Here is a 57,113-nt window from a genome sequence, read left to right as displayed (position 1 = left end):
GCCGGCGCGGGCGTCGAGCTGGTGCCGGTCGGCCCGTCGGCGCGGGCGCTGACCGAAGCGGCGCCGGCGTCGCTGCCCGAGCGCGCGGCCCAGCTCATCGCCGCGCAGTTCGACGTGGTCACCGGGGCGGCCGAGGGGTGCGACGTGCTGGTGGCGACCGGCATGACGCCGGCCGTGGCCGGTGCCCTGTCGGTGGCGGAGAAGCTGGGCGTGCGCTCGGTGGTGGTGACCTTCCAGAAGGTCGTCCTGCCATCGCCGCACCACGCGCCGCTGGCGTACCCGGGGCGGCCGTTCCCGCCGGGGGAGACCGACAACCGGGTGCTGTGGGAGCTGGACGCCGAGAGCGTGAACGCGTTGTTCGGCGCGGCGCTCAACACCAGCCGGGTGGCGAACGGCCTGGCACCGGTGGACGACGTCCGCGGCTACGTCCTGAACGGCCGGCCGTGGCTGGCCACGGACCGCGTCCTGGACCCGTGGGTGCCGACGCCGGATCTCGACGTCGTCCAGACCGGCGCGTGGATCACGCCGGACGACCGTCCGCTCCCGGACGACCTGGAAGCGTTCCTGGCGGCGGGGGTGCCGCCGGTCCACGTGGGGTTCGGCAGCATGCCCATGCGCGAGGCGGCGGACGTCGCCCGGGTGGCGATCGACGCGGTCCGCGCGCAGGGCCGCCGCGTGGTCGTTCAGCACGGCTGGGCCGGCCTGTCCGCGGTGGATGCCGGGGACGACTGCTTCGTCGTCGGCGAGGTCAACCACCAGGCCCTGTTCCGCCGGGTGGCCGCGGTCGTGCACCACGGCGGCCAGGGCACCACGACGACGGCCGCCCGCGCCGGGGTGCCGCAGGTGGTGGTGCCGCAGGCGGCGGACCAGCCGTACTGGGCGCGCCGGGTGGCCGAGCTGGGGGTCGGCGTGGCCCACGACGGCCCGGCGCCGACGTTCGATTCGTTGTCGGCCGCGCTGAGAACGGCGCTGGCTCCGGAGGTGAGAGAGCGCGCGGCGGCCGTGGCGCCCACGATCCGCGGCGACGGCGCGGAGGCCGCCGCGAAGCTGCTGCTCGACGCCGTCGGCGGGAGTGCCGGTGCCGGTGCCGGTGCCCGCGGGGGCGCCCCCCGTTTTCCACTCTACCGGCGACCACCGACAATTCCGGCCGCTCAAAGCCGTGGCGGCCGGGGGCCGGCCGTCACTTCCGCGTGAATCTCGCACACCGGCGACCAGAAACTTTTTTCGCTCTACCCGAGGGGATTTCGATGATCGACGTGATCGTGGCCGGTGGCGGCCCGACCGGGACGATGCTGGCGGCCGAGCTGCGGCTGCACGGCGTGCGGGTGCTCGTGCTGGAGAAGGAGCCGGAGCCGGTCAAGGAGGTGCGGTCGCTCGGCCTGCACGTGCGCAGCATCGAGCTGATGGACCAGCGCGGCCTGCTGGAGAAGTTCCTCGAGAACGGGAAGCAGTTCAAGATGCCCGGCTACTTCGCCGGCATCCAAAAGCCGTGGCCGGAACGGCTCGACAGCGCGCACGCCTACGTCCTCGGCATTCCGCAGCCCGTCACCCAGCGGCTGCTGACCGAGCACGCCCTCGAGGCGGGCGCCGAGATCCGGCGCGGCAGCGCGGTGACCGGGCTGAGCCAGGACGACGACGGCGTGACCGTCGAGCTGGAAGACGGTACGCAGCTGCGCGCGCGTTACGTCGTCGGCTGCGACGGCGGCCGCAGCACCGTGCGGAAGCTGCTCGGCATCGGCTTCCCCGGCGAGCCCGCCACGAAGGAGACGCTGCTGGGCGAGATGGAAGTGGGGGTGCCGGCGGAAGAGATCACCGCCAAGGTGACCGAGATCCGCAAGACCGAGAAGTTCTTCGGGCTCGGGCCCACCAAGGACGGGCGGTACCGCGTCCTGGTGCCCGCCGAGTCGGTGGCCGAGGACCGCTCGGTCCCGCCGACCCTCGACGAGTTCAAGGAGCGGCTGCGGCTCTACGCCGGCACCGACTTCGGCGTGCACTCCCCGCTGTGGCTGTCCCGCTTCGGCGACGCGACCCGGCTGGCCGAGCGGTACCGCGAAGGCCGGGTGTTCCTGGCCGGCGACGCGGCGCACGTCCACCCGCCACTGGGCGGCCAGGGCCTCAACCTGGGCCTCCAGGACGCGGTGAACCTCGGCTGGAAACTGGCCGCCGAGCTCGGCGGCTGGGCACCGGACGGGCTCCTCGACAGCTACCAGGCCGAACGGCACCCGGTGGCGGCCGACGTGCTCGACAACACCCGGGCCCAGGGGGAGCTGATGCGTGCCGAGCCCGGTCCCCAGGCCTTGCGCCGGCTGTGGTCGAAGCTGATGGACTTCGAAGAGGTGAACCGGTACCTGATCGGGCGGATCGTCGGGATCGAGATCCGCTACGACTTCGGCGACGACCACGACCTGGTCGGCAGGCGGCTGCGGGACGTCGCGCTGAAGCGGGGCCGGCTGTACGACCTGATGCACGGCGGCCGCGGCCTGCTGCTCGACCAGACCGGGCGGCTCTCGGCCGAGGGCTGGGCGGACCGGGTCGACCACGTCGTCGACGTCAGCGAAGAGCTGGACGCGCCCGCGGTGCTGGTGCGGCCGGACGGCCACGTGGCCTGGGTCGGCGAAGACCAGGCGGAACTGCTCGACCGGCTGGCGGCCTGGTTCGGCGCGCCGCGGAAGGCTTGAGGTAACCCATGACAGCTCAGGACCACGAAGACGAACTACAGGCCGAACGGGACTACGTCGCCGGGCTCTACGCGCGGCTCGACGCCGAACGGGCACGCGTGCGGGGTGAGTACCAGGCGTCGCTGGGCGGCAACGACCTCGGCGCCATGGAACGGGACGTCCGGGTGCGCGCGCTGAGCCGGGAGGTGCGGCGGCTGGACGTCGTCGACAACGGGCTGTGCTTCGGCCGGCTCGACGCCGTTTCCGGCGAAAAGAGCTACATCGGCCGGATCGGGCTCTTCGACGAGGAGAACGAGCACGAACCGGTGCTGCTCGACTGGCGGGCGCCGGCGTCGCGGCCGTTCTACACCGCCACCGGCGCGAACCCGGAGAACATGCGCCGCCGCCGTCAGTTCCACACTCGCGGGCGGACGGTCGTCGACTTCACCGACGAGGTGCTCGGCCGTCCCGGGGACGAGGCGTCGGGTGACGCCGCGCTGCTCGCGGCCGTCAACGCCCCACGCGGCGAGGGCATGCGCGACATCGTGGCGACGATCCAGGCCGAGCAGGACGAGATCATCCGGCTCGACCACCCGGGCGTGCTGGTGATCGAGGGCGGCCCGGGCACCGGGAAGACGGTGGTGGCGCTGCACCGCGTCGCCTACCTGCTCTACACCCAGCGGGAGCGGATGGAACGGCACGGCGCGCTCGTCGTCGGGCCGAACCCGGCGTTCCTGAACCACATCGGCCGGGTGCTGCCGTCGCTCGGCGAGACCGACGTCGTGTTCATGACGACCGGCGACCTCGTGCCCGGCCTGCACGTCACGGCCGAGGACGGGCCGGAAGCCGCGCGGCTCAAGGGATCGCGGAAGATCCTCGACGTGCTCGCGGCGGCCATCGCCGACCGGCAGCGGCTGCCGGAGGAGCCCGTGGCGATCCAGCTGCGGGACGTCACCGTGCGGATCGACGCCGAGACCGCGGAGTGGGCCAGGCAGGAGGCGCGGGACAGCGGGCTGCCGCACAACGAAGCCCGCGCGGTGTTCACCGACATCGTCACGTACGTGCTCACCGAACGGGCGATGAACCGGATCGGGCGGGGCTGGCTGCGCCGCGACGACCGCGAGGAATGGGAGAACTTCCGGGCGGAGCTGCTCAAGGACCTCAATGCCGATCAGACGTTCACCAAGGCGCTCGACGACCTCTGGCCGATCCTGACACCGCAAACCCTGCTGGCGCAGTTGTTCTCGTCTTCCGAGCGGCTGCAAGCAGCAGGCGCGGACGACGTGCTGTTCCGCGAGCGAGGCGACGCGTGGACGGTGTCGGACGTCCCGCTGCTGGACGAGCTGATCGATCTGCTCGGCCGGGACAAGGCCGCCGACCAGGAGGCCGAGCGGGCCGCCGAACGGGACCGCCGGGCCAAGGCCGCCTACGCCGCGCACGTGCTGGACAACCTGATCGAGCGGCAGGACGTCGACGAAGACATCGGCCTGATCGCCAGCGACCTGCTCGGCGCCGAGGACCTGGCGGACCGCTTCGTCGAGACCGACACCCGGACCCTCGTCGAGCGTGCCACCGCGGACCGGGACTGGACCTACCGGCACGTCGTGGTCGACGAGGCCCAGGAACTGTCCGAAATGGACTGGCGGGCGCTGATGCGGCGCTGTCCCGGCCGGTCCTTCACGGTGGTGGGCGACCTCGCCCAGCGCCGCTCGGAGGCCGGGGCGAGGTCGTGGGGCTCGATGCTGGACCCGTACGTGGCGGGCCGCTGGGTCTACCGTTCGCTGACCGTGAACTACCGCACCCCGGCGGAGATCATGGCCGTCGCCGCCGCGGTGCTCGCCGAGTTCGCCCCGGACGTCCGGCCGCCGGAGTCGGTCCGCGCGTCCGGCGTCCGGCCGTGGGCAAGGCACGTCACCGGCGACGAGCTGGCCGCGGCCGTCGAGGAGTTCGTCCGCGAAGAAGCCGGCCGCGAAGGCACCAGCGTCGTGATCGGGCCGCCGGACGTGCCGGGCGCGGTGCCGGCGGCCGAGACGAAGGGCCTGGAGTACGACGCCGTCCTCGTCGTGGACCCGGACCGGATCCTCGCCGACGGCCCCCGCGGCGCGGCCGAGCTCTACGTCGCGCTGACCCGCGCGACGCAGCGCCTCGGCGTCCTGCACCGGGACCCGCTGCCGCAAGCCCTTTCCGGGCTCGCCGAGGTCCCGGCGCCGGCGCGGTGAACCTCAGACGTTGCGGATGTTCGCCTCCAGCTCGAGCGGCTCCCGGTCCCAGTCTTCGACGCCGAAGGCGAGGATCCGCTCGGGGTGGATGCGGATCACCGCGTCGTCGAAGTGGTTGTCGGGGAGGTTGACGCCCACCAGGGCTTCCGCGCGGCCGCGGATCTCCAGGCACCGGACCCGCCAGGGGTTCGTCGAGGGGAGGTCGTCGACGACGAAAGCCACCTTGTCGTGCGTCGCGATGTTGCGGAACTTCTTGCTGTTGCGCAGGTTGTGCCCGGTGACGTCGATGGTCTTCTCGTCCGGGTTGTAGCGGAAGCCGACCGGGTTGTTCTGCAGGGTGCCGTTCGGCTGCTGGGTGGCCAGGCGGCCGAGCGGGAAGTCGGCGAGGTACTGGAGCTCTGCTTCGGTGAACATGGTCCGAGCGTCCAACTTCAAGCTCGCTTGAAGTCAAGATCCGGTCAGTACGCTCTCGGCGAACCGTGCGCCGATCCGGCGGTGGGCCGCGGGGGACGGGTGGAGGTCGTCCGGCAGCGGGAGATCGGCGAAGTCGGCTTCGCCGTACAGCTCGAGGCCGTCGAGGTAGCGCAGGTTCGGGTCCTCGGCCTGCCGCCGCGTCACGATCCGGGCCAGCTCGTCCCGGATGACCTCCAGCGTCAGCTTGCCCGCGGCCCGCTCGGCGGGATCCCCGGTCGCGCGGAACCGGATCTCGCCGGCGGCCAGCGCCTCGTGGTCGAAGTCGCCCGGCCCCGGGGTCTGTTCGTGGATCGGGCAGTAGAGCGGCGAGACGACGACGAGCGGCGTGTCCGGGTGCCCGTCGCGGATCGTGTCGAGGAACCCGTGCACGGCGGGCCCGAACGCACGCAGGCGCATCAGGTCGGCGTTGACGACGTTGATGCCGAGCTTGAGGCTGATCAGGTCGGCGGGCGTGTCGCGCAGTGCCCGCGCGGTGAACGGGTCGAGCAGCGCGTTGCCACCGAACCCGAGGTTCACCAGGTCGACGCCGGCCGCGGTGGCCGCGAGGGCGGGCCAGGTCGTCGCGGGGCTCGCCGCGTTCGAACCGTGGCTGATCGAGCTGCCGTGGTGCAGCCACACCCGGTCTGCTGGAACGGTTTCGACCGGCGCGTCGGTGCGCAGGGCGAGGAGCTCGGTGATTTCGTTGTGCGGCAACCAGATCTCGACGTCCTTCGGCTGCCCGCCCAGCCCGGCGAACCGGACGAAACCGGACGGGCCTTCGGTGCGCGAGGACGCCCCGGTCGCCCTGTCGACGGTCAGTGTGTGACCGCCGGCCACGCTCGCCTGGGCGGTGAGCTCGCCGTCGACGAGCAGGTCGTAGACCCCGTCCGGCCGCGGCGGCGCGCCCGGGTAGACGAGCTTGGTCGGCAGTGTCTCCAGCTCGACGACGTCGGCCCGGGTCCGGAACCGCAGCCGGACCCCCGCGGGCTGAACCTCGGCCAAGGCGAGCCTCGGGTCGCTGTTCTGGGCCCGTGCGCGGGCCGGCAGCCGGTGCGGCACCAGGCCGCGCCCGGTGCGTTCGAGTTCGAGGGCGCCGCGGACGAGGTCCGCGGTCAGGGGGATGTCGATCACGGCTTCGGCCAATCCTGCAGGAGGGAATCGAGGGCGGCGAGGATGCGGACCCAGCTGTCGGCCGCGGCGGGCGGGCTGTGGTCGAACCCGCCCTGGGTTTCGAGGCTGACGAACCCGTGGAAGACGCTGCCCAGCAGCCGGACGGCGTGCGTCTCGTCCGGCCCCGACAGGTCGTAGCCGCGGAGGATCGCGCGCATCATCTCGGCGTGCCGGGGCCCGGCGCTCGCGGCGGCGGTCTCCGGATCGAGCCGCAGCTGCGCGGCGGCGTAGCGGCCGGGGTGCTCGCGGGCGTAGTCGCGGTAGACGTCGGCGAAGGCGACGAGCGCGTCCCGCCCGGCCCGGCCCGCGAGCGCGGCGGCGGCCCGGTCGGCGAGCTCGTCCAGCGCGAGCAGCGCGATCTTCGTCCGCAGGTCGTCGGCATTCTTGACGTGCGAATACAGGCTGGCCACCTGGACGCCGAGCCGCCGGGCCAGCTCCGACGGCGTCAGCCGGTCGAAGCCTGCCTCGTCCGCCAGCTCCGCACCGGCGCGCACCACGCGTTCCGTGGTCAATCCCGCTCGAACCACCAGCCTTCTCCCAGTTGCCTAAAGCTATGGTAGATCAACCTAAAGGCTTTAGGCAACCGGGATCAGGAGAACAGCGCGTCCGCCCAGCTCGAATCGCGGGTCACGCCCGGCGGGACCGCGAAGTGCGCGGAGCCGGTGTGCTGGACGTACTCCATCATCGCGTCCTTCGACGACAGCGCCTGCTGCATCGGCACGTACTGCTTCCGGGTGTCGCGGTTGAACGCCAGGAAGAACAACCCCGCTTCGAGGTGCCCGACGCCGTCGGAGCCGTCGACGAAGTTATAGCCGCGGCGCAGGATCCGGACGCCGTTGAGCGCCTGGTGCGAGGCCAGCCGGACGTGCGCGTCCTCCGGGATCAGCTTCTCGCCGCCCGCGCCGCCGACGTCGAGGTCCAGCTCGTCGAACTCCGCGGTCTGGCCCAGCGGGGCGCCGGTGCCCTTCGTGCGGCCGATGATCTTCTCCTGGCCGTCGAGGGTTTCGCGGTCCCACGTCTCGATGTGCATCCGGATCCGGCGCGCCACCAGGTACGAGCCGCCGGCCATCCAGGCCTGGCCGTCGGCCGCGGTGGCCCACACCTGGTCGCCCAGCACGTCGGGCTCCTCGGCCTTGATGTTGTTCGTGCCGTCCTTGAACCCGAACAGGTTCCGCGGCGTCGCCTGCGTCCGCGTCGTCGACGAGCTGCGGCCGAAGCCGAGCTGCGACCAGCGGACCTCGGTGACGCCGAAGCCGAGCCGGACCAGGTTGCGCACGGCGTGCACCGCCACCTGCGGGTCGTCCGCGCAGGCCTGGATGCACAGGTCGCCGCCGCTGCGGGCCGGGTCGAGCTTGTCCTTCGGGAACAGCGGCAGGTCGATCAGCTGCGGCGGGCGCTTGCCCGCCAGGCCGAACCGGCCGTCGAACAGCGACGGCCCGAAGCCGATGGTCAGCGTCAGGTTCGACGCCGGCAGGTCGAGCGCCTCGCCGGTGTCGCCGGGCGGGGCGTACGCGCCGCTGCCCACCGCGCCGTTCGCGACGACCTCCTGGCCCGCCGTCATCCGGCGGGCCGCGTCGGTCCACGTTTTGAGCAGCCGACGCAGCTTCTCGCGGTCCTTCGTCGTGACGTCGAGGGCCGCGAAGTGCAGGTTGGCCTGTGCCGGGGTGACGATCCCGGCCTGGTGCTCGCCGTGGAAGTCGACGACGTTCGTCGACGCCTCGGCGCTGCCGCTCGTCGCCTTGTCGATCCCGATGCCGGCGGCGGCTCCGGCCCCGGCGAGCGCGACACCCGCGCCCGCCAGGCCGAAGAGCTTCCGCCGCGAGACGCGCGTGCCCTCTGTCGACGTCACTTCGACACGACCTCCGCAACCTTGCTCAGCGGTTCGCTCAGCGCATCGACGGCCGAGGCGAACTCCTTGACCTGGTCCTGGGAAAGCTCGGTGTAGAGCTTGAAGCCGTCACCGGCGCGCTGCTTGTCGAGCAGGGCCTGGACGTTCGCGAACTCCTTGTCCAGAGTGGACACCAGCGCGGGGTCCTTCGCCTGCAGGATCGGCCGCAGCGAGGTGATCGCGCCCTTCGAACCGTCCACATTGGCCTGGAAGTCCCAGAGGTCGGTGTGCGAGAAGGCCTCCTCCTCGCCGGTGATCTTGCCGGTCGCGACCTCGTCGAGCAGGCCCTTGGCGCCGTTCGCCAGGTCCAGAGCGGACAGCTCCAGGGTCTTCGTCTTCGCGACCAGGTCCTTGACGTCGGTCACCAGCTTGTCGGCGATCTGCCCGCTGTCGGGCTGCAGCCCGGTCTTGAACAGGTCCTTCTCCAGCCGGTGGAACCCGGTGAACTGCTGCCCCTGCTGCAGGTCGGCCTCGCGGACGTCGATGGCCGGGTCCAGGTCACCGAACTTCTCGGCCACCGGCTCGATCCGCTCGTAGTAGATGCGAGTACGCGCGTACGCGGCCTTCGCCTCGTCCGCCTTGCCGGTCTTCACGAGGTCGGCGAACTTCGCCGTCTCGTCCTGCAGCGCGGCGGTGTTGTTCGCGATGTAGTCGGCGTAGCTCTTGGTGGCCTGCGCCTTCTGCGCGTCGGCGTTGTTCTGCTTCGCGACGCCGCCGGTGACGGTGAAGTCGCCGCGGATGCCGGTGCCGGACATGCCCGGCTTGCACGCGGTCTGGTACTTGCCGGCGTCGGCGACCTCGACGATCAGCCGCCGGTTCAGCCCGGGCGCGATGTTCTCGACCTCGCCCATGATCCGGTCGCCCTCGGCGTAGAGGTAGAACTCGGTGACCTTGGTGCCCTTGTTGGTGATCTCGAAGGTCAGGTTGCCCGCGCCGGCCGTGGTGGCGGAGACCTCGCACGCGGTGTCGGACGCCGAGACCTTGATCGGTCCGTCGCCCGCGGCACCCGCGGTGTCGCTCTTGCTGTCGCACGCGGCGAGCGTCACCAGCATGGTGGCGCCGGCCAACAGGGCCAGCGAGGGGGTCTTGCGCACGGTCACTCCTTCGAGGCGGCCGCGGCGGCGGGCGCCGGCGCGGTCTTCTTGCTGGGCTTGAGGAAGAGGGGCAGCACGACGGCGACGTAGGCGACCCAGGCGACGGCCTGCAGCACGGTCGTCTGCTGCGAGTAGTTGAAGATGCCCTTCAGCAGGGCGCCGTACCAGGACGTCTCGGGCAGCGTCGCGGAGGCGTCGAACGCCAGGGTGTGGATCCCCGGCAGGAACGCGGCCTCCTGCAGGTCGTGGAGGCCGTAGCCGAGCACGCCCGCGGCGACGAACACCAGCAGGACGCCGGTGACCGTGAAGAACTTGCCCAGGTTGAAGCGGACCGCGCCCTTGTAGAGCAGCCAGGCGAGCACGACGGCGGCGGCGATGCCGACGGTGAAGCCGATCAGCGGCTGCACGGTGTCCGACTGCGCGGCCTGCACGGTCGAATAGAAGAACACCGCGGTCTCCAGGCCTTCGCGCCCGACCGCGAGGAACGACAGCAGCAGCACGGCCATCGGGCCGACGTCCAGCGCGTCGTCCATCTTCCCGCGGAGCTCGGCGGCGATGCTCTTGGACGCCTTGCGCATCCAGAAGATCATCGCGGTGACGAACCCGACGGCGACGATCGACAGGCTCCCGCCGAGCAGCTCCTGGTGCTCGAAGGTCAGCTGGTGGGTCGTGAAGGTGAGGATCGCGCCGACGGCGACCGACAGCACCACCGCGGCGCCGACGCCCGGCCAGACCCAGCGCAGCGCGTGCCGCCGCTCGGTCTTGACGAGGAACGCCACCAGGATGCTGACGACCAGCGCGGCTTCCAGGCCTTCGCGCAGCCCGATCAGCGCGCTCGAGAACAACACCGGTCCGCCTCCCTGAGTTCTTCGGCTCCGTGAACTTTTTAGGTAAGGCTCACCTGTAAGTCCAGTGAGCCTACGCCGGGGGAAGCCGGAGAAAACGGGCAAAGTGGACTCGTCGTCCGAGTTAGGTTAGGGTAACCGCAGGTCAGGGGCCTGCGCGTCGACTCGATAACGAAATTTGTGATGTCCCTGGCAGGGGGATGGTTTTTACCGTCAGCTTGCCTGCTCACGCGTCCGAGTGACCCTCTTGAGTGCCTCCGTAACCTGTTCGAGTGGCCGAAACCGCTCAGCCGACCGTCACGCCTCCGTCGCCGCCTCCGGGTGGTCCGCCGCGGCGGTACCTCGGCCGGGCGGCCTTCGCGCTGGGACTGGTGCTCACCGGCGTGATCCTGGTCGTCACGATCGGTGTCCGGAACCCGGACGCGCCCGCCGCGTCACCGTCCCCGCAGCCGCCGCTCCCCATCCCGGAGCAGCGCCCGCAGCCGGGCGCCGAAGCGCCGCGCGCCGGGCTTGCCGCGCCGGTCGACCGGCCGAAGGTGTCCGACCAGGCCGAGCTGGACGCGTGGGCGGCCCGCGTCGCGGGCAAGACGCACGTCTCGGCGCGCGTGCTGTCGGCGTACGGCCGGGCGGAGATGTGGATGCAGAGCCAGAAGCCGACGTGCCACCTCGCGTGGTCGACGCTGGCGGGCATCGGCCGGGTCGAGGCCGAGCGCGCGGCGTTCGACCTCTCGGCGATCGAGGCGAACGGCCGCGTCGCGAAGCCGGTCGTCGGGCCACCGCTGGACGGCACGCCCGGCGTGCCGGCGGTCCACGACACCGACGGCGGCAAGCTCGACGGCGACAAGGCGTGGGACCACGCGATCGGCCCGATGCAGTTCCTGCCCTCGACGTGGAAGAAGTACCAGCAGCGCGCGAACGGCGACGGCGGCGCACCGGACCCGCAGAACATCGACGACGCGGCCTTCACAGCGGCCCGTTTCCTCTGCTCGGGCGGCGACGACCTGGGCACACCGGCGGGCTGGTGGCGGGCGATCCTGTTCTACGACCAGGCGGTCGACTACGGACAGGACGTCTTCAGCGCGGCGGACGCCTACGCGGAGGCGAGCGTCGCCCCCTGAGGTCTCAGAGTTCGCGGTCGGCGATCAGCGGCGTGACGGCCATCAGCACCAGCAGCAGCAAGCCGGCGTAAGCACCCAGCGTGGCGAAGATCGTCATCTTGGTCCCTCCTCGTTCGGTCTGCGTCCAGCATCGCCGGAGGAGGGGGTGCGGCGGATCGGCCGACGGGCCCGTGCGGATCAGCCGAAAGACCGAGGCGGACCGGGCCGTTCGGCCCTCCCGCGTCAGGGCTCCCGCAGTGCGATGTGGGCCTTGACCTCGCTGATCGCCTCGAGGTACTCCGGGACCGGGTTCATCGCCGACGCCATCCGCATCTGCGCCAGCGCCTCGACGAACCGGCCGAGGCGCTGCAGGGTCCGGCCCAGGATGAACCGCGCGTAGTGGTCCGTCGGGTCCAGCTCCAGCACCCGGGTGAACGCCTGCTCGGCCCGCCGCAGCTGCGCGGAGTGGAAGTACGCGCGCCCGGCCAGCAGGTGCACCGACGGCTTGTCCGCTTCGGACTCCAGGAGGGGCTGCAACGCCTTCAGCGCGTCGAGCGGGCGACGGCGGCCCACCAGGTCTTCGGCCTGCCGGAAGGCATGGAACCGCGACTCCTCGGGAGGCTGCGAAGCAGCTGCGGCGTCCGTCATGGTCGCTCCCACGTTACCCCGGGAGAGGGGGATGCACACGCCTCGAAACGGGACGTGATGGACTGTGCCGCCATGAGCAGCGGCTACCGGGGCCTCGCGCCCTACCTGTACTACGCCGACGCCACGGCGGCGCTCGCCTGGCTGACCAGGGTCTTCGGGTTCACCGAGGAGGTCCGGTTCTGCGACGCGGCGGGCGAGGTGTTCCAGGCGACGCTGTCCGCCGGCGGCGCGCGGATCCAGATCGCGGGCGTCGGGCCGGACTACTGGCAGGCCAAGGGCGTCGACGGGCCGGTCGGGCAGCTCAACATCCTCTACGTCGACGACGTCGACGAGGCCTACGGGCGGATCGAGGCGGCCCTGCGGGACGAGTGCGAGCTGGAACCGCCGCAGGACCAGCCGTACGGTGCCCGGGTGTTCACCGTCGCCGATCCCGGCGGCAACAGCTGGACCTTCTGGCAGCAGACGTCCGAGACCGTCGAACTGCCGCCCGGGTGGCAGGAGGTCCGGGGCGGTGAGTCCTCCAACGGGTGAACTGCGGCGAAGGCTAGGCTGGGCGCGTTACCGCAGGCAGAAACGATGCACCGAGGAGCATGGCGTGGCTCTCATCGAGCAGGTAGGCGCGCGCGAGATTCTGGACTCGCGCGGCAACCCGACGGTCGAGGTGGAGGTGGCCCTCGACGACGGCACCCTGGCGCGGGCCGCGGTCCCGTCGGGTGCGTCGACCGGTGAGCACGAAGCGGTCGAGCTGCGTGACGGCGACACCGGCCGCTACAACGGCAAGGGCGTCGAGCGCGCGGTCGCCGCGGTGCTCGACGAGATCGGCCCGGAGATGGTCGGCATCGAGGCCGTCGACCAGCGGATCGTCGACCAGAAGCTGGTCGACCTCGACGGCACGCCCGCCAAGTCCCGCCTCGGCGCGAACGCCATCCTCGGCGTCTCGCTGGCCGTCGCGAAGGCCGCCGCGGACTCGGCCGAGCTGGAGCTGTTCCGCTACCTGGGCGGCCCGAACGCGCACGTGCTGCCCGTGCCGATGCTGAACATCCTCAACGGCGGTTCGCACGCGGACAGCAACGTCGACATCCAGGAGTTCATGATCGCGCCGATCGGCGCGGAGACCTTCCGCGAGGCCCTGCGCTGGGGCGCCGAGGTCTACCACTCGCTGAAGTCGGTGCTGAAGGGCCGCGGCCTTTCGACCGGCCTCGGCGACGAAGGTGGCTTCGCGCCGAACCTGGCGAACAACCGCGAGGCGCTCGACCTGATCCTGCAGGCGATCGAGAAGGCCGGCTACGCCCCGGGCCGCGACGTCGCGCTCGCGCTCGACGTCGCCGCGACGGAGTTCTTCGCCGACGGCGCGTACACGTTCGAGGGCAGCAAGCGCAGTGCCGAGCAGATGTCGGCGTACTACGCCGAGCTGCTGCGCGACTACCCGCTCGTGTCCATCGAGGACCCGCTGAGCGAGGACGACTGGGACGGCTGGGTCACCCTGACCGCCGAGGTCGGCGAGAAGGTCCAGATCGTCGGCGACGACCTGTTCGTCACGAACCCGGACCGCCTCGAGGAGGGCATCACCCGCCGTGCCGCCAACGCGCTGCTGGTGAAGGTCAACCAGATCGGCACGCTGTCGGAGACGCTCGACGCGATCTCGCTGGCCACGTCGTTCGGCTACAAGTCGATGATGAGCCACCGCTCCGGCGAGACCGAGGACACGTTCATCGCCGACCTGGCGGTCGCGACCGGCGTCGGCCAGATCAAGACCGGTGCCCCGGCCCGCGGCGAGCGGATCGCCAAGTACAACCAGCTGCTGCGCATCGAGGAGACCCTCGGCGACGCCGCCCGGTACGCCGGCGAGCTGGCCTTCCCGCGGTTCAGCGCCGAGGGCTGAGCCCGTGGCGGACCGGGGGAGGGCGCGCGGCCGCCGCGGCGGCGCCGGCTCGTCCAGGACGGGCCGGCCCGCGCCGGGCCGCCGTCCCGAAGCGGCGCGCCGCCGCACCGGCGACGCGGAAACCACCAGGGCCCGGCTGCGCCGGGGCCTGGCGGCGAAGCGCGCGTCCGGTGCGGCGAAGGTGCTCGGCATGTCCACCACCCGCCGCGCGGCGGTGGTGGCGATCGTGGTGTGCGCGCTGGCGTTCACCATCGCCGTGCCCCTGCGCACGTACCTCTCCCAGCGGTCCGAGGTCCGCGAACAGCAGGCGCAGCAGGCGCAGCTGCAGCAGGAGGTCGCTCAGCTCCAAGGCCGCAAGGCGGAGCTGAGCGACCCGGCGCAGATCGAGGCCGAAGCCCGGCGGCGGCTGCGGTACGTCAAGCCTGGCGAGACGCCGTACATCGTCCAGCTGCCGGAGGACAAGGCGCCGGACGCGGCCGCGCCGCCTGGTCAGCAGCAGCCTGTGGGCAGCTCCTGGTACGAGAACCTCTGGAACCAGGTCTCCTCCGGCTGAGTCTAAAACGCCCCAATGTGGCGTTCGGTGCGTCAGACGCACCGAACGCCACATTGGGTGCGTTAGACGCAACCAACGCCACATTGGGGCGTTTGGGGCGCGCCGGTGAGGGTGCCTCTCATGGATCTACCGCGGTGCGCCCGCGTAGAAGCCGACCGGCATGGTCAGGTCCGCGCTGGACGCTCCGCACTCCAGCATCCACAGCGCCGCGGCCGGACCCAGTTCCCGGCCCAGGACACCGAGCGCGTCCGGATCCGGTGCCACGGCCCGGGCCTGCTCCACCCCGCGGGCGAACGCCTCCGGGTCCCAGCCGCCCGGATCCCCGTCGCCCAGCGAGCGGGCGCCCGCAGTCAGGGCAGGCACCGGCAGCGGTTCCGCCACGGCCAGCAGGCCGTGCGTGCGTTCTCCCGTCAGCACTCCCATCCAGTGCGAGCTTTCCGGAGTGGGCCGCGGCCCGGTCCAACGAGGCCGGCCGTCCATGTCCGGCAGCTTCCCCGGGGCCCCGGCCACCGCCCAGCGACCCGCCCACTCGACCGCCAGACCCGGCGCGCTGCGCGTCGCCGGGTTGTGGAACCGGGCCATGTCCCACCGGTTGCCCACCGCCACCGCCGCCAGGTCGCGGTGCGGCCAGACCCTTGCCTCCCACCAGAATCCCCACGGGAAGGCGGCCGTGTGCCCCCACCACCAGTCCTCGCCCAGTTCCGGGTCCGCCAGCTCGAGCGTCAGGCCCGAGAAGGACCGGACGCCGTGCGGGCTCGGACGCGCGGCCCGCGGCGTCACCATCGCCGCCAGCGACTCCGGCCCGACCAGACCGCGGTCACCCCGGGCGGTACGCAGCAGGGATTGCAGCAGCCGCGCGAAATCCGCGGCGCTCGTGGACATCCCGACGCCCGGGTAGGCCGCGGTCCGCAGGGGCGGGCTCGGCACGCACCAGTCGCCGAACGCCAGGTAGCCGGTGCTGCCGGCGGCGTCGAAGCTCGAGGCCGTCATCCCGGTGGCGGCGAACACCTCCCGGTCGACCCGGGCACCGTACGGTTCTCCCGCCAGGTGCTCGACGACCCCGCCCAGCACCCCGACGCCGAAGCTCGAATACGAGTACGGCCCCGGCGCCGTCACCAGCGGCAGCCTCCCGCCGTACTCCACGGCGCGGCCGATCTCGTGCCGCCGCCGGACGTAGTCGAGGATCGGCTCGGCCGGTGCCGTGGGCGCCGTCGCCGTGACGATGTCGCTGTAGTAGCCGCCCTGGTGCGCCGCCAGCATGGCCGTCGTGACCGGCGCCGGGTCCGGGCCGCGCAGGCCCGCGGGCAGCACCTCGTCGACCGGCGTGTCCAGGCCCACCAGGCCCGCCTCGACCAGCTGCATGAAGGCCAGCCCCGTCACGGGTTTCGTGAGCGAGCCCGCCGGTGCGGGCGTCTCGGCCGTCATCGGCGTGCCCGCGGCCAGGTCCGCGAAGCCGGTCGCGGCCGTCCGCAGCTCGTCGCTCGTCGCCACCGCGACAGCCACCCCGGGCGTGCCGGTGACCGCGGCCAGCCGGGGCAGGACGGTGTCGAGCGCCGTCATCACATCGTCGAGCATCCTTCTCCTCGCTTGAGTCCACAAAGGACCATGTCAGCCTTCGGCCGTGTTGTAGTTGACGATCCGCTCCACCATGACGGCGACCGAGCCGGCCAGCGGGCTGTCCGCCTCCCGGACGACCACGTCGGGCAGCCGGCCCGCCTCATCCTCGGCGACCGCCACCATGCCCCACAGCGCGTTGAACCCCGTGGGATCCGCCGGCTTCTCCGCGGCCGCCTTGACCAGCACGTCGCCACTCCCCTCGACGACGGTCAGCGCGCCCATCTGCCGCAGCACAGCGGGATCCCGCTCCGCCGCGGCGACCACCGCCCACCCCGCGACCTCCGTGTGCCGCAGGGCCGAACGCAGGCTGCCGCCGTCGCTGACAACGATGTCAGGCAATACGAGGGCCACCGGTCCCCGCGTCATCGGCAAGGCGCACCGGATCGCTCCGTCGAGCCCCGGTTCGGCCGTGTCGTCCTGGTAGACGAAGACCAGCTGGAACATCCCGGCGTAACGCGCCAGATACTTCACCGTATCCAGCTTGTGCGTGCCGAACACGACGACCACGCGCACGGTGAGCCCGTTGCGCGCCAGATCGACCACGGCTTCCAGGCTTCGGTCCAGGACGGTGACCCCGGGAGCCAGGCAATGCAACTCCTTCGCATACGGCGCGCCGAAGCGCGTTCCCGATCCGGCGCAGGGCAAGATGATCGAAACATCAGGGGCGGGTACGGACGAAACAGGCATCGAGTGGCCCTCAAGTTCTGTTGACGGTCAGAAGCCCTTGTCCGCCTCGACAGTAGTCACCGAAGGCGGTTCCGCGCGAGGAGAAAGCGCTCACATCGCCGAAGAGAGCGAAGAGGACACACAATGCGGGTGCTGCTTTCCACGTACGGGACGCGCGGCGACGTCGAACCCCTGGTGGCACTGGCGGTGCGGCTGCGGGCGTCCGGCGCCGAAGTGCGGATGTGCACGCCGCCGGACGAGGAGTTCACGGAACGGCTGGCCGGTCTCGGGATCGAGTCGGTGCCGGTCGGGCCACCGGTGCGGGCGTTGATGCGCGCGACGGCTCCGCCGACGCCGGCGGAACTGACCCGGTACCGCGACGAGCTGCTCGAGACCCAGTTCGACGTTTTCCCCGCGGCGGCTGAGGGATGCGACGTGCTGGTGGCGGCGGGCCTGGCGCAGGTCGCCGCGCGGTCCGTGGCCGAAGCCGCGGGGATCCGCTACGTCTACGTGACCTATTCGGCGGTCAACCTGCCGTCGCCGCACCACGCGCCGCCACCGCGGCCGGGCTGGTCCGAACCGGCGGGCGCGGACAACGCGGCGCTGTGGGAGCTGGACGCGCAGCGGGTGAACGCGCAGTTCCTCGAGCCCCTCAACGCCCACCGGGCCGCACTCGGCCTGCCGCCGGTCGGCAACGTGCGCGACCACGTCTACTCCGACCGGCCGTGGCTGGCGGCCGACCCGGTTTTGGGGCCGTGGCCGGAAACCGGCGGCCGTCAAGTGGTCCAGACAGGTGCGTGGACCCTGGTGGACGAGCGGCCGCTGCCGGACGAGCTGGAAGAGTTCCTGGCCGCGGGGCCGCCGCCGGTCTACGTGGGCTTCGGCAGCATCACGCCGTCACCGGACATCGCCCGCTGGTCCGTGGAGGTGAGCCGGGCCCGCGGTTGCCGGGTGCTCGTCTCCCGCGGCTGGGCCGGCTTGGCCGTGGACGGCTGCTTCGCCATCGGCGACGTCAACCACCAGCGCCTGTTCGGCAGGCTGGCCGCGGTGGTCCACCACGGCGGCGCGGGCACGACGCAGACGGCCGCCCGGGTGGGCGTGCCGCAGGTGGTGGTCCCCATCCGCTTGGCGGACAACCCGTATTGGGCAGGCCAGGTGGCGGCGACCAAGGTCGGCGCGGCACTCGACGGCCCGACGGCGACGATCGAGTCCCTGACCGCGGCGTTCGAAACGGCCTTGGCACCGGAAACCCGGGCGCGGGCGGAGGCCTTGGGCGCGGAGATCCGCACCGACGGGGCGGAAACGGCCGCCCGCTTGCTGCTCGACGGTCCCGGGTAACGGCGGGGCGGCTCGTCGTGGATCATCCGGCCGACCACGGCCATCGCCGCATCGCGCACCACGAGACGGATCCGGTCCGCCTGGCCGAAATGCCCGACGCGGTCCGCGCGGACGGCTGGCCATGCGCGCCCGTGGTCTCGAGGCCGACATCGTCACCACGAGCTCCCCCTAGGAGAGCGGTTACCAGAGCGCGCAACAGATCCTGGCCCGCCCCGAGCGTCCGACGGCGATCTTCGCCGGCGCGGCCCGGCTGCTGCTGGACCGCATCGCCGGCCGGCCGCTCCGGCAGAGCTGCCGAGACTCCTCACCAGCCCCGCGGACCTTGGGCCGGCTGGACCGCCGCCTGCAGCCGGGCGGCGTTCGCCTGCGCGCCCGGCACGTCCGGGGTGCAGAACTCCGTCACCATCACCAGGACCCGGCCGGACGCCGCTTCCGGGGAAGCCGTCAGGTCCGGGCTGGACGCGACCGTGATCCGGCGGGCACCCGTCTCGTCGCTCATGCTCCACGTGTTGTAGCCCGGCACGTCCCCGCCGTGGCCCCAGACGTCGGGGGCCCCGGGGCCGCAGATCCCGGCCAGGGAAAGGCGCATCAGTCCCAGCCCGTAGCCGAGCCGTCCGTTCGTGCCGGGCCACGGGACCGTGGTCTTCATCTGCGCCAGCAGGCCGGCCGGCAGCAGCTCGCCGCCGAGCAGCGCGTGGAAGAAGCGGTTCAGGTCGGTCGCGCTCGAAATGATGTTGCCGGCGCCGATGTAGCGGCTGAGGTTGTACGCGGTGACGTCGGTCAGCCCGTGCGGGGCCGGGTAGAGCTGCTCGTAGCCGCGCACGGCCGGGTCCGGCACGAACGGGAAGTCCCGCGGCAGGAACGTGTCGGTCAGGTGCAGCGGGCCGGTGATCCAGTCGGCCAGGACCTGCTCGAACCGCCGTCCGGTGAGCTTTTCCACCAGCAGCGCCAGGACGTTGTAGCCGGTGTTGGAGTACGACCAGCTCGTGCCCGGCGGGAACAGCAGCGGCTGCACGGTGCTGTCGTGGATCGCCTCGACCTCGCCGAAGTGCACGAAGCGCTCGGTGTCCACCTCCGGCAGGGTCATCCAGGTGTACTCCGGGGCCAGGTCCCGGGGCAGGCCGCTGGTGTGCTGCAGCAGCTGCCGGACGGTGATCGGTTCCGGATAGGGCAGCAGACCGGGCAGGTACTTCGAGATCGGGTCGTCGAGCGCCAGCCTGCCCTTCGCGGCGAGCTTCAGCACCAGCGTCGCGGTGAACGTCTTCGACACGCTGCCGACGCGGAACCGCCCGGCGATGTCGGGCTTCGCCCCGGTGACGACGTCGCCGGCCCCGGCGCGGCCCCGCCACCGGCCGGCCGGATCCGCCGCGATCGCGATCATTCCCACGTTTCCGGCCCGTACGGCGGAATCCAGGGCGGCTTGCCGCGGGTCCGTTTCCGCGGCGGCGGTACCGGTGCCGGCGATCAGGAGCACGGCGCAAGCGGCGGACACGACCAGTCGGCGCATGATTCCCCCCGGAGTGTGCGGTCCCTTCTGACGGTAGCGCAGTCCGGCCCGGTGCCGCAGGGGTTTCAGTCGTCGAGGACCAGGCCGAGCGACTGGGCGAGCGCCGGAGCCAGCTGCAGCAGCTGGATGTTCGTGATCCGCACCCCCGCCAGGGAGTCGTACCCGCTCTGGATGCCGACCTCCGCCGCCGCGCGCAAGTCGACGTTGTCGGCTTTCATGCCGTCGACGTGCAGCGAAGAAATCCGGGAGCCGGGAAAGCCGACGTTGGTCAGCACCGCCTCGGCGAAATCGACGTCCTGCATGACGCAGTTGGTGAAGGTGACGTCGCGGAGCTCGGCGTTCCGCAGATTGGTGCCGACCAGTTTGCAGCCGAAGAAGCCGACCCGGGTGAGCGTCGAGTCGAACAGGGCGGTGCCGCCGAAGACCGTCCTGGAGAACTCGGCGTCGAGCCAGGTCGTCTCGGCGAAGTCGGCGCCGTTCATCCGGCAGTTGTCGATCCACACGTCGTTGAACCGGCTTCGCCGCAGGTGGGCCCGGTCGAAGCCGACGCCGGTGAACGCGGACTCCAGGAAGCGCAGGTTGCCGGCGTGGACGCCCTCGAAGGAAACGTCCTGGAACAAGGCGGTGTCGAACCGCTCCCCTTCCTCCGGGGCGGACTCCTCCGCTTCCAGGTGGGCGAAGTAGGGCAGGTCGTCGATGCTGCGGGGCTCGGGCACGCACCACGGTACCGCAGGGCCACCTGTGAGCCAGGCAACATACTGACCAACTGACCGATCTGGTCAGTATGTTGAACCCATGACGAAGCAGAGCGCAGGGCGCGTGTTGGTGATGGGGATGGGCGTTAGCGGGATCGCGACCGCGGGGCGGCTGCACGCCGCGGGCTGGACGCCCGTGCTGGTCGAACGAGCGCCGGGGCGCCGCTCCGGCGGCTACTTCGTCGCCTTGTTCGGGGCGGGCAAGGCGGCCGCCGCCCGGCTGGGGCTCGACGCCCACCTCCACGACCGCAGCTCCCCGCGGCCGCCGGTGACCCTCGACCGCCACGGGCGCCGCCGGCCCGGCGCGGGCTTCGGCGACCTGCCCGGCAAGCCGTGGCTGATGCTGCGCGGCGACGCCGAAGAAGCCGCCTACGCCGTCCTGCCGGACGACGTCGAAATCCGCTACTCCACCGTGCCCACGGCGATCGAGCAGGACGGCGACGGCGTCGACGTCACCCTCCGGAACACCGAGACGGGCACGTCGGTCACCGAGCGGTTCGACCTCGTCGTCGGTGCCGACGGGCTGCGCTCCACCGTGCGCTCGCTGGTGTTCGGCCCGCACGAAGACCACCTGCGCCGGCTCGGCTACATGGTCGTGGCCTTCGAGTACGACGGGACCCCGGCCGGCCTCCCCGCCGGGCAGGGCGCGACGCTGCTCGAGCCCGGCCGGTCGATGTGGGTCTTCGCCTTCGCCGACCACAACCCGACGATCATGCTGACCTACCGCACCGGCGACGTCGACGCCGAGTTCACGCGGTCGCCCGCCGAGCGGGTCCGGGCCGTGTTCGGGGAGCCGCTGGGCCGCACGCTCGGCGACGTCGTCGATCAGCTCGAAGCGGCCGACGCCGTGCTCTTCGATTCCGTGGAGCAGGTGCGGATGCCGCGGTGGCACCGCGGGCGCGTCGTCCTGGTCGGCGACTCCGCCTGGTGCGTCACGCTCTACGCGGGCATGGGGGTTTCGTCCGGGCTCACCGGTGCCGACCTGCTCGGCACGATGCTCGAACGCCACGACGACGTCGAAACGGCGTTGGCCGGATGGGAACGCGCCTTGCGCCCCTACATCGGCCACTACCAGGACGGCGCGTTCGGCGACCGCAAGATCTTCATGGCCGACAGCCGCCCGGAAATCCTGCTGCGGCGCGCACTTCCGCGGCTGGCCAAGACCCGGCTCGGCAGCCGCCTGGTGGAACGCGTGATGCGCGTGGACGACATCGCGAAGTTCAAGAATGCCGATATCGTCGGCGAGGCGCTCGCACCTCCGGAAAGGACCAGCGTTGCCGGAACTGCCTGAACACAGCTCGCCGAAGGCGGCGCGCATCCTCGCGGCCGCGGGTGAGCTGTTGCTCGCCCGCGGCAGCAAGGGCGTCACGATCGCCGACGTCGCCACGCGGGCCCACATCGGCAAGGGCACTGTCTACCTGTACTGGAAGACGAAGGAGGACCTGCTGCTCGGCCTGGTCGGCCGCGACTTCCTGGCCCTCGCCGACGACGTCACCGAGGCGGTGACCGCGGACCCCGACCTGGCCCGCCCGTCCCGGCTGGTCCCCGACATGCTGAACACGGCGACCCGGCACCCGTTCGTCGAAGCGCTGCGCAGCGAAGACGGCGCCCTGCTCGGCGCCCTCACCGACGACCCACGCTCGAGGACACTGCTGGACACGCTGAGCCCGGACGCGCTGATGTACCGGGTGCTCCCGATCTGGCGCCGCCACGGCCTCGCCCGGACCGACTGGTCGCTCGCGGAGCAGGGAATGGCCCTGCACGCCCTCCTCACCGGCTTCCTGGCGGCCCCCGTCCCGAACCGGTTCCAGCCGGAGCCGGTGGTTCCCGGGCAGGTTCTCGCCAAGTCGGTGACCGCGCTGCTGGGCCCGGAGCACGCGACCCCCGATCAGGTCCGGGCCACGGCCGCGGAAGGTCTCGGCGCTCTCGCCGCCGCTCGCGCGACCGTTCTGGAGTTCATCGCCGCGCCGGCGCTGATCTGAGTCAGGCGAACCGCAACCGCACCTGTTTCGCCGACAGATACCGCCGCCGATCGGTCACCAGGATCGACGCGACCGTCCCCACGACGAGCCAAGCCGCCAGCTCGGCAACCCCCGAAGCCAGGCCATCACCACCACCCGTCGCCGCGGCGCGGAGCGCGATGATCGCCCCGTGCGTCGGCAGGTATCCCGCGATCGCGAAGAGCGGGCCCGGCAGCGTCGAGACGACTCCGGTCGCCGTCGCCAGGACCAGGACGACGAGGGAGGCGAGCCGTCCGGCGCGGCCGAAGATCGCCGTCGCCGCCTGGTTGAGGGCGACGAACGCCGAGGCCGCCAGCAGCGCGATCAGCAGGAACTCCACGCTCCCGGCGACGCCCAGGTCCAGCACCGGCACCGCCACCGCGGTGATGGCCAGCGCGGCGAGCGTGGCCGCGGCGGCGCCCGGGACGGCGGCCCGCAGGATGATCCGCCAGGTCGGCTCCCGCGCGGTGAGCACCGCGCCCGGCACGGCCTGCGTCACCAGGTAGGTGGCCAGGGCCAGCGCCCACAACGCCAAGGCGGCGAACAACGTCAGCGCCAGCGGGCCCACCGCGGTGCCGGTCGTCGTCGCGGTGCTCGGGGCGGCGGCGACCGTCTTGAGGTGCGCACGCTCGGCGTCGGTGTAGCTGGGGACCTGGTCGCGGCCCTTGTCCAGCTGCGTGGCGAGTTCGTGAGCGCCGTCGTTCACGCGCGCGACGCCGTCGTTCAGCTGTCCGGCCCCGGTCGCGAGCTCCTTCGCCCCGCCCGCCAGCTGCCCCGACCCGGCGGCCAGGGCACGCGCACCGCTGCCGGCCTGCCGCACACCGGAATCGAGGCGACGGGCGCCGGCCGCGGCGTCGGCGATCCCGGCCGCGAGCGTCCCGGACTTGCCCGCGAGCTGTTCGTTGCCGTCGGCCACCTTGCGCGCTCCGGTGGCCAGGGCCTGGACGGAGTCACGCACCTTGACGGCGTTCGCGCGGACCGCGGCCTTGCCACCGTCGATCTTCCCGGCGTCCGCGGCGAAGGCGTCCGCCGCCTGCCGGAGGTCGCGGCAGAAGGACGGTGTCCCGCCGCACTGGCCGGCGAGCCGGCGGAACCGGCCGGCCGCGTCCTGCGCCGAGGGCAGCGCGTCGATCGCGGCGATGATGCGGTTCGCCAGCGGGACCACCGCCGCGGCGAGCTGCTCGTTGCCGTCGGCGACCTGGTCGGCGCCGTTCGCGAGCTGACGCGTCAGGGCGGGCAGCTGAGCCGTGTCGCGCTGGGCCTGGGTGAGGCCGGAAGCCAGCTGACCGGACCCGGCGGCGAGCCGGTCGGTGCCGTCGGCCAGCCGGCCGGCGCCCGCGGCGAGCTGCCGCGCCGCAGCCGACAGCTGGGCCGAGCCGTCCGCGAGCTTCTTCGCGCCGGGCGCGAGCTGGGCGGTCCCGTCGGCGAGCCGGGCGGCGCCGTCGGCGGCCTGGCCGACCTGCTGGTGGAGCGTGGTGAAGCCGACGTAGACGTGGTCGAGGTAGGTCTCGACGATCTGCCGGTCGAGGGTGCGCTGGGTGGCTTGCGCGAGGTGGCCGGCCAGCGCGGGATCGGCGACCCCGGCGGCGTCGGACGTGGTGACCTGGATCCGGGCCTGCGTGGCGTCGAGGGGTTTCGCGGTGGCCGCGGAGGTGGCGCGCGCGGAAAAGTCCGGCGGGATGGTGACGACGGCGGTGTAGCTGCCGTCGGCCAGCCCCGACGCGGCGTCACCGGCGTCGGTGAGCACCCACCGGTACGCGGAATCCGCGTTGTGGGTGAGGTCTCCGGCGAGCTGGCGGCCGAGCGGGAGGAGCTGCCCGTCGACCGTGACCGGCTCGTCGTTGTTGACGACCGCGGCGGTGGCGGTGCCGTGGTCGCTGCCGGGGCTCCAGAACGCCCATGTCAACAGGCCGGTGATGAGGAGCGGGACGGCGATCAGGCCGGTCCAGGTCCGCCAGGTGAGCGGGCCGGTGGCCAGGGCACGAGCGGAGTCGGCGAACGGCTTGAGCATCAGCGGACCTCGGCGGGCTGGGCGGAGCGGACGGGCAAGCGGGTGGCGGCAGCCGGGACCAGGTCGGCGATGCGGTCGGGGTCCTGGCAGGTCACCACGAACGACACGGGACCACCGGACCGCGTGCGAGGCTCGGCGAGCAGCCGGCGCAGGTGGTTCCGCAAGTCGGTGCGCAGCACGAGGTCGACGTCATCGAGGACGACCAGCCCCGCGTCGGTGGCCAGTGCTTCCGCGACCTGGCGGGCCGGGTCGGCGGCCCCGCGGCACGCGACCACCGCGACTTCTCGCCGCAGGGCGTGGGTGTGCTGGGGCAGGACCCGGCCGAGGACCTTGAGGTCGCCGGTGAACTTGGTGACGCGGCCGGCGAGCGTGTGCAGCAGCGCGGTCGAGCCGGCGCCGTGCAGTACCAGGGTGCCGCCGCGCGGCAAGTGGATGTCTATGTCGTTATACACCGGTCGTCCGCGGTCGTCCTCCAGGCGCAGGCCTCGCGCACTGATCGCCTCGTCGACGCCCGGCCACTCCGCGAGCCGCAGTTCGTGCACCAGGGCGTCGCCTTCGGCGTCGAACACCGGCAACCGGCGGTCCACGCTCGGCGGCAGGCCCCACGCGCGGCGGCCGAGCAGCGCGAGCACCGCGGGGACCAGCGTCATCCGGACGACGAACGCGTCGACGAACACGCCGACAGCGAGGCTGAACGCAATCGGTTTGATCGTGGCGCTGCCCTCGGGGACGAACGCGGCGAAGACGGCGAACATGATCACGGCGGCGGCCACGACGACCCGGGACGCCGAGACGAAGCCGGATTCGATGGCGTGGTGCGGGTCGCCGTGGTGGACGTAGTCCTCGCGGATCCGGGAGACGAGGAAGACTTCGTAGTCCATCGCCAGTCCGAAAAGGACACCCATCAGGATGATCGGCAGGAAGCTGATCACGCTGCCGGTGTGGGTCACGTTCAGCACGCCCGCGAAATGCCCCTGCACGAACACGAACGACGTCGCGCCGAAGGCGGCGCCGACCGACAGCAGGTACCCGGCGGTCGCCTTGACCGGCACCCAGATCGAGCGGAACACCATCGCCAGCAACACCAGCGAAAGCCCGACGACGAGGATGCCGAACGGCAGTAGCGCGCTGCCGAGCTGGGCGGAGACGTCGATCCCGACCGCGGTGATGCCCGTGACGGCTGTCCGCGTGCCGTAGGCGTCGAGGAAGTGCGGTTCCTGCCCGCGCAGCCGGGCGACCAGGTCCCCGGTCTCCGCCGAGTCGGGCGCGGTCGCCGGGACGACCTGGATGATCCCGGTGTCGCCCTTGGGGTTCGGGGTGGCCAGCGGCACCGAGGCGACGCCGGGGAGCCGCCGGATGTCGCCGGCGATCCTGTTCACCAGGCCGACCGGGTCGGTGCTGGTGATGATGTCGGCGGTGACGATCAGCGGGCCGTTGTAGCCCGGCCCGAAGTGCTCGGCGACGACGTCGTAGGTGTCGCGGGCCGGGCTGCCGTGTTCCTCGGTTCCGTTGTCCGGCAAGGCGAGCCGGAGCCCGAGGGCGGGAACCGCGCACACGGCGAGTCCCGCGACGATCACGATCACGGTGACCAACGGCGCCTTCGTGGCCGTCCGCACCCACCAGCGGGCGATCCGCGGCTTGGGCCGGCGCTTGCGTTTGCGTGGGGCGCGCGGCCGCAGCCGGTGCCCAGCGAACGCCAGCAGCGCCGGAACCAGGGTCACGGCGACACCCACCGCGAGCGCGACTCCGAGCGCGGCCGCGACGCCCATCGTGGTCAGGAACGGGATCCCGGCGACCGCCAGGCCGAGCAGGGCGATGACGACGGTGAGCCCGGCGAAGATGACGGCCGAGCCGGCGGTCGCGGTGGCGCGGGCGACGGACTCCTCGACGTCGAGACCTTCGGCGAGCTGGTCGCGGTGGCGCGACAGCAGGAACAGGGCGTAGTCGATGCCGACCGCGAGCCCGATCATCACCGCGAGCATCGGTGCGGTCGAGGAGATCGGCGTGACGAGGGTGGCCAGGTAGATGAGGCCCATCGACACGCCGACGCCGAGGATCGCGGTGACCAGCGGCATCACGGCGGCGATCAGCGAGCGGAACATCAGCACCAGCACCAGCAGCGCGATCACCAGGCCGATGCCTTCGGTCGGGCTGAGCTTCGGGACCCGGTTCGACAGCGCGTCACCGCCGACGTGGACGCTCGCACCGCCGCCGGCCGCCGTTTGCAGGTCGTGCCCGATGGCCGCGAGCTGCGTCTTGGTGGCCGGGGTGACCTCCGCCAGCTGCACCTTCAAGGGCACGGCGATCAGGGCGGCCCGGCCGTCGCCGGACACCGCGCCCTGGACGTTGTCGCCGAACGGGTCGACCACGGTGGCGACCTGGTCCAGCTTCCCGAGCCGCGTCACGGCCTGGCCGACCGCGGCCCGGATGACCGGTGTGTCGGCCTTCGCCCCCGCCGGCACGACCAGCACCAGCTGCGCCGACGTCCCGCTGACCTCGGGGAAGACCCGCTTGAGGTGGTCGAGGGCGTCCTGGGACTCCGAGCCGGGGATGGCGAAGGTGTCGTCGGTGCCCTGGTTCACCAGCAGCGCCGCGCCTCCGGCGGCGGCCAGCACGACCACCCAGAGCGCCACGACCAGCACCCGGGCGCGGGCGGCGGCCCGGCCGAGGCGGTAAAGGAACGACGACACCAGCGGACTCCTCAACTTCGGATACGTGGTGTATCGTAATGCACGATGTATCCGATGCACAGTGCATCGGGACCTCGGATGGGTGATCTCGGCTACGACGAGGGGGAACCGTGACGAGCAGACCGATGACGCGGCGGCGCGCCGAGACGCGGCGCCGGGTCGTGGAAGCCGCCTACGACGTCTTCGCCGAACTGGGCATCCGCGACGCGCCGGTCGAGCTGATCTGCGAGCGCGCCGGGTTCACCCGCGGGGCGTTCTACTCGAACTTCGCCAGCAAGGAAGAGCTGTTCCTGGCCGTCTACCGGACCCAGATGGCCGAGCGCGCCGACCGGCTGCGGGTCGCGGTCGAGGCCGCCGTCGCCGGGGTCGACCCCGGCGACCCCGAGGCGGTGACGCGGGTCCTGCGCGAGGCGGGCACGCTGTTCGTGGAGTCGCTGGCCGCGGACGAGACGTGGTACCTGCTCAACGCCGAATTCCGCGCACAGGCGTTGCGGCAGCCGGAGCTGCGGGCCTCGACCGCGGCGGCCGAGCGGGAGTTCCACGACGCCATCGCCGGGATCCTGCCGGTCCTGCTGGACCGGCTCCGGATGCGGCTGACCGTCGAGCCGCGCGACGCCGTCGTCACGCTCATCGCGCTGTACGAAACCATGCTGGAACGGGCGATCCTCGACGAACTGAAGGACACCGCCGACAGCCCGTACCTCACCGATGTCCTCCCGCGGTTGTTCGCCGCTCTGATCGTCCCTGTCGAGGAGAAGAAATGAGCCGCGCCCGCCGTGCTGTCCCTGTCCACGCCTGGCGTCTACTTCGGCGACGTCGCCGAAGCGCGCCGCTGGGCCCGGGAAATCAACGAGTACTGCGCCGAAGTCGTGACGCGCCGCCCCGACCGGTTCGGCTTCTTCGCCACCCTCACCCTGCCCGATGTGGACGGTGCGCTCGCGGAATCCGAGTACGCCTTGGAATCGCTGCACGCCGACGGGATCGTGCTGCTGGCCGACAACGACGGCCGCTACCTCGGCGACCCGGAGTTCGAGCCGCTGCTGGCGTCCCTGAACGACCGCGGGACGGCGGTGTTCGTCCACCCCGGCGAACTCCCGCCCCGGAGGTCCCCGGCATCCCGACGTTCACCGCGGACTTCCTGCTCGACACGGCCCGGACCGCGATCAGCCTGATCCTGTCCGGCTCGATGAAGAAGTACCCCGGGATCAAGTTCATCCTCGCCCACGCCGGCGGGTTCGTGCCCTACATCGCCTACCGGATCCTGCTCACCGTGCTCAACGAGAAGAACAAGGCACAGCAGGCCTGGACACTCATCGACCAGAAGCACCAGGTACCCGAACACCTGGCCGTGCTCAAGCAGTTCTACTACGACATCGCGCTGTCGGCGAGCCCCGCCGCGCTGCCGAGCCTGCTCGAGGTCGCCGATCCCGACCACATCACCTACGGCTCCGACTTCCCGTTCGCCCCACCGGCCGTGGTCGGTTTCCTCAACGGCCGGTTCGAGGAGTACCGCATGCACTCGTCGCTGCGCGCGGCGATCGACCGCGGCAACGCCGAAGCCCTATTCCCCCGCCTCAAGGCCTGAGTTCTCCGCGACGAGACGCGCGACGGTGTCGAGCAGGGCGCGGGCGGGCTCGGACAGCCGGTTCAGGTCGACGCCGTCGCCGGCCTCGACGACCTCACCCGGTCCTACCAGCGTGTCCGGGAGCGGGAGGAGACGGTACCGGAGCTCAGCGGTCCCGGGTGTCGAGAGTCGCCACCGGCTCCACGTCGTAGGTGAGGGCGTAGCCGTTCTCGACGCCCACGAGCAGGTCGACGACTTCGAAATAGCGGTCCCAGAAGGGCGTTTCGCGCAGCGCGTCGATCAGCAGCCGGTAGGCGTCGTGGTCGTCCGCCTCCCAGACCCAGACGTCGGTGACCCGTGCCGAGTAGAACTCCGTGTCGTAGAAACGGGATCGGACGCCGCGGGTCCGGGTCTCCACCACCGGGACGATCTGGGTGCGGAAAGCCTCCACGCGTTCGGCCACGGGCATCGCCAGCCACTCGGGCGTGGTCTTGACCAGCATGAACGCGGTGACCGGGGATTCGGTACGGTCAGCGGGCATCGACGGCCTCCATGATGGCGGGTTTGAGGGTCTCGGCGCACCACTGCGCGAACCCGGTGGCCGGACGGGCCCGTGACGAGCGGACGACACCCGAATCCAGGCCCTCGTCCTTGGCACGCTTCATCTCGACCATGCCCTCGACGAACGCCGCATTCAGCCCGTAGCCGAGCATCGTGGACCGCAGCTCGTCGAGCGGCTGACGCCGATAGCGGACCGGGCGGCCCAGCTCCTCGGTCATGATGCGGGCCAGGTCGTCGGGTGAAAGGTCCTGCGGGCCGAGCACCGGCACGCTGCCGACGCCGGTCCAGGAGCGGTCCAGCAGCAACCCGGCCGCCGTCGCGGCGATGTCGGCGACGGCCACCAGCGGCACCGGCCGGTCCGCGGCGATGGTGTCGGTGAAGACGCCGTCCTCGCGGATCGAGCCGGCCTCTTCCAGCAGGTTCTCGTAGAAGGACGGGCAGGCCAGGGCGCGGTAGGCGACGCCGGAGCCGGCGATGAGGTCGTCCATGGCCAGTGACGCGGTGACCAGCCCGGCCCGCGCGACCTGCGGCGTTCCGCGGCCGAGGGCCGAGACGCCGACGACATGGCCGACGCCGTGGGCGGCGAACGCCCGCGCGGCCGGGCGGGTGAAGCCGCTGTACGCCGCTTCGGGCGTGAGCGAGCCGTCCGGTGGCACCAGCCAGAAAACGGCGTCGGCTCCGGCGAAGGCCCGCTCGACGGTCGCGGCGTCGCCGTGCGAACCGGTGACCACCTCGACCCGGCCGCGGACGGACTCGGGGAGCCGGGCGGGATCGCGGACGACGACGCGCACCTCTTGCCCGGATTCGGCCAGCAGCGGCAGCAGCCGCCGGCCGATGTTCCCGGTGGGGGCGGTGATGACGATCATGAATCCTCGCGGTCTGTGTCGGATCGTTCTGACCCCTTCATCGTGGGGATCCGAGCCGCATTGCCACAATGGGAACTTCAGCATCACATCATTGCCCAGAATGGAATAATGCCGGTGAGCAGCCCCGATCCGTACCTCGACGCGAATCTCGCCGTCGCCCTCGACGCCTTGCTGACCGAGCAGAGCGTCACCCGTGCCGCCGCGCGGCTGCACACCTCCCCCGCGGCGATGAGCCGCACCCTGGCCCGGTTGCGCCGGGTTCTCCACGATCCGTTGCTGGTGCGGGCCGGGCAGGCGATGGTGCCCACGCCGCGCGCCGAAGCGCTGCGGGACGAGGCCGCCGCGGTCGTGCGCCGGCTGGCCGCGTTGCTCACCCCGGGCGGCGGGATCGACCCCGCCACGCTCCGGCGCACCTTCACCGTCCAGGCCTCCGACCTGGTCGGCGCGGCGCTGGCACCGGGTCTGCTCGAACTGGCCCGGCGCGAAGCACCGGGTGTCTCGCTGCGCGTGTCGGCCGAGGAGTGGGAGGCCGGCCCCGCGCTGCGCGAAGGCCGGATCGACCTGGAGATCGGCGCCATCGACCACGTCGACCCGGAGACCCGCGTCGAAGACCTGGTAACCCTGCGGATGACGGCCGGCGTGCGGGCCGGGCACCCCCTCGCCGAAGGAGACCTCACGCCCGCCGGGCTGGCCGCGGCCGAGCACGTGGCGGCGAGCCGCCGAGGACGCTTCACCGGCCCGCTCGACGCGGCCTTGGCCGAACACGGGCTCAGCCGGCGGGTCGGCACCGTCGTGCCCGGGCACCTGGCGGCGATGGCACTGGCCGCGGCCGGCGACGTCGTCTGCCTGGTGCCGGCCGCGCTCCCGGGCGAGCCGCCGACCCCGCTGACCGACGCGGCGCACGCGCTGGGACTGCGCCTGCTGGACATTCCGCTCGCGCTGCCGCCGGTGAAGATCGGCATGGCCTGGCACCCGCGGCACACCGCCGACGGCGCCCACCAGTGGCTGCGCGGCGCCGTGCGGCGGGTCCTCCGCCCGGCCCGGAAGGGCTAACCGAGGCTTTCGTAGGGGTCGGCCGGAGCCGGGACGGGCCGGGCCGCCCCGACCTCGACGAACGGGATGGTGCCGCCGTTGACCGGATCCTTCGCCTGTTCACCGGAGAAAGTGCCGGTGACCTCGAGCCACGAGTCCGGTTGCAGCACCGGCGGCACTCCGCCGGTCAGGCCGACCTTCACCGGCTGGGCGTCCGCGGCGCAGCAGTTGAGGAGCATCCGGACCAGGTAGGGGGCGCCTCCGTGGTCGAAGGCCACGAACCCGGTGAGCGTGACCGTCCGGCCGGCCAGCGACCGGCCGTGGTCGTAGACCGCGCGGTCCGCGTAGTCGATCACCGTCAGGCGGACGGGATTGCCGGCCGGGAGCGGGGCGACGATCCGCGGCGCGGTCACCGCCGTGCCCGCGCGCATCGCGCTGTAGGACCCCAAAGCCGGTGGCGCCGCGAGGATCAGCGCGAACACCGGCAGCACCAGCAGCCACGAGACCCGGGGTGCCGGATGCCCGCCCGGGCGGCGCCGCGCGTACCAGACGGTCGCGACGGCCGCGATCACCAGCACCACTCCCGCCGCCAGCACGAGCGGCCGCAACCCCGCCTTGACGTACCGCAGGTACAGCCCGGTGACGCCGGCGTGGAGCAGGACGCCGCCGACGAGGAACAGCAGGATCGCCTGCACCGTCCGGTTCACAGCAGCACCGCCCCGGTCAGGACCGCGGCCAGCACGGCCACGACGAAGGTCACCGGCGCGAACCGCAGCGCGAACCCGCGGCCGAACGTGGCGGCCTGCATGCCGAACAGTTTCAGGTCGATCATCGGGCCGACGACCAGGAACGCCAGCCGCGCCGCCGGGGAGAACTGCGTCAGCGACGACGCCACGAACGCGTCGGCCTCCGAACAGATCGACAGCAGCACCGCGAGGACCGACAGGGCCAGGATCCCCACCACCGGGTGGCCGGCCGCGGCGTGCAGCCAGGACGCCGGCACCACGGCCTTGAGCGTCGCGGCGGCCATCGCGCCGCCGACGAGGAAGCCTCCCGCGTGCATGACGTCGTGCCGCACCGAGCCCCAGAACGCCGCTCCCCGGCCGTCGCCGTCCTCGTGCGCGTGAGCCGCGCGGGGACGCAGCCAGTCCGGACGGCCGAGCCGCTGCCACAGCCAGCCCATCACGCACGACGCCGCGAGACTCGCCGCGAACCGGGCGACGACCATCCCCGGCTGCCCGGGGAACGCGACCGCCGTCGCCGTCAGCACCACCGGGTTGATCGCCGGCGCCGACAGCAGGAAGGCCACCGCGGCCGAGGGAGTCACGCCGCCGCGGACCAGCGCGCCGGCCACCGGCACCGACGCGCATTCGCAGCCGGGCAGGACCGCCCCGGCCAGCCCGGCGACCGGCACCGCCAGTGACGGCCGTTTCGGCAGGACGCGGGTGAAGACCGAGGGCGGCACGAAGACCGCGAGCCCGGCGGACAACAGCACGCCGAGGACGAGGAACGGCAGTGCCTGCACGACCACCGCCACGAACACGGTCATCCAGCTCTGCATCACCGGCGTGGACAACAGCCGCCGAACCGGGCCCTGCGCCAGGAACCCGACCAACAGGACCAACGTGAGGACGAGGACGGGATCGACGTTCCAGCCCGACGGCTCGTCCCGGTCCCGCTTTCCGGCCCGGCGCCGGATTTCGTCGATGGCAGTCACCACAGATCTCCCGTACTTCCGCTCCACACCCTCTCCTCCATACGGACGACAGCCCCGCGAGGTTCATCCAGGGTGGGGGTCGGCGCGGCCCGGCCCGACGAAAGTCGGAGGCGATTCACGACCAAAGTCGGACGCGCTCACCAGCCGATTCGTCCTTTTCGGAACGGAACCGGACGGCTTGGCGCATTGATCCGCGGGCCATTCGGCGCAACCTCGGCCAGGACTGCGGGCACCAATTGCTTCAGCCACACCGAAACGGCGGACCGGACTGTATAAACAGGACACCCATGGGCCCCACCTTCCGCGCACCTCTCCAGGAGCGATCCATGCGTCGTTCACCCCGAAGAGTCCTCGCCATCGCCGGTTTCGCGGCACTGGCCCTGACTGCTCCCGCCTTGCCCGCCGCCGCGGTCCCCGCCACCGCGGCGGCGGTGCACCCGACCGCGCGCGTTTGCGCTCAGACCGTGAAACCCGGCATGGCAACGTGTTTCGCCGAACGCCAGACCGACACCATGCACGCCGCGCTCGCCCCGAACGCCCTGCCGAGCGGGTTCGGGCCCTCCGGGCTGCGGTCGGCGTACAACCTCACCGCGAGCGGCAGCGGATCCGCGACAGTGGCCATTGTGGACTCCAACGACGACCCGAACGCCGAGTCCGACCTCGCCACCTACCGGTCGACCTACGGCCTGCCCGCCTGCACCACGGCGAACGGCTGTTTCAAGAAGGTCAACGAAAACGGGCAGGCCAGTCCCCTCCCGGCCGCGGACAGCGGCTGGGCCGGCGAGATCTCCCTCGACGTCGACATGGTCTCCGCGATCTGCCCCAACTGCCACATCCTGCTCGTCGAAGCGAATCAGGCGAGCATGACCGACCTCGGGACCGCGGTGAACACCGCCGTTTCGCTGGGCGCCAAGTACGTCTCCAACAGCTACGGCGGCGGTGAGGACGGCAGCGAGCCGAGCTACGACTCCAGCTACTTCCACCACCCCGGCGTCGCGATCACCGCGAGCACCGGCGACAACGGCTACGGCATCAGCTACCCGGCCTCGTCCCAGTACGTCACCGCCGTCGGCGGCACGTCCCTCACCCAGGGCGGCGGCACCCGCGGCTGGACCGAAACCGCCTGGAGCGGCGCGGGCAGCGGCTGCTCGACCAGCGTGACCAAGCCGTCCTTCCAGAACGTGACGACGGGCTGTGCCAAGCGCGCCAACGCCGACGTCTCCGCGGTCGCCGACCCGCAGACCGGGGTCGCGGTCTACCAGACCTACGGCGGCAGCGGCTGGGCGGTCTACGGCGGCACCAGCGCGTCCTCGCCGATCATCGCCTCGGTCTACGCGCTCGCCGGCAACCCCGGCGCGTCCGACACCCCCGCCGCCTACCCCTACGCCCACGCCGGGAACCTCAACGACGTCACCTCCGGCAGCAACGGCAGCTGCTCGACGGCCGTGCAGTGCAAGGCGGGCGCGGGCTGGGACGGCCCGACCGGGCTCGGCACCCCGAACGGCACCGCCGCGTTCACCGCGGGCACGTCCACCGGTGGCGTAACCGCGGCGAACCCGGGCAGCCAGAGCGGCGTCGCCGGCACCGCGGCGAACCTGCAGCTGTCGGCGTCCGGCGGCAGCGGCGGCTACACCTGGACCGCCACGGGCCTGCCCACCGGCCTGTCGACCAGCACCTCGGGCCTGATCTCCGGCACGCCGACCACCGCGGGCACGTACTCGGTGACGGCGACCGCGAAGGACTCCTCCGGCGCCACCGGCAGCACGACGTTCACGTGGACCATCACGTCCTCGGGCGGCACCGGCTGCTCGGGCCAGAAGCTGGCCAACCCCGGCTTCGAAAGCGGCGCGGCCTCGTGGACGGCGTCCAGCGGGGTGATCACCACGGCCACCGGCAGCGAGACGCCGCACTCCGGCAGCTACCTCGCCTACCTCGACGGCTACGGCAGCACGCACACCGACACGCTGTCGCAGTCGGTCACCATCCCGGCGGGCTGCCACGCGTCGCTCAGCTACTACCTGCACGTCGACACCGCCGAAACCACGACCACGACGCAGTACGACAAGCTGACGGTCAAAGCGGGCTCGACGACGCTGGCGACGTACTCCAACCTCGACAAGGGCACCGGCTACCAGCAGCGTACGGTCGACGTCTCGGCGTTCGCCGGGCAGACGGTGACGCTGACCTTCACCGGCACCGAGGACTCGTCGCTGCAGACGTCCTTCTGCCTCGACGACACCGCAGTGACCTTGAGCTGATCAAAGTCGAGTGAGTGGCCACCCCGGGCTCCTCCGGGGTGGCCACTCACTTGCGGGGCAGGCCCGGCGGGTTGACCTCCGACGCCGGCAGCGCCTCCGACGTCAGGTTCCAGCGCTTGAGGACTTCGCCGTATTGGCCGTTCTTGATGACCGTGTCCAGTGCCCGCTGCAGGGCCTTCACCAGGCCGTCGTCCTTTTTGGTCATCGCCGCGATGTCCGCGGGGATCGTGCCGCCGCCGGAAACCGTGCCGACGATCTTGGTCTTCCCGTCGACGGCGACGTGATACGCCGAGGTCGGGTCCGCGACGGCGCCGGCGAGGTCACGGCCGAGAGCCTGCGGGCCTTCGCCACCGGGAAACTCGCGCACTACAAGATCCCGCGATACGTCCTGGTCGTCGACGAGTTCCCGATGACCGTCACCGGGAAAGTCCGCAAGGTCGAGATGCGGGAGAAGTCCGTGCGGCTGTTCGGCCTGGGCGAAGCCGCCGCGGTCCGGAGCGCGTGAGGCCGGCGCGGCGAAACCGATCGGTTTTCCTCCGGCCGAAACCGGGTTAACCTCGAAGAGTGACGATCGAGGCGAAACCGAGCTCCCGCGAGCGGCTCCTGGCGGCCGCGGCCACGCTGACCTACCGGGACGGTGTCGGCATCGGTGTCGAGGCGCTGTGCAAGGCGGCCGGGGTGTCGAAGAGGTCGCTGTACCAGCTATTCGAAAGCAAGGACGAACTGCTGGCGGCGAGCCTGAAGGAAGGCTCGGCCGCCTTCGTGGCGGGCCTGCTGCCCCCGGCGGACGACGGCCGTCCACCCCGGGAGCGGATCCTGCACGTCTTCCGGCAGCTGGGGGCGCAGGCGGCCGCGCCCGGGTTCCACGGCTGCCGCTACCTGGCCGTGCAGATCGAGCTCAAGGATTCGCGGCACCCCGCCAGCCGCGTGGCGCGGCGGATCAAGCGGAACCTGATGACGTTCTTCCGCACCGAGGCCGAACGGGGCGGGGCGAGCGACCCGGACCTGCTGGCCCGGCAGCTCATCCTGGTCTTCGACGGCGCGAGTGCCCGGGCGGGCATCGGCGTCGACGACCTGAAGGGACTCATCGCACCCACCCTCGCCACCCTGCTCGACGCGGCCGGCCTGCGCTGAGCGTCAGGAGGAGGCCGGGGGCCGCCAGCCGCCGCTGACCTCCTTGGCCGGCTTGTGCGGGAAGCGGCGCTCGGCGTATTCCTGCGCCCGGGAGCCCGGCATGACGTACAGCGTCTCCTTCTTCTCCTGGAGCGGTCGCAGCACGGTGTTCATGAAGGCCTTGCGATCCTCGAGGTACGGCCCCAGGACGTCCTCGCCGGCGGGGCAGACGGCCACGCAGTAGCCCGACTTGTAGCCGGGCGGGGAGCTCAGGCTCTGCCACATCGAGGCGCTTTCCGCGTCGGTCACGCGGGAGCGGTAGTCGGCGGCGTCCGCGCTGTCGGCCACGGTCTGCACCCAGTCGGTGAACCCGCTCATGAACTCGCGGTAGTTGTGGGTGGTGCAGGCCAGGCCGTCGAACCCGCCGTCCTTGCCGATCGCGCCGACCGGGCAGGCGGTGACGCACAGCTTGCAGTCGATGCAGGGGTTGTAGTCCAGCGCCTGCCCGTACTCGCTCACCTCGGCGTCGACCATGACGGTGGCCAGCAGCACGAAACTGCCGAACTTCGGGTGGATGACGTTGCGGTGCAGGCCCATCACCCCGAGCCCGGCGGCCACCGCGACGGTCTTGTGCGCCACCACCCAGATCCGGTCCGTGCCGAAGCGGTCCATCTCCTGCGGGAAGCCGACCGACGGGTTGAGCGCCCGGTAGCCGGCGTCCTGCAGCGCCCGGGTCACGCCGCGGGCGGCGTGGTCGGCCTGTTCGCCGGTCTGGTGGAACTCCTGGTTGGCCACGCTGCGGGCCGTCGAGCGGCAGTTGTCGCGGTTCATCCGGAACGCCATGGCGATCAGGGTGCGGGTGCCGGGCAGCGCGGCCAGCACGTAGTCGCGCTCGCCGGCCAGGTCGGGGTGGTCGAGGCCGACTGCGGCGACGTCGTCCGCCCCGGCGGCCAGGCACAGCTCACGCAGCCAGGCCGCGTCGATCACCGGCGGCGGCTTCTCGGCGTGGCGCCGGGCCAGCACGGCCTTCACCGACGGATGCGCGGCCAGCTTCGCCGGCAGCTTCGGTTCCTCTTCGGCACGCACGGCGGTCATCCGGCCTCCTCCCTGCCCGGAGCGCCCGTCCGGCCTCCAGGTGTAAACCGATCGGTTTCACCGTAGCACCACACCTTGCCAGCCGGAAACCGATCGGTTTACGATACGCAAAACCGATCGGTTTCCTTTCGTGCCATCCCCCAGGAGCAGGCGAGATGCCCGACCAGACGCCCCGGCCCACGATCCACGTCCCCGGGACCACCAGCCACACGATCGCCTCGCTGCGCTACCTCAAGGCGGGCACCGGCGCTCCCCTCGTCCTGCTGCACACCGTGCGCACGCAGGCCGAGCACTTCCGCGCCCTCATCCCCTTGGTCGCGGACCGGTACACCGTCTACGCCCCCGACCTCCCGGGCATGGGCTACTCCGAGATCGTGCCCGGCGCGTCGTACGAAGAGCCGGCGATGCGCGCGGGCGTCGAACGGCTCCTCGGCGAACTCGACCTCGAAGACGTGACGCTGCTGGGCGAGTCCATGGGCGCGGTCCTGGCGCTGACCACCGCGGCCGACGTGCCGGACCGGATCCGGCGCGTCATCGCGGTGAACACCTACGACTTCCGCGGCGGCATCGCCCGGTCCGGCTTCCTCGCCCGGGCGGTGGTCGCCGGCGTCCTCGCGCCGGGCGTGGGCCCCGTGGTCGCCGGGATCGAGCCGAAGCCCGCCCTCCGCCGGATCCTGCAGGGCGGTCTGGGCGACAAGACCGCCCTGCGGGAGGACTACCTGGACGAGCTCCTCCAGGTGGGCCGCCGTCCCGGCTACCCGGCCGTCGCCCGCGGCGTCTACCGGAACCTGCCGAGCCTCATCGCGGCCCGTTCCCGTTATCCCGAAGTCAAGGCCCCCCTCCACCTCGTCTACGGCGAGAAGGACTGGTCGCGGCCCTCGGACCGGGCGGCCAACCGGGAACTGCTGCCCGACGCCGAGTTCACGCAGGTGCCGGCTGCGGGCCACTTCATCGCCCTGGAACGGCCGGACGTCCTGGCCGGCCTGGTCTGAGCCGGACGGCTCGCGTGGTCACGCACGACGTCTCCATCGCCGTGGCCGCCGAACCGGCCCGCCGAAGGAGCCGGCTCGGTTAGTCTCCGGGGAATGAACGTCCTGGATCATGTCCTTCTCGGCGTACGGGATCTCGAGGCGGCGGCGGACCGGCTGCGGCGCGAATGGGGCCTGGGAACCGTGCCCGGCGGGTCGCCGGCGCCCGGTGTCACCAACGCGGTCGTTCCCCTCGAGCCCCCGATCTACCTGGAGCTCGCCACCGCCACCGACGCGGGCGCGAGCGACGCGGCGGCGCGGCTGGCCGCGGCCACCGCGACGGGAGATCGCCTGTTCACCTGGGCGATCGAGCCGGACGACCTCGACGCGGACGCGGCAAGGCTGGGCCTCACGCCCCTGAGCGGCGGCGGAAACACCGGGCGGTGGCGCTTGCTCGGCGAGGTGGAACAGGAGCGGCCGTTCTTCATCGAATACGACATCGCCCGCGCCGGTCGCGTCGAGGGCTGGCAACGCGCGTACGACAAGGCCGAGCACGACTGCGCACCCGGCCGCGTGACCTACCTCGAGGTCGGCGGCGACGCGTCCGAGCTGCGGCAGTGGCTGGGCGAAGTCGACGTGCCGTTGCGCTGGGCCGGCGGCGAACCGCGGCTCACGGCGCTGGGGATCGCGACCGGCCGAGGTGAGATCGTGTTGCGCTGAGCCGTTCCTCGCGCGGGAGGACCAGCGACAGCACGGACATTCCCACGGCCACCCCGACCATCGTGAACACACCACGCGGCCAGAAAATGTGACTGTCCAAGAACGACACGCTCGCGAGCAGCAGGACGACGGCACCCGGCACCGCCCGCCACCTCGCCCGCAAGGCGGCCGCGGCGACGATCGCGAGGCAGGCGGCGAGGAAGCAGGCCGAACCGATGTAGCCGAGCAGGTCACCGATCCCGAAGACGGCACCGGCCACCGGCGTGGCACCGTGCTGCGCGTGCACGACCGTGCCCGCGGCGATCCCCGCGACGGCGTCGAGCCCGCCGTAGAAAGCCGCGAAGGCGAAGGCGGCCAGCCGTCCGGGCCAGCGCAACGCACGGGGCGCCGAAGCCAGCAGGAGCCACTGCGCCCCGGCGAGCAGCGGAAAGACCGGCAACAGGACGACGTGCAACGCCGTCCACCAGCCGGCGGTCGCCGCGTCGAGGTACGCGGGGTGCACCGCACCGAACCCGGCGAGCAGAAGACCCGGCGCGGCGAAGAGGGCACCGCGCTGCCATCGTGACCCGATCACCGGGCGACCATAGCGCCGGCGGCCCGGCGATCGGAGGGTCGCGAGATTAGCGAACTCTTACGTCCGCGAAGCCCTTGACCCGGGTACCGCGCCAACCGGAACGCCCGGAAATGCACCCACCACCGAGCGGAAATCGACGGGCGGTCCAAGATCCCACCGCGGCAACGAAATCCCGTACCCTGGCGTCCGTTCCCGAAACGAAAAGCGGAAAAAGACCAACGAATACGGCGTCCGGTCCGGCTCCGGTTTTCTTTCCGGAACCGGCACCGTCGGGGCGAGGGGTGGTGAGCGATGCGGGGCCGAATCGCGCGGGCGGGCGGGTTCCTGGGTGCCGCGGCGGTCGCCGTCGCCGGACTCGCCGTCGCCGGGGCCGGGCACGGCCACCCCGCGCAGGACTTCCGGATGCGGTCGGGTTCCGCTTGGCTGGCCTCCTCGGGTGTCGGGCAGGTCAGCCTGCTCGACGGGACCTCCGCCGAGGTCGCCGCGCAGGTGCAGGTCAGCCCGCCCGGCCACGCCCTCGACGTCGTCCAGCGGGACTCCACCGCCTACGCCGTCGACCGCAGTGCCGGCACCGTGCGCCGGGTCGACGGCGCCACCTTCGAGCCCGCCGCGCCGGTCACCCCGATCGACCAGGCGCGGGACGGGCTGACCGCGTTCGCCGGCAGCGACACCTTGTACACTTTGGACGGTCAACGCGGGCTGCTGGCCGGCCGCGATCCGCTCACCCTGGCCCCGCGCGGTGCCCCGCTGTCCCTGGCGGCGCGGCTGACCGCGGGCACCGCCGCCCTCGACGACGCCGACCGGCTCTGGACCGTCGACGACGCGACCGGCGACCTCACCTGGATCGCGGGCGGGACCCGCACCACGCACCGCGGGCTGGTCCCGCCCGGCCGGAACGTCCTCACCGCCGCCGGCGGCATGCTCGCGGTGGTCAGCCCCAGCGCCCGGACCGCCACCAGCGTCTCCCCGGTGACCGGCGAGGTCGCCGCCACGATCCCGCTCGACCTGCGCCCCGACGACACCGTCCAGGTGAGCGGTTCCCCGCACCACGACCGCGTGTACGTCGTCGTCTCGCGGGGCCTGCTCGACATCTGCGACCTCGGCGCCGCGAGCTGTGACACCGTCGTCCCGCTCGAGGCGGCCGACCGGCGGCTCGGCGCGGCCGTCGAGGCCGGCGACCGGCTGTTCGTCCCGGACTACTCCACCGGCCAGGTCACCATCGTCGACCTCACCCACCCGTCGGTGCTCGCCCGGTCGAAGGTGCTCACCCCGCCGGCGCCGTTCCAGCTCTTCAACCGCGACGGGATCGTCTTCTTCAACGACCCCGCCAGCGAGCGCGCCGGGGTGATCCGCCTCGACGGCGGCGTCCGCCCGATCGTGAAGTACGACCCGGCGGACCCGCACAAGGGCCTCCACGACGACCACCCCGTTCCCCCGGCGCCCCCGGCGCCGAGCGGGCAGCAGCCGCCCCCGGACCCGACGCCCCCGCCCGGGACGGCGCCGACGTCGGCGCCGGTCCCGCCCGGCAGCGGCCCCGACCAGCCGGCCGGGAACCAGCCGACCGGGCCGGACCCGGTCCCGCCCGCGGGCGGGGTCCCCACGACCGGCCCGCCGGCCACGGCGCCGGACCTGCGGGTCACCCTGTCGAAGGCGGCTCCTCAACCGGGCGAAGACATTTCGCTGCGCGTCGACAACGCGGCGGGCGCCGCGCCGGCCACCGCGCACTGGGACTTCGGGGACGGCGGCCAGGCGGACGGCCTGACCGTGACGCACCACTGGACCACCGAGAAGACCTACCAGGTCAGCGTCCGGGCGACCGTGGACGGGCGGGAAGCGGCGACGTCGGCCAGTGTGCAGGTCACGCCGCCGCCGTCGGTCACCGTGCCGGACGTCGTCGGAAAGCCGGAGGCCGCCGCGCGCGGTGTTCTCACCGCCGCGAACCTCGTGCCGGTCGTGACCCGCAGCGCCAGCAACACCGTCGCCGCCGGGGTCGTGCTCGGCCAGACGCCGAAGGGCGGCACGAGCGCGGCGCCGCGGACCCAGGTGACGATCACGGTTTCCAGCGGCCGGCCCGCCCCGATCGACCTGATGGCCGGTGCGTCCGGCGCGAGCTGGACCACCGGCGCGGGCACCCTGCCGTTCAACGGCAACGACGGCGACGTCCGCGGTTTCGTGCTCACCCGGCACGGGCTCACCGAAGGCGGCTGCGCGCTGGAGGACGGCACCGCGCCGGATCCGTACCTGGAGACCCATCCGCAGTGGGTGGACAACGGCTTCATCAACGGCGTCTACACCCTGCCCCGGCCGATCGCCGCGGGTGACCACTTCCGCTCGAAGATCGGGTTCGTCTGGTGCAACCCGAACGAAGCCGGCGACGCGACCTTCGTCGTGTCGGTCATCGGGCCGGGCGGCGCGGCCACCGACGTCGCCCGGGTGCGCGACACCTCGGCGGACCGGGTCATGCGCCAGCTCGACGTCGACCTCTCCGCCCACGCCGGCGCCACGCGGATCCGGCTCCGGATCGAGGCGGGCGCGTCCTCGGGACAGGACTGGGCGTCCTGGATCGGCCCGCGGATCGGCGCGTGAGCGATCCTCAGCCGAACGCGGCGAGCGGCTCCCCCGTGCGCCGGCCAGGACGCCCTGCTCCCCCGGCTCACCGCAGTCACCGGCCTCCGCGAGATCTCCGTGACACGCGAAGGCCAGGCCAGTCTCCGCGCGACCCAGCTCCGCGCGTAGCGATCTTCCCCCGGGCCCCGCGGTTACTCCGTCCGTGCCGATGCACGCCCATCCGCAAGGCCATCGGAACACCTTAGAACCGTTGAACTACAACGGACTTCGGGCATCCGTCAGGTGACCGATGTCTGTTCTGCGCGTTCCGCGAAACATTGTTCTACGGAGTTATCACGCTCCGGCCTCGACGCCGAGGAGGAGCGATGTCCCGTGCTACCACCGCCGTCTCCACCGTCGTGATCTTCCTTCTGGCCATCAACCTGCGGCCGGCCGTGACCAGCCTGGGCGCGGCCCTGCCGGACATCTCGGTCGCCGGTGATCTCGTCGCCGCGGTGCTCGTCGCGTTGCCCCTGTGGGCGATCGGCCTGGGCGGCTGGGCGACACCCTGGCTGTGCGGCCGGTTGGGGACCTACCGGACCGTCGCCGTGGCCCTCGCCGGGCTGGTGCTGTCGCTGTCCGGGCGGGTCCTCGGCGGATCGGCGCAGCTGCTGACCGGGACGGCGCTGGCGTGCCTGTCCATCGCCGTGCTCGGCACCGTGCTGCCGTTGCTGGCCAAGGGGTCCGCCGCCTTCACCTTCGGGCTCGGGCTCGGCAGCACGGCCGGTGCGCTGGTCACGCCCTCGGTCGTCATGGCGTCGTCGTGGCGGGCCGCCCTCGGCCTGTGGGCGATCGTGGCGCTGCTGGCCCTGCAGGCGTGGCAGCGCATCCCCGGCGAGTTCCCGGCACCGCAGCGGGCCACCGGGGCGAAGCCCGCCGTCGCGCTGACCATCCACTTCGGACTCATTTCGACGGTGACGTTCCTGGTCATGGGCTGGCTGCCCGGCATCCTGCGCGACGCGGGAGTCCCGGCGACGACCGCGGGCGGGTGCCTCGCGCTGTCGATGGCCATGGGGCTGCCCATGATGCTGCTCGTCCCCGGCTGGACCCGCCGGTGGCGCAACCAGACCCTGCTCGTCGTCACGCTGGCCGCACCCAACGTCATCGGGGTGAGCGGCCTGCTCCTGGCGCCCGCCGCCGCGCCGTGGCTGTGGGCCGTGGCCACCGGCACGGGCATGGGGTCGCTCGCGTTCGTGCTGACGACCATCTCGCTGCGCAGCAAGGACAGCTCGCTCGCGTTGTCCGCCGTCGTCCAGGGCGTCGGGTACGTCATCGCCGGCTTCGGCGTCCTGGCCTGCGGCTGGCTGCACACGCACACCGGCGCCTGGCGGACTCCGCTGCTGCTGGTGCTGGCGATCCTGCTCGGCCAGGTCTACAGCGGGCATACCGCCGTCACGCGCCGGACCCCCGCGCCGCGGGTCACGCCGCCGGTCACGCCGCCACTCGCCGTGCCCCGTCAGGGCGACGTTCCGGAGGTCGGGGTCTGAGCAGGTATCGCGCGCCACCAGTTGCCTGACGTCCGGGCCAAGCGCCCCAATGTGGCGTCAGCCGGAGGCGGACTGGTGGCGCGCGGCTTCCCGGACGATGTCGATCCGGGAATGCACGTCGAGCTTGGTCAGGATGTGCGAAACGTGCGTGCCGACCGTGCGCCGGGACAGGTAGAGGCGGGCCGCTATCTGCGGGTTCGACAGGCCTTCGACCACGAGCGCGGCGATCCGGCCCTCGGTCGGGGTGAGGCTGTCCCAGCCGCGGGTGGTCTGGCGGTGCTTCACCGTCGGGCCACGCCGGATGCCCAGCGCCCGGAACACCGCGCGCAGCCGCGCCGCGTCCCATTGCGCGTCCAGCTCCGTGTAGACGTCGATGGCGTGGGTGAAGGCGGCCCGGGCCGACCCGCGGTCTTCGTCCCGGGCGCCCGCGAAGGCGATCGCGGCGGCTTCCAGCGCCTTGGCCTGCGAGAGTGGCCGGCCCGCGTCGCGGTAGCCGTCGGCCGCACGCAGCAACATCGTCCCGTCCTGTTCCAGGAGGCCGCGGCAGTACAGGGCCAGCGCGCGGCGATGCGACACGGTGGGCTCGGCGGCGATCGCCCGCGCCCGGGCCTCCATCTCCGCCGCGACCCGCCCGTCGCCGAGCGTCGCGGCCAGCCGGGCGGCCTCCCCCAGGAGGCCTTCCCCCATGTCCACGGCGGTCAGCACGGCCAGGGCCCGTTCCGGTGCGCCGGCGTGCTCGAAGGCGAGGCTGCGGGCCCGCACCAGGGGTTCCACGACCCGGTCGCCGATGCGTTCCGAGTACAGCGCCGCGACGTCGAGGTGACGGCGGGCCGCCGCCGTCTCACCGCGGTGGAAGTGGATGATCGCGGCGACGCCGTGGTCGCAGCACACCACGCCCGGGTCCTTGCGCTCGTCCGCGACGACGTCCACCTCGGCCAGCGCGTCGTCCCACCGGCCGGCGTCCAGCAGCAGCCGGCCGAGCGCGCTCTGGACCTCGGTCAGCCGCACGACGCTGCCGGTGCGGTCGGCCAGCTCGCGCGCCTGCCCGGCGGCGGTGAGCGCGTCGGTGTAGCGGTCGAGCGCGCCGAAGGTGACCGACTGGTTGATGCGCAGCAGCAGGGTGAGGTCGATCAGCGCGGGGTCGCCCCGCACGACGGCCATCGCGCGCTCGAACAATGGCAGCGCGTCGGCCCACTCGCCCCGTTTCATCGCGACCAGGCTCAGCACGTGCAGCGCCCACCCGGTCGCCCAGCGGTCTTCGGAGGGGCCCAGCTCGGCCAGCGCCGCGGAAGCGGCCCGGTGCGCGGCGGCGATCTCACCGAGGTCCCAGCGCGTCCGCGCGATGAGCACCATCAGCCTGGCCCGGTGCCGGGCCTGCAGCCCCGGCTGGTCCAGGGCTTCGTTCAGCGACGCGAGGGACTCGGCGGTGCGGCCGGTCGTCGCGCGGCACTGGAGGACCGTCGTGTGCAGGTCGACGCGCACGTCGGCGTCGCGGACGCGGTCCAGGGCACGCAGTGCGATCCGCTCGGCCTGGGCCACGTTGTCCACCCGGTAGTACGCCTCGGCCAGCCGGCAGGCGAGCGCGCCGGTCACGGCGTCGTCGAGCGGCGTGTCCCGCACCGCCCGGCGCAGCAGCGCGACGGCGACCACCGGTGCCTGGCCGATCAACGGCGTGGCCACGTCGAGCAGCCACCGGACGGCCCAGTCCGGCACCGGCACCCGGCTGTCCGTTGTGGACACCATGGGCAGCAGCTGCCGCGCGACCCGCTCGACCGGCGCGTTCGCCTCGGCCAGCGCCCACGCGGCGGCCTGGTGCCAGGCGACCCGGACCGCCGTCGGCATCTCGTCGTACAACGCGTGGCGGATCAGCGGGTGCCGGAACGCCAGGTCGTCACCCGCCGCCACCAGCACCCCGGCCGCGCGGGCCTCGTCGAGGGCGGGCAGCAGCTCGGCGAGCGTGCAGTTCGTCACGGTGACCAGGTCCCCGACCGAGAAGCCGTCCCCGAGCAGCGCCGCCGCCCGCAGCACGGTCCGCGCCGCCTCGGACAGGAAGCCCAGCCGGTCGGCGATCGCCTCCGGCAGGGAGTCCGGTGTGGCCGTGCCGGTCAGCTCCACGATGCCGGCCGTGTCGACCTTCAGGCACGAGCTCCGGGCCAGCGCGTCGATCAGTTCGGTGAGGTACAACGGGTTCCCGGCCGCGTCGGCGGCCAGCTCCTCCAGCCGGGCGCCCGGCTTGCCGCCGGCCAGTTCGGCCACCAGCTCGAGCACCGCCGGTTCCGCCAGCCTGCCCACCCGCAGCCGCTCGGCGGGCCGGACGATCCGGAAGAGCGACCGCAGGTCGTCCCGGCGCGGCACCGGCCGCAGCACGCCCACGAGCAGCAGCGGGAGCTGCCGGACCGAGCGGGCGAGCCGGCTCCACACCGCCACCGTCGTGGTGTCGGCCCATTGCAGCTCGTCGACGACCAGCACGGCCGGCTCGTCCTGGCACAGCTCGTCCACCAGCGCGATCAGCTGCTCGGCGGCCGCGGCGGCGAGGTCGGTGCCCTTGCCGGCGACGGCGCCGCCGCCCAGCAGCTCGGAAATGGCGTCACGACGGGGATCCCGCGTGACCGGCGTGATCCGCAGGGCGTCCAGGAGCGGGAGCAGCGGCAGTGCCTGCCCGAGCTCGTCGCCGGCACCCCAGTACACCTGGCATCCCGCGTCGGCCGCGGCGACACAGGCCGCGCGGACCAGCGCGGACTTGCCGATCCCCGGCTCGCCGTCCACGAGCACGGCACGGCCGCGCCCCGCGGCCACCTCACGGATCCAGGCGACCAGCCGGGACAGTTCGCCGTCCCGACCCACCAGCAGCTCGGTACCGTCCGTGAGCGGTCGCACACCGGGGATTTTAGGAGTAAAACCTGTTCACCGACAAGGGGCACACCTGGGAAGCCCGGAACGCGCGCACCCGGTAGTCGAGATTTCCCCTCGGGGAAACATCCCGTTCGATAAATGTTCCGTTTTGTGATCCGGACGTCATTCTGCCACGTGACATTACCGGCTCGTCAACTGCCCGCCCCTGCCCGGACGAATGACGCGGACACACCGAGCGCCCGTCGGCCGGACTGATCCGGACAAAGCATGGGGAGCAAGCGCTTCACCCGGCCAAAGTGGTCACCGGCAACGGATCTACCACACATCCGCAGCCCAGGAGGTCGTCTCGGGCCGCGATCGGTCCGCTCCCGCAGAAGTGGACCTTCGACTCTTTCGACAAACCGCCGCCACCACCCCGCCGCCATGATCGGCCTTCGCGGATTAATCCGAGATCGTCCGGGACCGAGCACGCGTCGCGGCGGCAGCCGCGACCGGTGATTGATTTCACCGGAGGGAACGCGCCGGGTTCGTGGTCGTGGTTTTTCACCGTGGATCCGTGGTTTCCGCTTCGGCGAACGCCATCGAGCCACGTTTTCCGCACTCCGCCACGTGGTGACCGAGCGTGACCGCCCCTCGGAGCCGCGCCGGTGTCGCCGGCGAAGATCGACAGCGATCCCTTCGCTCGAATCCGCCATTCCGGCGTCTTTCTTCCCGGGAATCAGTGGCAGATCGCCCTTTCGGCCACGTAGATTCGTAGCGGCGGCGGATGATCGATTTCGCAAAACAAGATCTTCGATCAAGAATTCGTGCCGCCATTCTGGTGAATTCGAGGACCCGGCGCGCGGGACACATTGTCAAGGACTGCGGGTGTCCCTACAGTGGCCTGCCTGACGCCCGGGAAGTGAATCACGGACCTTCCTTGGATTCGGCACATCAACTGTCATCTCCTGCGAGGAGCAGGCCGTGTTTGGAATTGCCAGAAGCAGCGGCCGGGTACGCGCCGCGCTCGCCATCGCGGCCGTCACGGCCGTCACCGGCTGCGGCGCACTCGGATCGGTCACCCCGAACGCCTCGTCGAGCGGCGCCGGCCTCGAGAAGGCGACACTGAAGGTCTCCATCCTGCCCACCACGGATCTCGCGCCGTTCTGGCTGGCCCAGGACAGCGGCTACTTCGAGGCCGAGGGCCTGACCGTCGAGTCCGTCATCGCCGCCAGCGGCCAGGCCTCGCTGACGAAGGCCATCTCGGGTGACGTCGACATCGCGTTCTCGACCTATCCCCCGTTCTTCACCGCGAAGAGCACCGGCGCCGCCGACATGGAACTGGTCGCCGACGCGACGTCGGTCAACGCGAAGTCCAATGCGATCGTCACGGTTCCGAATTCGCCGGTGAAAACAATCTTCGACCTGAAGGGAAAGAAGATCGCCATCACGGCGAAGAACACCGCGTCGGATCTTCTCACCCGTTCGGTGATGCAGGACCACAACGTGGATTACAGCAAAGTGAATTGGGTGCTGATCGCGTTGCCGAACATCGCCGCGGCCTTGCAGCAGGGTCAGGCCGATGCCGCGTACCTGCCGGAGCCCTACATCACGCAGGCCGCCAAGACGGCGGGCGCGATTCCCATCGTCGACATCAACACCGGCGCGACCCAGGACTTCCCGCTGACCGGCTACGGCGCGACGAAGAAGTGGGTGCGGGAGAACCCGAAGACCCTGGCCGCGTTCCAGCGGGCGATGCAGCGGGCCACGCACGACGCGGTGAACGACCGCGCCAAGGTCGAGCCGCTGCTGGTGCGGTTCGCCAAGATCGACGAGGACACCGCCAAGCTGCTCACCCTGCCGGGCTACGGCTCGATCCTCGACGCGCGGCGCCTGCAACGGGTCCCGGACCTGCTGCTGCAACTCGGCGCCATCCCGTCCCCGATCGACGTGAACTCGATGATCGGCCCCCAGGCCGGAAGATGACCCCGCCCCTGGGAGCGGCGTCCGGCTCGGCCGCCGGCGCGCCCCACCCCTGACGGACCTCCCGAACGAGCGTCACCCAGACCCCCGCCGATCCAGGCCGCCGGAGCGACTCCGGCGGCCTGGACGTCGTTCCGGGCCCTCCCCTCCCCGCGGCGACAGCGGCCGCGGGCGGTGACGTGCCGACCGGAGAAACTCGCCGGGTCCATTCAGGACTCGGCCGGCGAGGACCGCCCGAACCGGGTCATGGCGCGGTAGAGATCGGCGGGCGCCGGTGACTCGGGCAGTGCGGGGATCGGGGCGCCGGGGGTGGCGAACGCCCGCAGCATCTGCCCGACGAGCCGGCGCCACGTCCCGGGTGCGTCGTCGCCGGTGGCGGCGATGACCCCGGCGTTGGCCATCAGCAGGACGACGAGGTCTTCGGAGGTGAAGTCCGCCCGGAGGTGGCCGGTCTTCTTGGCCCGGTGGATGAGTTTCAGGAAGCCCCGGTACGCCTCGGCGCGCCGGGTCTCCAGTTCCTTGGCGGCGGGGAAGCTCATGGCGAGCACGGCGGCGAAGCCACGGTCGGCGGCCTGCATCGCGCAGATGGTTTCGAGGTAGCGGGTGAAGCCGTGCCAGGGGTCCGGGTCGGCCAGTGCCTCGGCGGTGGCGGCCGCGTAGCCGTCCATCCGGTCGGCGAACACGGCGTTGATCAGGTCGTCGCGGGTGGCGAAGCGCCGGGACAGCGTGGCCTTCCCGACGCCGGCCTCGCGGGCCACCGAGGCCATGGAGACCTCGAGCCCTTCGGTGGCGTAGAGGCGGCGGGCGGCGGCCATAATGCGTTCGCGGTTGCGCTCGGCGTCCGCGCGCAAGGCGCTTTCACACGGCTGACCTGGCGGTTCCGGCGGTGTCATGCCCGCCACCCTAGCAAGTGGACCACCCTTCCCACTTTTCTGCTACGGTGGCGGCAGGAAACGGGAAGGCCGTTCCACTTATCTCGAAGGTGATCATCATGCGTGCCGCCACACTGGACTCCGTCCCCGCCACCCCGGCCGTGACCGAGGTCGACACACCCCGGCCGGAAGCCGGGGAACTCCTGGTCCGGGTGGCCGCGTCCTCGGTCAACGGCTTCGACGCCGCCACCGCCGCCGGCTACCTGCAGGGGATCATGGAACACCGGTTCCCGCTGGTGCCCGGCAAGGACTTCGCCGGGACGGTCGAGGCGCTCGGCGAGGGCGTCGAGGGCTTCGCGGCCGGCGACGCGGTCTTCGGCGTGGTGATGAAGCCGTTCCTCGGGACGGGCTCCCTGGCCGAGTACGTCACCGTGCCGGCGACCTACGGCGTGGCCGCCATCCCGCCCGCGCTGAGCGTGCGCGAAGCCGGCGCGCTGGGCTTGGCGGGCACGGCCGCGCTGGATGCCCTGAACGCGGTGGACCTGGCCAAAGAGGACACGGTGCTGATTTCCGGCGCCACCGGCGGTGTTGGCGCGCTGGCGGTGCAGCTCGCGGCCGCGCGGGGCGCCCGCGTCATCGCGACCGCCCGCCCCGGCGCGGAGGCCGAGTTCGTCACCGGTCTCGCCGCCGTCGAGGTCGTCGACTTCGCGGGCGACCTCGCCACGCAGCTGCGGGCGCTCGCCCCGGAGGGCGTGGACGCGGTGCTGCACCTGGCCGGCGACGGCGACCAGCTGGCGCGCCTGCTGCGTCCGGGCGGCCGGTTCGCCTCCACCCTCGGCGTCACGCCCGAAGGCGTCACCGCCGTGTCGGTGATGGCTGACCCGAATCCGCAGACTCTGACCCACCTCGCCGCCGAGGCCGCCTCCGGCGCGTTGCGCGTCCCGGTCACGGCCGCCTATCCGCTGGACCGGGTCGGCGACGCCTTCGCCGCGTTCGGCGCGGGCTCGCTCGGCAAGCTCGCCATCACCCACTCCTGATCAGGAACCACCGTGCCCACCATCGCCATCGTCGGCGCCGGCCCCGGGTTGGGCCTGGCCGTCGCCCGCACCTTCGGTTCGAACGGCTTCGACGTCGCTCTCGTCGCCCGGAACCGCGCCAAGCTCGACGACCTCGCCGGCAAGCTCGCCGCCGAGGGCATCACCGCCGCCGCGTTCCCGGCCGACGTCCTCGACCCCGAAGCTCTCACCCGGGCACTCGGGGACGCCGCCGCGCGGTTCGGCGGCATCGACGTCCTGGAGTACTCCCCCGCGGGCACGTTCGGCTCGACCGCGCCGACCGTGCCCTCCGAGACCGAACCGGCTGACGTGCGCCGCGAACTGGATTTCCAGCTCTCCGGCGCCATCACCGCCACCCGGGCGGTGCTGCCCGCCATGCGCGCCGCGGGCACCGGCACCCTGCTCTACACCACCGGCGCCGGCTCGATCGACCCCGTTCCCCAGCTCGGGAACGTCAACGCCGCCGCGGCCGCCCTGCGCAACTGGGTGCTGAACCTGCACAAGGAGCTCGACGGCACCGGTGTCCAGGCCGCCCACGTAGGCATCGGCGTGCTGATCGGCGGGACCGACGAGGACCTGCCCGGCTTCCCGACCGCCCCGGCCGAGCAGATCTCCCCCGTCTACTGGGAGCTGCACACCACGGGCCGCGACCAGGCCGAGCGCGTCTTCAGCCTCTGAAGGCTCAGCTGCCGTCCCGGCGTCCAGCGGGTCGTGCGGCGGAACGCGGCGGCCCACCGCCTTCGTTCACTCCGTGACGACGATGACGTGCAGGTTCCTCGGCCCGTGCACGCCCTCCACCCGGGTCAGCTCGATGTCGCTGGTGGCACTCGGGCCGCTGATCCAGGTCTGCGGGCGGGCCGGGTCGAGTCCGGCCACCGCCTGCGGCACGCCGGGCACGATCCGGTCCGCCGGCACGACGCAGACGTGCACGTCCGGTACGAGGCTCAGCGCCCGCCGGCCCTGCCCGGGGCCGTGGTCGAGCACGATCGTGCCGGTCGTCGCGATCCCGAGCGCGGCCGTGGTGACGACGGCGTCGAACCCGGCCAGCTCCGCCGTGGTCCCGTCCGGCGACGAACCGTCGATTTCGACCGGGAACCCTTCGGGCACCAGCACTTTCCGCGCCGGGCCCAGAGCCGAACGGATCGCGTCCGGCAGCTCGGCGGCGGCGCACCGCGTGAGAGTGGCGCGGTAGTCGACCACACGCTCGGCGAACAGGCCGGCGACGTCGCCGTCCGCGACGGCCGCACGGTATCCGCGCGGCACTTCGGCTTCGGTCCGGTCCGCGTCCCGCAGCGCCCCGCGGACGGCCGCCAGGATCTCCTCGCGCGCGGTCATCCCTTTTCCCTTCGCCACCACGACCGGAACGACTCGCGCGGCGGGGCGGGCAGATCGCGTGCGTTCGTCCACAGTGAACCCGGCCACGGCAGGCGGGACAGCGCGCAGCGGCCGCCCGGCAGCACGCGGCGCCCGAAGCGGGTCAGGGCCCGGTTCGCGACCCCCAGCCCGCGTTCGGCGAAACCCAGCCGCCGGGCGTCGGACAGCAGCCAGGACGCCGCTTTCATCGCCACCGCTTCGGGTTTCGGGGGTCTGCCGCGATGCGCGTCGACCACCTGGGAGCGCAGGTGGACCAGAACCTCGGGGATGTCGATGCGCACCGGGCACGCCTCGAAGCAGGCACCGCACAGGCTGGACGCGTACGGCAGCGAGTCCGTCTGCTCATCGACGCCGACGCCCTTGAGCAGCGGGTTGAGGATCGCGCCGATCGGCCCGGGGTAGACCGAGCCGTAGGCGTGCCCGCCGGTGCGTTCGTAGACCGGGCAGACGTTCAGGCACGCCGAGCAGCGGATGCAGCGCAGCGCCTGCCGGCCGACCTCGTCGGCGAGCGCGCGGGTGCGGCCGTTGTCCAGCAGCACCACGTGCGTCTCCCGCGGCCCGTCGCCCGGCGTCACGCCCGACCAGGCCGACGTGTAGGGGTTCATCCGCTCCCCCGTGCTGGACCGCGGCAGGAGCTGGAGGAACACGTCGAGGTCGGCCCACGTCGGCACGACCTTTTCGATGCCCACCACCGAAACCAGCACCTCGGGCAGCGTCAGGCACATCCGGCCGTTGCCCTCGGACTCGACGACGACCAGGGTGCCGCTCTCGGCCACGGCGAAGTTCGCGCCGGAGACGGCCATCTTCGCGCGCAGGAACTTTTCGCGCAGGTGCAGCCGGGCCGCACCGGCCAGCTCGGCCGGGTCGTCGGTCAGGCCGTCGGGCGCGGGACGGCCCGCCGCGCTCATCTCGCGGCGGAAGATCTCCCGGATCTCCGCGCGGTTGCGGTGGATCGCCGGCACCAGGATGTGGCTGGGCAGGTCGTCCCCGAGCTGCACGATGAGCTCGGCGAGGTCGGTTTCCCAGGCGGTGACGCCGTGCTCGGCCAGCGCCTCGTTGAGCCCGATCTCCTGCGTCGCCATCGACTTGACCTTGACGACCTCGTCGACGCCGTGGTCGCGGGCGATGCTCGCGACGACGTCGCAGGCCTCTCGCGCGTCACGCGCCCAGTGCACGGTCGCTCCCCTGGCCTGCAACGCCGCTTCGAGGGTCAGCAGGTGTTCGTCGAGGCGGCGCAGGGTGTTGTCCTTGATCGCCGCGCCCGCCAGCCGCAGTTCCTCCCACTCGGCGACCTCGCCGACGACGGCCGCGCGCTTGGCCCGGATCGTGCCGGTGGCGTGGGCGAGGTTGCGCCGCAGCTGCGTGTCGGCCAGTGCCTCCCGGGCCGCGGCCGGGAAGGCGGGCATGCCGACGAACGTGGCGCTCACGCGTCCTCCTCGGTCGAAGCGAGCACGTCGGCCAGGTGCAGCACGCGGACGCCGGACCGCTGCCGCGACAGCAGGCCACCGACGTGCAGGAGGCACGAATTGTCACCCGCGACGAGCACTTCGGCCCCGGTTTCCCGGACGTGGCGGGCTTTGTCGGCGCCCATGGCGGTGGACGTCTCGGCGTTCTTCACCGCGAACGTGCCGCCGAAGCCGCAGCATTCCTCGGCGGCGGGCAGCTCGACGAGGTCCAGCCCGCGCACCGCCCGCAACAGCCGCACCGGCTTGTCGCCGACGCCGAGCATGCGCAGCGAGTGGCAGGTCGGGTGGTAGGTGACGCGGTGCGGGAAGGAGGCGCCGACGTCGGTCACGCCGAGCACGTCGACGAGGAATTCGCTCAGCTCGTACACCTTCGGCCCGGTCTCGGCGAGCAACGGCTCCCCCGCGCGCCGCGCGACCAGGCCGTGCTGGTGCCGGGCCGAACCCGCGCACGAACCGGACGGCGTGACGACGTAGTCGTACCCGGCGAACGCCCGCGCGAACGCGCGGACCACCGGCACGGCCTCGTCGAGGTAGCCGGTGTTGACCATCGGCTGGCCGCAGCAGGTCTGCGCCGCCGGGAAGTCCGCGTCCACGCCGAGGCGGCGCAGCAGCCGGAACACCGCCTTGCCCGTGCCGGGGAACAGCGAGTCGTTGATGCAGGTGACGAGCACGGCGACCTTCATGCGCTCACCCCGCATCCTCTGAATTAAAAGGTTTCAAAGCCGGCGCGGTGACGCTACTACGGCCGCCAAGGCGAAGTCAACGGACCGCCTTGATCCAAGAGGTAAGGGTTGTTCACCCGCTGCTTGCAGCGAGTTGTTACGTTTCAACGACTCCCCTTCCGGGAGCTGGGCAGGGGAGTTTTGCCCCTCTTGACCGCTGTCGCACGGCAAGGCGATCCTGGCACTCTTGTCCGCTTCCGGAGGGGAATCCATGCGACGACTCGCCATGCTGCTCTGCGCCCTTTTCCTGACCGCCACCGCCACCGCGGTCCCGGCGTCGGCCGATACGCCACCTGATCCGGTTCCGGGCGACAGACCCCCGCTGGGGATCACCTGGGCGACCGGGGATCACTACTGCCTCTACGACTCCGGCGAAGACATCGTGAAGGCCGCGGCGGATCGGCTGGTCACCTCCGGGCTGCGGGACGCCGGGTACCGGTACGTCATGCTCGGCGACTGCTGGCAGGCGGCTCAGCGTGACGCGGACGGCAAGCTGACCGCCCGTGCCACGTTCTCGGCCAGCATCCCGGCTCTGGTCGACTACGTGCACTCGCGCGGGCTCAAGATCGGTTTCTACAGCGGCACCGGCGCGAAGACCTGCAGCAACCAGGCGGCGGGCTCGCTCGACCACGAGGACCTGGACGCGCAGACCTTCGCCGACTGGGGCGCGGACTACCTGCGCTACGACACCTGCTACAGCGTCAACGGCGACGCGCCCGCGCGGGTCAAGAAGATGGCGGACGCGCTCAAGCGCACCGGCCGTCCGATCACCCTGGAAGTCGACGACTTCGACCGCAACCAGAGCCCGTGGCTGTGGGCGCGGGCGGCCGGCGCCCAGGTCTGGCGCACGTACAAGAACTCGACCTTCGACTTCGGTTACTCGGCGGGCAGTCTCGACAAGCAGTACGGCCTGGAGGGTTACAACGGCCCGGGTGGCTGGAACAACCCGGGCGCGTTCACCTTCAGCTACCTCGACATCGCGGAGCGCCAGGCTAAGCTCGGGCTGTGGGCGGTGCTCAACGCACCACTCGTGACCGACCTGGCCCTGACGGCCGACCGGACGTTCCCGGCCGCCGCCGAGCTGGCCAACCCCGACATCATCGCCGTCGACCAGGACTGGGCGGGCGTCGGCGGGCACAAGGTCCGCGACACCGGCTGGACCGAGGTGTGGACCAAACCGATGTCCGACGGCTCGGCCGTGCTGGTGCTGTTCAACCGCGGCGAGCTGGCCGCGCCGATCGCCACGTCCGTGGCCGACGCGGGGCTGCCGGCCGCGGCCGGCTATCGCGTGCGCGACCTGTGGACCGGCGAGGAGACCGAGACGACCGGCGCGCTCGGCGGGACCGTCGGCCGGCACGCCGCCACCGTGCTGCGCGTGTGGCCGGCGAACGTGACCGCCGCGCCGCGGACGTCGCTGGCCGTCGACCTGCCCGAGTCCGTCCCGCCGTCCCAGCCGGTGACCGCCACGGTCAGGTTCACCAACAACGGGTCCACTCCGGTCACCGGCGCGCACCTGCGGCTGACCGCGCCCGCGCAGTGGCAGTTCGACAGCCCCGCCGAGGCGGACACGGCGACCGTCGACCCCGGGGCCACCTGGGAGACCGCGGTGACGCTGCACCCGGTTCCGACCGCCACGCAGCCGTTCAAGATGCCGGCCACGGTGACGTACACGACCGCGCAGGGCACGCGGACGGCGACCGCGTCGGCCGAGTCGCCGCTCGTGCACGCGCCGAACCCGCCTTACGACGAGGGGACGCTCGACACGATGTACTGGATGTCCAGCGAGAACGGCCTCGGTCCGGTCGAGCGGAAGAGCACCGACAACGGCCACCCGTTCTCGGTCAACGGCAGGACCGACACGTACGGGCTGGGCGCGCACGCGCCGTCGGTCGTGCGGTACTACCTCGGCGGCAAGTGCAAGCAGTTCACCGCGACCGTGGGTGTCGACGACCGCGGGCCGAACGGGACGCTCGGGTTCCGGGTGATCGGGGACGGCGTCGAGCTGGAGGCGACCGGCAACATGCGGCACGGGGACCCCGCGCAGTACCTCGCCGTGCCGGTGACGGGTGTCCAGGTGCTGGTGCTCGCGGTGGACGACGCGAGCGACGGCTCGGCCGGGGACTGGGGAGACTGGCTGTCGCCGTACGTCACCTGCTGAACGGCGCGTGGGTGGTGCCGCCGGTCGTCGCCGGCGGCACCACCTGTCCGGTCAGAAGCCGGGGAACACCCGGCGCAGGTCGTCGAGCGTGACGTCGCCCTCGACGGTGGCGTCCTGGTCGTACGGTGCCTTGAGCCGACCGCTGAGCAACCGGACGAACGCCTCCGCGGGCCCGTCGAAGGTCGCGGACGGCGACTCGAGACGGGGCACGACGGTGACGGTGTCGTCGATCACCAGACCCGCACCGGGAACGGCGACGGACACGGGCTTCTCGAGTTCGGCCGGCTTGGCGAGGAAGCCCAGCATGAAACCCAGGTGTCCGGCGAGGAGTTCGACGAGCACGTCGGCCGAGCCGGCGTCGACCCGAGCGTCCGGGTCGAAAGCCACGCGCACGTCCCAGGAGTGGTTGGCCACCTCGCTGAGCCGCATGCCCAGCGCGGTCACGAGCGGGACGGGCTCGGGCAGGAAGCCGAGGTCGACGGTCAGCGACGAGCGCTGCTCGGGCGTGAAGGCCTCGACGGTTTCGAGCCAGCGGCGGTTGGTGTCCAGGAAACCCTCGGCCTGCGCCCGCGGCGTGGCGGCGTCCCAGCGAGCCCAGATGGTCTGGTTGTCTTCGGCGGCCACGGTTTCCCCGGCGGCCCGCGCGAGGGGCGCGCGGCCGATCTCGGCCCCACTGCCGAGGTGCGAAAGCACCTGGGCGACGGTCCATTCGGCGGCACCCCCGGTGGCGGCCAGCTGCTCGTCGGAGAGGGTACGGACAAGCCCGGCGAGCGTGTCGTACTCGGCGCGAAGGGTGGCGATCGTGCGATCCACGAGTTGACTCATGCCACGCTCAACCACCGCGAGGACGCGTGTGTTCCGTGCCCGGCGTCCCCGTCACCGGCGGCCCGGCCGCCACCGCCTTAGTGCCTGTTGGCGAATGGTCCAGCCTCGGCCGCCGGGCCAACAACCGTGTCGACCCTCCAATCACGCGTGTCGACCGCCCAGCCACGCGAGATA

At 72.2% G+C, this 57,113-nt stretch carries 50 protein-coding genes and 1 pseudogene (1 of these 51 running past the window's edge); 25 read left to right on the top strand and 26 right to left on the bottom strand.

The features are described from left to right. The 3 genes in view from AB0G28_RS29865 to helR are tightly spaced (at most 53 nt apart) and all read left to right on the top strand, a layout consistent with a single transcriptional unit that may run on beyond the window. Positions 1-1,194: the 3' portion of a glycosyltransferase gene (locus AB0G28_RS29865; protein WP_361096236.1), read on the top strand. 135 nt of this gene lie to the left of the window's left edge; only the last 1,194 of its 1,329 coding nucleotides appear in the window; its start codon lies beyond the left edge, outside the window; the stop codon is at positions 1,192-1,194. Positions 1,195-1,247: 53 nt separating this feature from the next. After that, positions 1,248-2,678 (top strand): rifampin monooxygenase, encoded by a 1,431-nt coding sequence (rox, locus tag AB0G28_RS29860; RefSeq protein ID WP_361096233.1) that lies wholly within the window; start codon positions 1,248-1,250, stop codon positions 2,676-2,678. 8 nt (positions 2,679-2,686) lie between these two features. Then, entirely contained in the window at positions 2,687-4,876 is a 2,190-nt protein-coding gene (gene helR, locus AB0G28_RS29855; protein ID WP_361096230.1) for an RNA polymerase recycling motor ATPase HelR, read from the top strand. Positions 4,877-4,879: 3 nt separating this feature from the next. Here helR and AB0G28_RS29850 read toward each other — a convergent pair whose 3' ends face one another. The 6 genes from AB0G28_RS29850 to efeU form a co-directional block, all read right to left on the bottom strand. Beyond that, positions 4,880-5,290, bottom strand: a complete 411-nt coding sequence (locus tag AB0G28_RS29850) for a PPOX class F420-dependent oxidoreductase (protein ID WP_361096226.1) — start codon at positions 5,288-5,290, stop codon at positions 4,880-4,882. A gap of 33 nt (positions 5,291-5,323) precedes the next feature. Then, positions 5,324-6,460 carry a GDSL-type esterase/lipase family protein gene (locus tag AB0G28_RS29845; protein WP_361096223.1) on the bottom strand — a complete coding sequence of 379 codons (1,137 nt, stop codon included), beginning with the start codon at positions 6,458-6,460 and terminating at the stop codon, positions 5,324-5,326. After that, entirely contained in the window at positions 6,457-7,026 is a 570-nt protein-coding gene (locus AB0G28_RS29840) for a WHG domain-containing protein (protein WP_361096220.1), read from the bottom strand. The genes AB0G28_RS29845 and AB0G28_RS29840 overlap by 4 nt, the downstream gene beginning before the upstream one ends. 62 nt (positions 7,027-7,088) lie before the next feature. Further along, complete coding sequence (efeB, locus tag AB0G28_RS29835; protein ID WP_361096217.1) at positions 7,089-8,348, bottom strand: iron uptake transporter deferrochelatase/peroxidase subunit; 1,260 nt, start codon at positions 8,346-8,348, stop codon at positions 7,089-7,091. Then, positions 8,345-9,487 carry an iron uptake system protein EfeO gene (efeO, locus tag AB0G28_RS29830; RefSeq protein WP_361096214.1) on the bottom strand — a complete coding sequence of 381 codons (1,143 nt, stop codon included), beginning with the start codon at positions 9,485-9,487 and terminating at the stop codon, positions 8,345-8,347. Before efeO ends, efeB begins: the two co-directional genes overlap by 4 nt. Continuing rightward, positions 9,484-10,329 carry an iron uptake transporter permease EfeU gene (efeU, locus tag AB0G28_RS29825; RefSeq protein WP_361096211.1) on the bottom strand — a complete coding sequence of 282 codons (846 nt, stop codon included), beginning with the start codon at positions 10,327-10,329 and terminating at the stop codon, positions 9,484-9,486. Before efeU ends, efeO begins: the two co-directional genes overlap by 4 nt. Before the next feature lie 368 nt (positions 10,330-10,697). Here efeU and AB0G28_RS29820 point away from each other — a divergent pair, with 368 nt between their 5' ends. Continuing rightward, positions 10,698-11,444 carry a murein transglycosylase gene (locus AB0G28_RS29820; RefSeq protein ID WP_361096341.1) on the top strand — a complete coding sequence of 249 codons (747 nt, stop codon included), beginning with the start codon at positions 10,698-10,700 and terminating at the stop codon, positions 11,442-11,444. 222 nt (positions 11,445-11,666) lie between these two features. Here AB0G28_RS29820 and AB0G28_RS29815 read toward each other — a convergent pair whose 3' ends face one another. Further along, positions 11,667-12,071 (bottom strand): tetratricopeptide repeat protein, encoded by a 405-nt coding sequence (locus AB0G28_RS29815; protein WP_361096208.1) that lies wholly within the window; start codon positions 12,069-12,071, stop codon positions 11,667-11,669. A 72-nt stretch (positions 12,072-12,143) separates the two neighbouring features. Between AB0G28_RS29815 and AB0G28_RS29810 the strand changes: the two genes are divergently transcribed. From AB0G28_RS29810 to AB0G28_RS29800, 3 genes are all read left to right on the top strand, one after another. Beyond that, positions 12,144-12,602 (top strand): VOC family protein, encoded by a 459-nt coding sequence (locus tag AB0G28_RS29810; protein WP_361096205.1) that lies wholly within the window; start codon positions 12,144-12,146, stop codon positions 12,600-12,602. Positions 12,603-12,666: 64 nt separating this feature from the next. Next, positions 12,667-13,953 (top strand): phosphopyruvate hydratase, encoded by a 1,287-nt coding sequence (gene eno, locus AB0G28_RS29805; protein ID WP_361096202.1) that lies wholly within the window; start codon positions 12,667-12,669, stop codon positions 13,951-13,953. Between the two features lie 190 nt (positions 13,954-14,143). Next, positions 14,144-14,506: a septum formation initiator family protein gene (locus tag AB0G28_RS29800; protein WP_361096339.1), complete on the top strand. Its 363-nt coding sequence runs from the start codon at positions 14,144-14,146 to the stop codon at positions 14,504-14,506. Between the two features lie 126 nt (positions 14,507-14,632). On the opposite strand, the gene AB0G28_RS29795 is transcribed toward AB0G28_RS29800, so the two are convergent. Further along, positions 14,633-16,081: a serine hydrolase domain-containing protein gene (locus AB0G28_RS29795; RefSeq protein ID WP_361096199.1), complete on the bottom strand. Its 1,449-nt coding sequence runs from the start codon at positions 16,079-16,081 to the stop codon at positions 14,633-14,635. 33 nt (positions 16,082-16,114) lie between these two features. Then, on the bottom strand, positions 16,115-16,810 hold the full coding sequence (locus AB0G28_RS29790; RefSeq protein WP_361096196.1) for a hypothetical protein: 696 nt from the start codon (positions 16,808-16,810) through the stop codon (positions 16,115-16,117). 123 nt (positions 16,811-16,933) lie between these two features. Between AB0G28_RS29790 and AB0G28_RS29785 the strand changes: the two genes are divergently transcribed. Then, positions 16,934-18,127: a glycosyltransferase gene (locus AB0G28_RS29785; protein WP_361096193.1), complete on the top strand. Its 1,194-nt coding sequence runs from the start codon at positions 16,934-16,936 to the stop codon at positions 18,125-18,127. Positions 18,128-18,431: 304 nt separating this feature from the next. Here AB0G28_RS29785 and AB0G28_RS29780 read toward each other — a convergent pair whose 3' ends face one another. Both AB0G28_RS29780 and AB0G28_RS29775 read right to left on the bottom strand, forming a co-directional pair. Beyond that, positions 18,432-19,634, bottom strand: coding sequence for a serine hydrolase domain-containing protein (locus tag AB0G28_RS29780; protein ID WP_361096190.1), 1,203 nt, complete (start codon positions 19,632-19,634; stop codon positions 18,432-18,434). 65 nt (positions 19,635-19,699) lie between these two features. Beyond that, positions 19,700-20,350 (bottom strand): pentapeptide repeat-containing protein, encoded by a 651-nt coding sequence (locus tag AB0G28_RS29775; protein ID WP_361096187.1) that lies wholly within the window; start codon positions 20,348-20,350, stop codon positions 19,700-19,702. Positions 20,351-20,429: 79 nt separating this feature from the next. Between AB0G28_RS29775 and AB0G28_RS29770 the strand changes: the two genes are divergently transcribed. Beyond that, the gene (locus AB0G28_RS29770) at positions 20,430-21,680 is read left to right on the top strand and encodes an FAD-dependent monooxygenase (RefSeq protein ID WP_361096184.1); all 1,251 of its coding nucleotides are present in this window, start codon (positions 20,430-20,432) and stop codon (positions 21,678-21,680) included. After that, on the top strand, positions 21,664-22,371 hold the full coding sequence (locus tag AB0G28_RS29765; protein WP_361096181.1) for a TetR/AcrR family transcriptional regulator: 708 nt from the start codon (positions 21,664-21,666) through the stop codon (positions 22,369-22,371). The genes AB0G28_RS29770 and AB0G28_RS29765 overlap by 17 nt, the downstream gene beginning before the upstream one ends. Position 22,372: 1 nt before the next feature. Here AB0G28_RS29765 and AB0G28_RS29760 read toward each other — a convergent pair whose 3' ends face one another. Together AB0G28_RS29760 and AB0G28_RS29755 are read right to left on the bottom strand one after the other, a co-directional pair. Next, positions 22,373-24,400: a YhgE/Pip family protein gene (locus AB0G28_RS29760; protein WP_361096178.1), complete on the bottom strand. Its 2,028-nt coding sequence runs from the start codon at positions 24,398-24,400 to the stop codon at positions 22,373-22,375. Further along, positions 24,400-27,090 (bottom strand): MMPL family transporter, encoded by a 2,691-nt coding sequence (locus AB0G28_RS29755; RefSeq protein ID WP_361096175.1) that lies wholly within the window; start codon positions 27,088-27,090, stop codon positions 24,400-24,402. The genes AB0G28_RS29760 and AB0G28_RS29755 overlap by 1 nt, the downstream gene beginning before the upstream one ends. A gap of 110 nt (positions 27,091-27,200) precedes the next feature. On the opposite strand from AB0G28_RS29755, the gene AB0G28_RS29750 reads away from it, so the two are divergent. Genes AB0G28_RS29750 through AB0G28_RS29740 form a run of 3 tightly spaced genes read left to right on the top strand, consistent with a single transcriptional unit; the run spans position 27,201 to position 28,675 of the window. Then, positions 27,201-27,854, top strand: a complete 654-nt coding sequence (locus AB0G28_RS29750; RefSeq protein ID WP_361096172.1) for a helix-turn-helix domain-containing protein — start codon at positions 27,201-27,203, stop codon at positions 27,852-27,854. Between the two features lie 12 nt (positions 27,855-27,866). Continuing rightward, positions 27,867-28,262, top strand: coding sequence for an amidohydrolase family protein (locus AB0G28_RS29745; RefSeq protein WP_361096169.1), 396 nt, complete (start codon positions 27,867-27,869; stop codon positions 28,260-28,262). 14 nt (positions 28,263-28,276) lie between these two features. Continuing rightward, entirely contained in the window at positions 28,277-28,675 is a 399-nt protein-coding gene (locus tag AB0G28_RS29740; RefSeq protein WP_361096166.1) for an amidohydrolase family protein, read from the top strand. Positions 28,676-28,820: 145 nt separating this feature from the next. Here the strand turns inward: AB0G28_RS29740 and AB0G28_RS29735 are convergent, their stop codons facing one another. Next, positions 28,821-29,195, bottom strand: a complete 375-nt coding sequence (locus tag AB0G28_RS29735) for a darcynin family protein (RefSeq protein WP_361096164.1) — start codon at positions 29,193-29,195, stop codon at positions 28,821-28,823. Next, entirely contained in the window at positions 29,185-30,081 is an 897-nt protein-coding gene (locus tag AB0G28_RS29730; RefSeq protein ID WP_361096161.1) for an NAD(P)H-binding protein, read from the bottom strand. The genes AB0G28_RS29735 and AB0G28_RS29730 overlap by 11 nt, the downstream gene beginning before the upstream one ends. Before the next feature lie 108 nt (positions 30,082-30,189). Here AB0G28_RS29730 and AB0G28_RS29725 point away from each other — a divergent pair, with 108 nt between their 5' ends. Then, positions 30,190-31,134, top strand: a complete 945-nt coding sequence (locus AB0G28_RS29725) for a LysR substrate-binding domain-containing protein (RefSeq protein WP_361096158.1) — start codon at positions 30,190-30,192, stop codon at positions 31,132-31,134. On the opposite strand, the gene AB0G28_RS29720 is transcribed toward AB0G28_RS29725, so the two are convergent. Both AB0G28_RS29720 and AB0G28_RS29715 read right to left on the bottom strand, forming a co-directional pair. Next, positions 31,131-31,820 carry a TIGR03943 family protein gene (locus AB0G28_RS29720; protein WP_361096155.1) on the bottom strand — a complete coding sequence of 230 codons (690 nt, stop codon included), beginning with the start codon at positions 31,818-31,820 and terminating at the stop codon, positions 31,131-31,133. The two genes, AB0G28_RS29725 and AB0G28_RS29720, sit on opposite strands and share 4 nt — an antisense overlap. Continuing rightward, positions 31,817-32,830 (bottom strand): permease, encoded by a 1,014-nt coding sequence (locus AB0G28_RS29715; protein WP_361096152.1) that lies wholly within the window; start codon positions 32,828-32,830, stop codon positions 31,817-31,819. The genes AB0G28_RS29720 and AB0G28_RS29715 overlap by 4 nt, the downstream gene beginning before the upstream one ends. 326 nt (positions 32,831-33,156) lie before the next feature. Here AB0G28_RS29715 and AB0G28_RS29710 point away from each other — a divergent pair, with 326 nt between their 5' ends. Then, positions 33,157-35,088 carry a putative Ig domain-containing protein gene (locus AB0G28_RS29710; protein WP_361096150.1) on the top strand — a complete coding sequence of 644 codons (1,932 nt, stop codon included), beginning with the start codon at positions 33,157-33,159 and terminating at the stop codon, positions 35,086-35,088. A gap of 46 nt (positions 35,089-35,134) precedes the next feature. Here the strand turns inward: AB0G28_RS29710 and AB0G28_RS29705 are convergent, their stop codons facing one another. Continuing rightward, positions 35,135-35,455, bottom strand: a complete 321-nt coding sequence (locus tag AB0G28_RS29705) for a hypothetical protein (protein WP_361096354.1) — start codon at positions 35,453-35,455, stop codon at positions 35,135-35,137. Between AB0G28_RS29705 and AB0G28_RS29700 the strand changes: the two are divergent. Continuing rightward, positions 35,384-35,593: pseudogene (locus AB0G28_RS29700) on the top strand (AMP-binding protein); the annotation flags it as partial. The gene AB0G28_RS29705 and the pseudogene AB0G28_RS29700 overlap by 72 nt on opposite strands. 59 nt (positions 35,594-35,652) lie before the next feature. Beyond that, positions 35,653-36,222: a TetR/AcrR family transcriptional regulator gene (locus tag AB0G28_RS29695; protein ID WP_361096147.1), complete on the top strand. Its 570-nt coding sequence runs from the start codon at positions 35,653-35,655 to the stop codon at positions 36,220-36,222. Positions 36,223-36,225: 3 nt separating this feature from the next. On the opposite strand, the gene AB0G28_RS29690 is transcribed toward AB0G28_RS29695, so the two are convergent. Then, positions 36,226-37,296: a 4Fe-4S binding protein gene (locus AB0G28_RS29690; protein ID WP_361096144.1), complete on the bottom strand. Its 1,071-nt coding sequence runs from the start codon at positions 37,294-37,296 to the stop codon at positions 36,226-36,228. Between the two features lie 155 nt (positions 37,297-37,451). Here AB0G28_RS29690 and AB0G28_RS29685 point away from each other — a divergent pair, with 155 nt between their 5' ends. Together AB0G28_RS29685 and AB0G28_RS29680 are read left to right on the top strand one after the other, a co-directional pair. Then, positions 37,452-38,288 carry an alpha/beta fold hydrolase gene (locus AB0G28_RS29685; protein ID WP_361096141.1) on the top strand — a complete coding sequence of 279 codons (837 nt, stop codon included), beginning with the start codon at positions 37,452-37,454 and terminating at the stop codon, positions 38,286-38,288. Between the two features lie 93 nt (positions 38,289-38,381). Further along, positions 38,382-38,984: a VOC family protein gene (locus AB0G28_RS29680; RefSeq protein WP_361096138.1), complete on the top strand. Its 603-nt coding sequence runs from the start codon at positions 38,382-38,384 to the stop codon at positions 38,982-38,984. On the opposite strand, the gene AB0G28_RS29675 is transcribed toward AB0G28_RS29680, so the two are convergent. Beyond that, positions 38,935-39,558, bottom strand: a complete 624-nt coding sequence (locus tag AB0G28_RS29675) for a hypothetical protein (protein WP_361096135.1) — start codon at positions 39,556-39,558, stop codon at positions 38,935-38,937. The genes AB0G28_RS29680 and AB0G28_RS29675 overlap by 50 nt on opposite strands. 291 nt (positions 39,559-39,849) lie before the next feature. Between AB0G28_RS29675 and AB0G28_RS29670 the strand changes: the two genes are divergently transcribed. Together AB0G28_RS29670 and AB0G28_RS29665 are read left to right on the top strand one after the other, a co-directional pair. Further along, entirely contained in the window at positions 39,850-42,144 is a 2,295-nt protein-coding gene (locus AB0G28_RS29670) for a PASTA domain-containing protein (protein WP_361096132.1), read from the top strand. Positions 42,145-42,491: 347 nt separating this feature from the next. Next, positions 42,492-43,652, top strand: a complete 1,161-nt coding sequence (locus AB0G28_RS29665) for an MFS transporter (protein ID WP_361096129.1) — start codon at positions 42,492-42,494, stop codon at positions 43,650-43,652. 57 nt (positions 43,653-43,709) lie between these two features. Here the strand turns inward: AB0G28_RS29665 and AB0G28_RS29660 are convergent, their stop codons facing one another. Next, a complete protein-coding gene (locus AB0G28_RS29660; RefSeq protein ID WP_361096126.1) occupies positions 43,710-46,529 on the bottom strand; it encodes an AAA family ATPase in 2,820 nt (939 codons plus the stop codon). 939 nt (positions 46,530-47,468) lie between these two features. Here AB0G28_RS29660 and AB0G28_RS29655 point away from each other — a divergent pair. Continuing rightward, on the top strand, positions 47,469-48,470 hold the full coding sequence (locus AB0G28_RS29655) for an ABC transporter substrate-binding protein (RefSeq protein ID WP_361096123.1): 1,002 nt from the start codon (positions 47,469-47,471) through the stop codon (positions 48,468-48,470). Between the two features lie 206 nt (positions 48,471-48,676). Here AB0G28_RS29655 and AB0G28_RS29650 read toward each other — a convergent pair whose 3' ends face one another. After that, on the bottom strand, positions 48,677-49,360 hold the full coding sequence (locus AB0G28_RS29650) for a TetR/AcrR family transcriptional regulator (protein WP_361096120.1): 684 nt from the start codon (positions 49,358-49,360) through the stop codon (positions 48,677-48,679). Positions 49,361-49,458: 98 nt separating this feature from the next. Between AB0G28_RS29650 and AB0G28_RS29645 the strand changes: the two genes are divergently transcribed. Together AB0G28_RS29645 and AB0G28_RS29640 are read left to right on the top strand one after the other, a co-directional pair. Further along, positions 49,459-50,376, top strand: coding sequence for an NADP-dependent oxidoreductase (locus AB0G28_RS29645; RefSeq protein ID WP_361096117.1), 918 nt, complete (start codon positions 49,459-49,461; stop codon positions 50,374-50,376). Positions 50,377-50,388: 12 nt separating this feature from the next. Continuing rightward, complete coding sequence (locus tag AB0G28_RS29640; RefSeq protein WP_361096114.1) at positions 50,389-51,072, top strand: SDR family NAD(P)-dependent oxidoreductase; 684 nt, start codon at positions 50,389-50,391, stop codon at positions 51,070-51,072. Between the two features lie 66 nt (positions 51,073-51,138). Here AB0G28_RS29640 and AB0G28_RS29635 read toward each other — a convergent pair whose 3' ends face one another. The 3 genes from AB0G28_RS29635 to AB0G28_RS29625 are packed head-to-tail and all read right to left on the bottom strand — an operon-like array spanning position 51,139 to position 53,917. Next, the gene (locus AB0G28_RS29635) at positions 51,139-51,729 is read right to left on the bottom strand and encodes a lactate utilization protein C (RefSeq protein WP_361096111.1); all 591 of its coding nucleotides are present in this window, start codon (positions 51,727-51,729) and stop codon (positions 51,139-51,141) included. Beyond that, complete coding sequence (locus AB0G28_RS29630) at positions 51,726-53,174, bottom strand: lactate utilization protein B (RefSeq protein WP_361096336.1); 1,449 nt, start codon at positions 53,172-53,174, stop codon at positions 51,726-51,728. The genes AB0G28_RS29635 and AB0G28_RS29630 overlap by 4 nt, the downstream gene beginning before the upstream one ends. A gap of 17 nt (positions 53,175-53,191) precedes the next feature. Continuing rightward, positions 53,192-53,917 (bottom strand): (Fe-S)-binding protein, encoded by a 726-nt coding sequence (locus AB0G28_RS29625; protein ID WP_361096333.1) that lies wholly within the window; start codon positions 53,915-53,917, stop codon positions 53,192-53,194. 250 nt (positions 53,918-54,167) lie between these two features. Here AB0G28_RS29625 and AB0G28_RS29620 point away from each other — a divergent pair, with 250 nt between their 5' ends. Continuing rightward, a complete protein-coding gene (locus tag AB0G28_RS29620) occupies positions 54,168-56,114 on the top strand; it encodes an NPCBM/NEW2 domain-containing protein (protein ID WP_361096108.1) in 1,947 nt (648 codons plus the stop codon). Between the two features lie 51 nt (positions 56,115-56,165). On the opposite strand, the gene AB0G28_RS29615 is transcribed toward AB0G28_RS29620, so the two are convergent. After that, complete coding sequence (locus tag AB0G28_RS29615) at positions 56,166-56,939, bottom strand: maleylpyruvate isomerase family mycothiol-dependent enzyme (RefSeq protein WP_361096105.1); 774 nt, start codon at positions 56,937-56,939, stop codon at positions 56,166-56,168. Positions 56,940-57,113: the final 174 nt, after the last annotated feature.

The organism is Amycolatopsis sp. NPDC021455 (genome assembly GCF_040640995.1).
GTDB lineage: Bacteria > Actinomycetota > Actinomycetes > Mycobacteriales > Pseudonocardiaceae > Amycolatopsis.
Note: the sequence above shows the minus strand (reverse complement) of the source record. Positions and strands in the feature narration are given on the sequence as shown.

Bases quoted from the DNA above. Each gene is read 5' to 3' on its own strand.
- AB0G28_RS29760 (WP_361096178.1), bottom strand. From the start codon at position 24,400: ATGCTCAAGCCGTTCGCCGACTCCGCTCGTGCCCTGGCCACCGGCCCG.
- AB0G28_RS29850 (WP_361096226.1), bottom strand. From the start codon at position 5,290: ATGTTCACCGAAGCAGAGCTCCAGTACCTCGCCGACTTCCCGCTCGGC.
- AB0G28_RS29680 (WP_361096138.1), top strand. From the start codon at position 38,382: ATGAACGTCCTGGATCATGTCCTTCTCGGCGTACGGGATCTCGAGGCG.
- rox (WP_361096233.1), top strand. From the start codon at position 1,248: ATGATCGACGTGATCGTGGCCGGTGGCGGCCCGACCGGGACGATGCTG.
- AB0G28_RS29800 (WP_361096339.1), top strand. From the start codon at position 14,144: ATGTCCACCACCCGCCGCGCGGCGGTGGTGGCGATCGTGGTGTGCGCG.
- AB0G28_RS29795 (WP_361096199.1), bottom strand. From the start codon at position 16,081: ATGCTCGACGATGTGATGACGGCGCTCGACACCGTCCTGCCCCGGCTG.
- AB0G28_RS29735 (WP_361096164.1), bottom strand. From the start codon at position 29,195: ATGCCCGCTGACCGTACCGAATCCCCGGTCACCGCGTTCATGCTGGTC.
- AB0G28_RS29620 (WP_361096108.1), top strand. From the start codon at position 54,168: ATGCGACGACTCGCCATGCTGCTCTGCGCCCTTTTCCTGACCGCCACC.
- AB0G28_RS29615 (WP_361096105.1), bottom strand. From the start codon at position 56,939: ATGAGTCAACTCGTGGATCGCACGATCGCCACCCTTCGCGCCGAGTAC.
- AB0G28_RS29730 (WP_361096161.1), bottom strand. From the start codon at position 30,081: ATGATCGTCATCACCGCCCCCACCGGGAACATCGGCCGGCGGCTGCTG.
- AB0G28_RS29710 (WP_361096150.1), top strand. From the start codon at position 33,157: ATGCGTCGTTCACCCCGAAGAGTCCTCGCCATCGCCGGTTTCGCGGCA.
- AB0G28_RS29630 (WP_361096336.1), bottom strand. From the start codon at position 53,174: ATGCCCGCCTTCCCGGCCGCGGCCCGGGAGGCACTGGCCGACACGCAG.
- AB0G28_RS29780 (WP_361096190.1), bottom strand. From the start codon at position 19,634: ATGCGCCGACTGGTCGTGTCCGCCGCTTGCGCCGTGCTCCTGATCGCC.
- AB0G28_RS29815 (WP_361096208.1), bottom strand. From the start codon at position 12,071: ATGACGGACGCCGCAGCTGCTTCGCAGCCTCCCGAGGAGTCGCGGTTC.
- AB0G28_RS29690 (WP_361096144.1), bottom strand. From the start codon at position 37,296: ATGACCGCCGTGCGTGCCGAAGAGGAACCGAAGCTGCCGGCGAAGCTG.
- AB0G28_RS29790 (WP_361096196.1), bottom strand. From the start codon at position 16,810: ATGCCTGTTTCGTCCGTACCCGCCCCTGATGTTTCGATCATCTTGCCC.
- AB0G28_RS29625 (WP_361096333.1), bottom strand. From the start codon at position 53,917: ATGAAGGTCGCCGTGCTCGTCACCTGCATCAACGACTCGCTGTTCCCC.
- AB0G28_RS29685 (WP_361096141.1), top strand. From the start codon at position 37,452: ATGCCCGACCAGACGCCCCGGCCCACGATCCACGTCCCCGGGACCACC.
- AB0G28_RS29725 (WP_361096158.1), top strand. From the start codon at position 30,190: ATGCCGGTGAGCAGCCCCGATCCGTACCTCGACGCGAATCTCGCCGTC.
- AB0G28_RS29770 (WP_361096184.1), top strand. From the start codon at position 20,430: ATGACGAAGCAGAGCGCAGGGCGCGTGTTGGTGATGGGGATGGGCGTT.
- AB0G28_RS29665 (WP_361096129.1), top strand. From the start codon at position 42,492: ATGTCCCGTGCTACCACCGCCGTCTCCACCGTCGTGATCTTCCTTCTG.
- AB0G28_RS29635 (WP_361096111.1), bottom strand. From the start codon at position 51,729: ATGACCGCGCGCGAGGAGATCCTGGCGGCCGTCCGCGGGGCGCTGCGG.
- AB0G28_RS29650 (WP_361096120.1), bottom strand. From the start codon at position 49,360: ATGACACCGCCGGAACCGCCAGGTCAGCCGTGTGAAAGCGCCTTGCGC.
- AB0G28_RS29810 (WP_361096205.1), top strand. From the start codon at position 12,144: ATGAGCAGCGGCTACCGGGGCCTCGCGCCCTACCTGTACTACGCCGAC.
- AB0G28_RS29645 (WP_361096117.1), top strand. From the start codon at position 49,459: ATGCGTGCCGCCACACTGGACTCCGTCCCCGCCACCCCGGCCGTGACC.
- AB0G28_RS29670 (WP_361096132.1), top strand. From the start codon at position 39,850: ATGCGGGGCCGAATCGCGCGGGCGGGCGGGTTCCTGGGTGCCGCGGCG.
- helR (WP_361096230.1), top strand. From the start codon at position 2,687: ATGACAGCTCAGGACCACGAAGACGAACTACAGGCCGAACGGGACTAC.
- AB0G28_RS29785 (WP_361096193.1), top strand. From the start codon at position 16,934: ATGCGGGTGCTGCTTTCCACGTACGGGACGCGCGGCGACGTCGAACCC.
- AB0G28_RS29740 (WP_361096166.1), top strand. From the start codon at position 28,277: ATGAAGAAGTACCCCGGGATCAAGTTCATCCTCGCCCACGCCGGCGGG.